We start from the raw sequence: 55,806 nt of genomic DNA on the forward strand, positions 1-55,806 counted from the left end.
TCAAGGACATGGCCAATGCACGCGCCCGGGGCGCCGATGCCTATCGCGATTTGAACCGCGCTTTCGGTGCGCTGTTGCAAGAGGCGCAGCAGGCGCCGCAAGTGCTGATCAGCGTGTTGCAGGGCGCGGTGCTTGGCGGCGGACTGGGCCTGGCGTGTGTCAGCGATATCGCAATGGCTGACCATCAGGCGCAGTTCGGCCTGCCGGAAACCAGCCTCGGTCTGCTGCCTGCGCAGATCGCGCCGTTCGTGGTGCAACGCATCGGCCTGACCGAAACCCGTCGGCTGGCACTGACAGCCGCGCGTTTCGATGGTCATCAAGCGCGACGCCTGGGGCTGGTGCATTTTGTCGAGCAGGATCCGCAGGCATTGGCCGAACGCCTCGACGAAGTACTCGACCATGTTCTGTGCTGCGCACCGGACGCGAATGCGATGACCAAAAAGCTGTTGCTGGCCAGCGCCAGACAGCCATCGAATGAATTGCTGGATGACGCAGCGCAGTGGTTCAGTAAAGCGGTGACCGGTGTCGAAGGGATCGAGGGCACGATGGCTTTCGTGCAAAAGCGAAAACCGCGATGGGCCACCTGAAAGCTTCGCAAGCAGGCCCGCTCTCACAGGTTTTGTGAACGATGCAAATTCCTTGTAGGAACGAGCCTGCTCGCGAAGAGGCCAGCCAACCCACCGCCAAATACTCAGGAAGATCACCATGCCCGCCATCCACAAAATCCTGATCGCCAACCGCGGTGAAATCGCCTGCCGCATTCAACGCACCGCCCAGGCCCTCGGCTATCGCACCGTCGCCGTATTCAGCGATGCCGACGCCGATGCCCTGCACGTGCAGATGGCCGATCAAGCGGTGAACATCGGCGCCGCACCGGTACACCAGTCCTACCTGAACATCCCGGCGATCCTCGATGCCGCGCGCCGCAGCGGTGCCGACGCGATCCACCCCGGCTACGGCTTTCTTTCGGAAAACCCCGGATTCGCCCGCGCCTGCGCTGAGGCCGGCTTGACCTTTATCGGCCCCAGCGCCGACGCCATCGAACTGATGGGCAGCAAGCGCCTGTCGAAAATCGCCATGCTCGACGCCGGTGTTCCTTGCATCGCCGGCTATCAAGGCGCCGCGCAGGACGACGCTACCTTGCTGCGCGAAGCCGAGCGCATCGGCTACCCGCTGATGATCAAGGCCAGCGCCGGCGGCGGTGGACGTGGCATGCGCCTGGTGCACAGCAGCGACGAGTTGCCGGCGCAATTGCGCACCGCGCGCTCCGAGGCACTGAATGGTTTTGGCAGTGACGAACTGATCCTCGAGCAGGCACTGATCGAACCGCGGCACGTCGAGGTGCAACTGTTTGGCGACTGCCACGGCAATCTGATCTACCTCGGTGAGCGCGATTGCTCGGTGCAGCGTCGCCACCAGAAAGTCATCGAGGAAGCGCCCTGCCCGGTGATGACCGGCGAGTTGCGCCGGGCCATGGGTGAAGCAGCATTGAAGGCTGGCCGGGCGGTGAATTACGTCGGTGCCGGCACCGTCGAGTTTCTGCTTGATGCCCGTGGGCAATTCTACTTTCTGGAAATGAACACCCGTCTGCAGGTCGAGCATCCGGTGACCGAACTGATCACCGGGCAAGATCTGGTCGCCTGGCAACTGGCCGTCGCCGAAGGTCAGCCGCTGCCGTTGACACAGGAACAGGTGACGCTGAACGGCCACGCCATGGAGGTGCGATTGTATGCCGAAGATCCGACGCAGAATTTCCTGCCGCAGACCGGTCGCGTGCAGGCCTGGGAACCGGTATTGAATCCCGGCGCGCGGATCGATCACGGCTTGCGCGAAGGTCAGTTGATCAGCCCGTTCTATGACCCGATGCTCGGCAAGCTGATCGCTCACGGCGCGACCCGCGAAGAGGCACGCCGCAAGCTGCTGCGCGCAGTGCAGGACAGCGTGCTGCTCGGTGTACAGAGCAATCAGCGTTTGCTGGTCAGCCTGCTGCAGCATCCGAAGTTCATCAGCGGCGAGTTCAGCACCGCGTTCATTGCCCAGCATTTCACTGATCACCCATGCCTGCACACTTACGCCCCCACCGCCGAGGAACTGGCCATCGCCGCCGTGCTGTTTTATCAGTCTGGCGCGCAGGCGCATCGCGCGCCGCTCAAGGGTTGGCGCAACAATGTCGGCGCGCCGCTCGATTACCGCCTCGGGCTGGAACAGCAGGACTGGAACTTGCAACTGCTTGCGAACGGCGCTGGCCGTTTCACCGTGAACGTGATGCAGCGCGCACTGGCGCTGACCGTCATTGAGTGCAACGAACGCTCGGTGACGCTGGAAGTCGACGGCCTGCGCCAGCGTCATGCGTATCGGATCGCCGGCGATGAACTCTGGCTGTTCACCCACCCCGGCAACCTGCGCCTGGAGGATCGAACTCATGCGCTGATCAGCAGTCAGAGCAGCGTCAGCTCCGGCACACTGAAAGCGCCGATGGACGGTGCCATCGTCGACGTGCTGGTCAGCGAAGGCAGTCCGGTCAGCAAGGGTCAGTTGCTGGTGGTGCTGGAGGCAATGAAAATGGAGCATCCGCTCAAGGCCGGCATCGACGGCGTGCTCAAGCGGGTGCAGGTCAAGGTCGGCGATCAGGTAAAAAATCGTCAGGTTCTGTTGCAGGTCGAGTGAGTCGCCAGGCGCAAACGCAAGGTTTGACTACGCTCTGATCTATCAGGACGCGTAAATCAGGAAACCTGCGATGCCCCATTGGCTGGTCATTGATCTGGAAGCCACCACAGATGAAGGTGGCTGGCCGGTTACGGAAATGGAAATCATCGAAATCGGCGCGACGCTGGTCGATCGAGCCGGTCGCGAGCAGGATCATTTTCAGCGGTTCGTCAAACCGACCCGACGGCCGTTATTGACGGCATTTTGTCGTGAACTCACGCACATCACCCAGGCCAATATCGATGCCGCGCAGCCGTTGAACGAGGTCTGGCCAGCCTTTGAGCGCTGGCTCGGGCAACACCAGACGCGCCTTGAGGGCTGGGCCAGTTGGGGCGATTACGACCGCAAGCAGTTACTTCAGGAATGGCAGCGCCTGCAACTCGACAGCGTGCTGGGCCGAGTGCCGCACATGAATCTCAAACAACGCTTTGCCAAGGCCCGACGCCTGGAACGACCGTTGGGCCTGAACGGTGCGCTGCAACTGGCCGGCATGCAGTTCAGCGGTCAGCAGCATCGGGCCCTGGAAGATGCGCGCAATACTGCGCGGTTGTTGCCGTTGGTTTTGCCACTCTGAAGTCAGGGCGAGAACTCGCCGGACACGCCCCGGGCAGGTGACGGCGCCGGGAGCCTTGTGCATACTGGCCGGCCCTTTTTAACCCTTTTAAGCCCCATTCAAGAGGAATCGCCCATGTTCAAAGTCAACGAGTACTTCGACGGCACCGTCAAGTCGATCGCTTTTGGCACCGCTGAAGGTCCGGCGACCATCGGCGTCATGGCCCCGGGCGAATACGAATTCGGCACCGCTCAGCGAGAAATCATGCACGTAGTTTCCGGTGCGCTGACCGTCAAACTGCCGGACAGCAGCGACTGGGAGACCTTCGCCGCCGGCAGCCAGTTCAACGTGCCGGCCAACAGCAAGTTCCAACTGAAAGTCGCCGTTGATACTGCTTACCTGTGCGAATACCGCGGCTAAGCCCACGGCTTTTCCCGGTGCAAAAAAATGCCCGTGTCCATGGACACGGGCATTTTTCATTCCCGGCCTCGGTTATTCGAGGATTTCCACCGGCATACCGACTTCCAGCCGACCATTGCTGTCGTTGACCAGATTCTGCCCGAACATCGCGCCATCAGCCTGGGCACGGTACTTCTGCAAGGTCGCCAGCGGTTCGCGATCGGCACTGCGCTCGCCAGTCTGCGGATCAATCGTGGTCAGGATGCAGCGCGAACAAGGCTTGACCACGCGGAACTCGACATCGCCGATGCGGATGCGCTTCCAGCCATCTTCGGCAAATGCCGTACTGCCTTCGATCACCAGATTCGGTCGAAAGCGCAGCATCTCCAGCGGTCGTCCGACCTTTTGCACCAGATCGTCAAGCGACGCCTCGCCAATCAACAACAGCGGGAAACCGTCGGCGAACGCGACCTGATCGTCGTCGCGGCCATACCCGGCCTGCGTCATACGCGCGCGATCAAGTGGCACCTGCACCAGACGGGTCGGTTTGCCGATGAAATCGCTGACCCAGCGGGCCGCTGCATCACCGGCATCCGGAACGCGCAGGGTGTCACGCCAGATAGTCACACCGCGCAACTCGGCATCGTCCTGCGGTAACGCAATATCCAGCGCGGTATGGTCGGGCGCACTGAGGGTCAGCCCGCCCTGCGCATTCCACAGAGCCGACAGCTGGCTCATTTTCGCCTCGGCCCTTTGGGTCAGGAAGCGGCCGCTGGCCTCGTCCACCAGCATCCAGCGTCGGTCCCCTTCAAGGCCCAGTTTATCCAGGCCAATCGATTGCAGAATCTCGGGCTTGCCGGATTTCAACGGGTAACGATAAAGCGCACTCAGACGCAGCATGTCCAGCTTCCTGATGGGCAAAAAAGCCACCCTATACGAGCTTTATCTGTGAATCAAAGCCTGATGCATGCGCCTGCACAGATAGTTTGTGGCGAGGGGATTAATCCCCGATGGGGCGCGAAGCGGCCCCACTTGAATCAAGAAAGCGGGACTGCTGTGCAGTCCATCGGGGATAAATCCCCTCGCTACAGAATTTCCTCAGGCCGGCACTTCATCGAGCATCAGACGCTGACGCACCACGTCCACCAGTTTGTCCGGCTGGAACTTGGAGAGGAAGTTGTCGCAGCCGACCTTCTTCACCATCGAATCGTTGAAGCTGCCGGACAGCGAGGTGTGCAGCACCACATACAGACCGCGCAGGCGCGGGTCATTGCGGATCTCGGTGGTCAGGCGATAGCCGTCCATTTCCGGCATTTCCGCGTCGGTAAACACCATCAGCAGTTTGTCGGTCATGTTCACGCCGGTATCGGCCCAGGCCTTGAGCATGTTCAGCGCCTTCAGGCCATCACTGGCAATGTGCATCTTCACCCCGAGCTGGCCGAGGGTGTCACGCAGTTGCGAGAGCGCGACGTTGGAGTCGTCCACCAGCAGCACTTCACGGCCACGGGCACGCTCCAGCACCGGATCGTCGAGTTTGTCGCGCGAAACCTTGGCGTTGTACGGAACGATTTCTGCGAGCACTTTCTCGACGTCGATGATTTCCACCAGTTGATCGTCGACCTTGCTGATCGCGGTCAGGTAGTGCTGGCGGCCAGCACTGGTCGGCGGCGGCAGGATGGCTTCCCAGTTCATGTTGACGATGCGATCCACGCCACCGACAAGGAACGCCTGCACCGAACGGTTGTACTCGGTGACGATGATGGTGCTGTTCGGCCCCGGTACCAGCGGGCGCATGCCGATCGCCTGGGACAGGTCGATCACCGGCAGCGTCTGGCCACGCAGGTTGACCACACCGCAGACAAACGGGTGACGTTGCGGCATCAGGGTCAGCTTCGGCAATTGCAGGACTTCCTGAACCTTGAACACGTTGATCGCGAACAATTGGCGTCCGGCCAGTCGAAACATGAGAATTTCCAGGCGATTCTCACCCACCAGTTGCGTGCGTTGGTCTACCGTGTCGAGAATGCCGGCCATCAATGACTCCTGGGCTTGTTCTGATGAATTCACTACTAAGTGGGGTTATCGGCTGTTGATGGCGATTCTTGATCCCCACAAAATCACCACCAAAATGCCACACACAGGCATTGATGTCACATTAACATCATGGTTTACTGGCCCGGCGTTTTCATCTGCTACATTCTCTTCTGGCGCGACCACAGTTTGCGCCACAGGTTCCCGCGTGTAAGGGAATCCCCTAGTAACAATCAGGCCCAACCTGATGTTCGCAATATCCAATAGCCATTAATGTGACGCCATTCTCATTGCATGAACGGAGTCAGGCTATTGTGTGCGATCGCAGGTCAGTGGAAACCCACCCTCTGGAAAACCTCAGCCAGTGCACTTGCACGGCGGGGCGCGATCTCCCGACGGTTCATGATCGTCGACACACACGGCATTCCCTCATCAGACATGACGCTGTGGAGATAAGCATGCCAATCGACCGTAAAGACTGGGCACAACGCTTTCCCGAATTTCTCGTCGAAGCGGAAACACTCCTGGCCAAGTCGGAAGAATGCCTGAGCCACCTGCAATTGATCAGCAACGACAAGGATGCGATCGACTGCATGCGCAGCACCCTGCTCAAGCTGGCGAGTCGTGCCGAAGCGTTGGCACTGGAAGCGATTTCCGAGTTTTCCCTGCACATTCACAGCTTGCTCGATCATGCCCCGGACTCTATCGATCTGCACGCTCAGGCACTGAATGCGCTTCAGGACTGTTTCACCCTGATGGCCTGGCAGATTGAACTGGTCGATCACAATACCGGGCAACTGAGCCTGGATAGCAGCGAGCAGACCTCGCTGATCGAAGCCTTCGCGTTCCAGGTCGGCCAACGCCAGTTTCAGCCTTCGCTCTCGCCCCGGCCTGTTCCGCTCTTGTCTTATTCCGAGCGCCAGGCCTGATTCGCAGCGGTTAATGCGCACATCGAGGCTGTAGAGCCGAATCGCTGAATGTCGCAAATGAATAGTTCATGCCCGCCAGCGACAATTCGAATTAAATAATCAAACCTGACACCCGCAGAAATTTTCCCGCGCATCAGGGTTTGCCTGTGTCCGTGTAACGATCAACTTCAAGCGCCACGGGATATCTATCCAGCATAATAAGGTGACTTTTTTCCATTATGGAACTCACGTCCAACATGGCGACTTTCCTGACCCTTTGGACATATATGGCAAACGCGACCAACGGTATCTTAAGTGGTATTATGCCGCCCGTTAGTTGCTATCAATTAATGGCAAAGTGATTCAGTGACAGTCCTCCCCAACGCAGTTGGCGGTCAAACAGCGTTCACTGAACCTCGTTCAAATCAATAATGTAATTGACAGCATTTTCAGACAGAGACCCGCCAGCCAACGGCCGGTCTGCCCGCAGCGAATATCCATTGGCTCCATCCGATATGTACGCCAGCCTCAAGTCAATCACCACATGGCCACCGTCCCGGGAAAATGCACGCCGGTTCACACTCATATTGTGTGTCACTGCCACCGCCGGCTGCCTGCTGACCTACGGTTTGTCTGCACCGCTTTCGCTGGGACTGCTGCTGTTGAACATGGCCGCCACTGCTTGTGTCTGGGTGCAATATCGGCTGTCGCGCAAATCGATCAAGTTCCAGCCCCAGGAACTCGCCGACCGCTTGCTGGAAGTCCAGGAAAACGAAAGACACCGCCTCAGCCGTGAACTGCATGACGACATCGGTCAGTTACTGACGGCCGCCAAACTGCAAAGTGAATGGCTCAAAAGACGTTTGCCAAGCGACTTGCAAGAGCAATGCTCGACGCTCTGCGACACCCTCGAAGAAACCCTCAACAAGGTGCGCGACGTCTCGGCCATTCTCAACCCGCGCCAGCTGACCAGCCTCGGACTGGAAGCCAGCCTGCGTGCGCACTTGCTCAAGACTCTGGCCAACACACCGGTGCACTGGAGCCTCGATTGCCAGCAGCGACTCAACGGCATTCCGGAAGAAATGGCGGTCGCCGCCTTTCGCATCACCCAGGAAGCGGTCACCAACATTCTGCGCCACGCGCAGGCCAGCAACCTGTTGATCCGTGTGCAGCGCCTGCCACAAGGGCTGACGTTGTTGATCAGCGACGATGGCCAAGGCTTCGCGCCTGCTGCGGATCCGGGTCGGGAAGGACAGCGCGGAATGGCCGGGATGGCCGAAAGGATCGAACAATTGGGCGGCACGCTGAACGTCATCAGCGAGCCGGGCAAAGGCACTCAAATCGAAGCACTCTTCCCCTGGGCGCCCCGTGCACTCGAGCGGGCCAGTACGAATAAGGTTATGCGTTGACTTGTAACTTACTTCTGGTGGATGACCACTCGCTGATCAGGGCCGGCGTGCGCGCTCTGGTGCTCGACATTCCCGGTTACGCCGTCGTTGGCGAAGCCAGCGATGGCTCGCAGTTGCTTGAAATGGTCGAGCATCTGGCGCCCGATATCGTGTTGCTGGATATCTCGATGAAGGAAACCGGTGGCCTTGAAGCCCTGCAACGGCTCAAGCGGGTGCGGCCCCAAAGCAAAGTGCTGATTTTGTCGATGCACACCGATCCGGCACTGATCATGCAGGCACTGGAATCCGGAGCGCATGGTTATTTGCTCAAGGACACCACGGCCACCGAACTTGAACATGCCCTTGAAGCCCTGCGTAACAACGAACGCTACCTGAGCCCGGCGATCGCCCACACCGTGATCAACCAGGCCCTGACCCGTACGCAGAAAAACCCGCCGGAAGTCGCCGATTCGCACAACCTGACAGCCCGTCAACTGGAAATCCTGCGCTTGATCGTGCGCGGCAAATCCACTCGGGAGATCGCCAACGGCTTGGGCCTGAGCATCAAGACCGTCGAAACCCACCGCTCGCAGATCATGAAACGCCTGCAGATCTACGACGTGGCGGGTCTGGTCCTGTTCGCCGTGCGCGAACAGATCATCAGTCTTGACGACTGATCGACCCGGCACCGCCCAACAGCGGCGAATGCTCGGGCAAATGCACCCGCAAGGCCGCAGGGCGCGCCTCGAAGCGCAGGCTGTCGCCCTCCAGCGGCTCACCGTCAAGATTGATGCTCAAGCCCTCGGCGACCTTGATTTCGACCCAGGGCAGACGGGCCCGGACAAACATATTGTCGAGGCCGAAGCCGTCACTCAGCAGGGTCTTAAGCGTACCGACCAACTCCTGCGGTGCCGGCAAAATGCTGATGTCCAACAGGCCATCATCCGCCAGCGCCTGCGGACACAATTCGTGTCCGCCACCCGCCTGACGGCCATTGCCGATTCCCAGCGCCAGCAGCTCGCCACGCCAGTGAAAGTCCGGTCCCTGCAGTTCGCCGTAGGCTGCGTGCAACTCACTGAAACGCGATAAACCGGTGAACAGATAGGCCGCCCCGCCGAGCACTTTTTTCAGATCTTCAGAGGTATTGGCCGTGACTTGGCTACCAAAACCACCCGTCGCCATGTTCAGGAAAATCTGCCCACCGACTTCGCCCAGGTCAATCTTGCGCGGTGGCACGTCCAGCATTTCCAGTGCTTCGGCCGGCTCCAGCGGGATCCCCGCCGCGCGAGAAAAATCGTTAGCCGTTCCTAGCGGCAACAGCACCAGACTGGCCTCGTCCGGATGCGCGGCAAGCGCTTCAGCGATATCGCGCAACGTGCCATCTCCGCCTCCGGCGATGATCGTCCGATAGCCACTCGCCAGTGCTTCCGCGACCAGACGCTGAGCGTCACCGGCCTCCCAGGTCAGGCGTACTGCCAACTCCCAGCCCTGCTTGCGTTTTGCTTCGACAGCGGCGCGAACCGCCTCATTGAGTGCCTGCTTGCCATGCAGAATCAACAGCGCCCTGCGTTCACTCATAACGGTCACTCCCCACAATTGAATCGGTATAAAACATCTTGACCACCGGCACAGGCAAAAAAGCCATCGGAGCACCATTTAATTCAAGCGCCCGGCCTGTCACGTCCTACACAGCGGTATTTTTTCTTACAACAGGTAAGGAATCGGCTCAATTGACCGGACTCGATCCTTGATACACCTTGTGCAGGCAGTATCAATTTTCGTTTTTTAACAACACAAGGATGTGCAGGGAATGAGTGGATACCCCCTCGGAGCTGGTGACAGTTCGAATGACGGAAAGGCCAGCGCGCTGACAGTGAAAACAGCCGACGGATATGTCCATGTCCAGCCATGAAGCCAGAGTTTCAACCCGTCCGATTGCCCCTCTCAACGAAAGTCGCAGCAGTCACAAATCCGATTTCAAAAAGAGCGCCAGAACCGCTGGAGAAGCACAAATGGAACCGCGCGTGACCGAACTGGAAACCCATCTCAAGTACATACGCCGGGATATGGATGAAGTCCGCGCAGATGTAAGAACAATCAAGCACCGCCTCGCCTATTCGGCAGGTGCAACGGCAGTGATAATGGGACTGTTGGGTTGGGTTGCCAACAGCCGCTTCGATCAGTTGGTCACACTGATGAGCCAATGACCGGGGAATGCAGGCTCGACGCTTTCAGGCGTAGAGCCTGCAGTTGCAAGGGCAGGCTCAGCGAAGATCAGAGTCAGTCGAGCAGGTCGCTCAGGGGAATGAACCCGACTTCATCACCTTCTACGAGCGTACGACCCTCCAGCACTTCTACCAGCCCATCCGCCCAGGCAGCACTGCGCAACACACCAGAGCTTTGGTTACGATAAATAATGGCCCGTCCTTGCTCGAGTCGACCACGCAGGTATTCACGCCGATGGCCGGCCACAGGCCAGACGAAACCGGCTGGCACCTTAAACTTCAACGGCACAACGTCTCTTACACCTTGACGCCGCAGCAAGTAAGGTCGCGTCAGCAAGGCAAACGTCACCAGCGTCGAAGCGGGGTTACCGGGCAGGCCAATCACTGGCACGTTGCGAAAATGGCCGAACGTCAGCGGCTTTCCTGGCTTGATTGCCAGTTTCCACAATGCCAGCTCGCCCTCTTCCCTCAATGCAACACCCAGAAAATCTGCTTCCCCGACCGAAACCCCGCCGGTTGAAAGAATCAGGTCGACATCCTGCAAGTCGCCCAGCCGCGCTCGGGTGGTGTCCAGATCGTCCGGCAGAATGCCCGCATCGATCACCTCACAGCCCAATCGCTGCAACCAACTGCACAACACCACCCGATTACTGTTGTAAATCTGCCCCGGCCCCAGCGGCTGGCCCGGCTCAACCAGTTCATCGCCGGTGGACAGCACCGCCACTCGGACCTTGCGTACCACATTCAGCCCGTCACATCCCAGCGATGCCGCGAGACCTTGCTCGATCGGTCCCAGCCTTGTGCCTGCCGCCAGGATCAACTCACCCACGGTGGTTTCCTGGCCTTGCGGACGAATGTTCTGACCAAGGCTCATGATTTCGACGAAGCGCACACTGCCGTCGGCTTGGACTTCGGCGTTCTCCTGCATTTCCACACAGTCGGCACCAGCAGGCACCGGCGCACCGGTGAAGATCCGCGCGCAGGTGCCGGGCTTCAAGGCGGCAGGCGCTTGACCGGCGAAAACTTTCTGGCTGACCGGCAGCGGTGTGCCGGTCCAATCCGCCAGCCTCAAGGCATAACCATCCATGGCGCTGTTTGGCCAAGGCGGCAGGTCCAGCGTCGAAACCAGGTCTTCGGCCAGCACTCGCCCCTCGACCTGCGCCAATGGCAAAAACTCGCGCTCGACAATCGGCGTGGCCTCGGCCATTTGCAGCAGGCGAGCCAGCGCTTCCTCGACGGGCATCAGGCTGCCGGTCTTGCCCGGCTTACCCACGGGATTCACAAGGCGCCGCCTGTTTGAGGTGAGGAACGAAGTTGCACGGTCGATGCCGCGAATCCAGCTGTTCGGCGAGAATGCCGTCCCACCCGGTGCGCACCGCATTGGTCGAACCTGGCAGGCAACATACCAGCGTGCCATTGGCCAGACCGGCCAGTGCCCGCGATTGCACGGTTGACGTACCGATATCAGCCACCGAAATCTGTCGGAACAGCTCACCAAACCCGTCAACCTGCTTGTCGAGCAGACAAGCCACGGCTTCAGGCGTGCTGTCACGCCCGGTGAAGCCGGTGCCGCCGGTAATCAATACAACCTGCACCACGTCCTCGGCAATCCAGTGGGCAACTTGCGCGCGGATCTTGTACAAGTCATCTTTGAGCAGGACCCGTTCGGCCAGACGGTGGCCGGCAGCAGTCAGGCGGTCGACAAAGACCTGGCCTGAGGTGTCGGTGTCCAGGGTTCGGGTATCGCTGACAGTCAGCACCGCAATATTCAGCGGTGCAAAAGGTACATCGGCCTTGGCTTTCATTAGGCTCGTCCAGTTGTAGGAGAATCAGCCCGGTGTTATATCACAGCGCTTGATTCTTTCGCCGCCCTGCTGGAGAGCTGCCATGATCCCGAATACGCCATTGCTCCCCTGCTCCATTCTGCTCTTGGCAGGCGGACGCGGCCAGCGCATGGGCGGCCAGGACAAAGGGTTGGTGGAATGGCAGGGTCAACCGCTGATTGCGCATTTGCAGCGCAAAGTACGACCGCTGACTGACGATCTGATCATCTCCTGCAATCGCAATCGCGAGCGTTATGCTGCCTACGCCGACCAACTGGTGAGTGATGAAGAAGACGACTTTCCAGGCCCTTTGGCCGGCATCCTCGCGGGGCTTGAAGTTGCGCGTTTGCCCCATCTGCTGGTCTTGCCCTGCGATGTGCCGCGCATCGACGCAGCGCTGCTGCGCGACATGCGTGCAACTGCCGGCCAGTTTCCTGACAAACCTTTAATGTTGCGCCATGACGACCATTGGGAGCCCCTGCTGTGCGTGATTCCGGTGGCCCTGTTGCCCGCATTCAAAAACGCCTGGAACGCCGGCGAACGCAGCCCCGGCCGTATCATGCGCAGCCTCGGCGCAGCGGCCCTGCAATGCCCGGACAACGACCCGCGACTGGCCAACCTGAATACCCCCGAACTGTTAAATGCGCATAACACTGTGTCAGACTGACAGCATTCAAGGAACTCTCACGCCTTGTATACGTCTCAAGCTCAGTAACCAAAAGTATTCCCATTCGGAGACACACTCATGACTCAACGGACCCTCGCCACTTTCATGCTCGCACTGGGCCTGGCAACGCTCGCTGGTTGCTCGTCGCCAACAGTGATCACCTTGAATGACGGTCGCGAAATCCAGGCCGTCGACACCCCGAAATATGACGAAGATTCGGGCTTCTACGAGTTCAAGCAGCTGGACGGCAAAGAGACCCGCATCAACAAGGATCAGGTTCGTACCGTTAAAGAGCTGTAATCTTTACGCCGACACCGGATACAGAAAAGCCCGCATTGATGCGGGCTTTTTCATGGGTACGTAAAAGTAAATGGTGTCACCACTGCAGGGTGATCTGGCTCTCGAACTCGCGCTTCTCACCGGTGACCGGGTCGACAAACCGCAGCCCCTGCGCCAGCAGTTTGAGCGGATTGGCGTAGTCATCCTCAACGTCTTTCAACACCTGCGGATAAAACGGATCGTTGCAGATACTCGCGCCCAGCGCAGTCATGTGCACGCGCAACTGATGCTTCTTGCCGGTTACCGGATACAGACCGTAACGCCACAGATCACCGTTCTTTTCCCGGACCTCCACCGCCGTTTCAGTGTTCGCCAGACCCGGGCCTTCCTGCATGCGGAAGAACGGTTCGCCGTCGATCAAGCGACTTTTGTGCACCAGGGGAAACGCCAGCTCCGGCAGCGCACGGGCAATCGCCTCATAGCGTTTATCGATCTGCCGGGTCGGAAACAGCGACTGATAAGCCGAGCGGGTTTGTGGGTTGGCCGAGAAGATCACCAGCCCGGCGGTGTGCCGGTCGATGCGGTGCAATGGCACCAGATGCGGGTTATCGAGGCGGCGGATCAGACGACGCAGCAACGTCTGCTCGACATACTCACCAGCGGGCGTGACTGGCAGAAAATGCGGTTTGTCCGCCACTACCAGATGCTCGTCCGCATAGAGGATCGACTCGACCACCGGAATCGGCTTTTCATCCGGCACTTCACGGAAGTAGTGAATGCGCAGCCCTTCCTTGTACGGCAGTTCCAGCGCAATCGGCTGACCCTGACCATCCAGCACCCGGCCACGGACAATCCGGTCCAGCCATTGCTCGCGACTGATCGCCTTGAAATGCTCACACAGGCAATCAAGGACGGTCGCCCAAGGCCCCGGAGGAAGGTAAAGGGTGCTGGCCTGATTCTGCGCAGCAGAAAACGTTGGTGTGGACATACAGAAATTCGAACCCTCAATGCAGGCCGGCATTATCCAACACTGAGCGAAACGAACCTAGTGCGGAATCCGCGGCCCGCCTCAGGCCGGAATCGACTTGAGTGCCGCAGCTTCGGTGAACTCCTTGAGCCAGCGCAACACATCGACCGCCTCCCAGCGTCCCGGGTCATACAAGGCGTACAACAACCCCTGATAACCGACCACATCCAGTTGTTTGTGATAACCGGCACGCTGGAACAACGCTTCGATCTCGGCAAAGCAGGTGTTGAAATGCAGTTTGTTGAATGGCGTCTTGCCCTCCGTGACCAGCCCGTCCAGGCGCAACTCGAGGACCGCCTCGCGCACCACGTCAACCGACATCCGGTTCACGCTGTTCTTCAACTGTTCGACATTGACCACGGTTCGTCCCTCTGACTGCCGGATTCACCTGCTCAAGACTTCACAAGCAGCAGGCCAACCCAATTACTGTATGCGCATACAGTAAACGAATAAACCGCAGAGTGCCAACGCGACGATGGTCGCTCGCGACCAGCGGATGACAAATCGCTCAGCGCAGGAATGCCACCACCTGATCGGCACTGAACGGCCAATTCAGTTCTGCGCCAGTATCCACTCGGCGCAATACAGGGATCCGCAGGCTGTAAGCCTCATACCAGGATTGATCCTCTGCAATATCCACCAGTTCCACCAGCAGACCGTGCTCGACAAACGGCATCAACTCGGCTTCTGCCACCTCGCACAGATGGCATCCCAAGGTGCCGAACAACTGACATTCAGGAGGCATGATCGCTCAACCGAAAAAATGAGCGTTCATTCTAGGCCCGCCTCGAAAACCCGTCGAGCCGGCGCAGCCAGATGGCTGGCGAACCGCAGCAAACAAGCAAACCCTGATGCAAATCAGTCCATGGGAAAGCCAATCAGGCGATGCTTCCGCGCTTTTTGCCTCTACGCTTGAGAAGCCTGAGCCTGACATCGGAGTGTCTTGTGTTTGCCAACCTGTTGATCATCCTCGCCTCATCCCTGGTGATGATTGCCCTGTTCCGCCGCCTGCGCTTGCCGCCGGTGCTGGGCTATCTCTGCGTGGGCCTGATGGTGGGACCGACTGCTTTCAACTGGGTCAACGAGAGCGAACATCTGCCGGACGTGGCCGAACTGGGGGTGGTGTTTCTGCTGTTCTCGCTGGGCCTGGAGTTTTCCCTGTCGAAGATGATCGCGCTGCGCCAGATGGTGTTCCGCCTGGGCAGCCAGCAGGTAGTGCTCAGCACCGGATTGCTCGGGCTGGTGCTGATCCTGTTGGGCATGCCGTGGGCCCCGGCCCTGTTGCTCGGCGCCGGACTGTCATTGTCGTCGACGGCAATTGTCACCAAGGAATTGGGTAGCCTGGGCGAAGTGTTCAGCAGTCACGGGCAGAACGCGGTCGGGGTCTTGCTGTTTCAGGACGTGGTAGCGGTGTTGTTGCTGACCCTGGTGCCAGTGTTCGCCGGAAGCAGCGCGCAAGCCTGGTACTGGGCCTTGCCCCTGACATTGGTGAAGACCGTGGTGCTGTTTTTCGGTCTGTTGCTGGCCAGCCGCTGGTTGCTGCCACGGCTGTTCCATGAAGTGGCGGCCTCGCGTTCGGCGGAATTGTTCGTGCTGCTGGCGCTGGTGATTGTGCTGTTGACTGCATGGCTGACACACCTGCTCGGCCTGTCCCCTGCCCTTGGCGCATTTCTGGCCGGGATGCTGCTCGGCGAGAGCCACTACCGCCATCAGATAGAGGCCGACATCCGGCCGTTTCGCGACATTCTGCTCGGGGTGTTTTTCGTCAGCATCGGCATGCTGATCGACCTGCAACTGTTCGTCAGTCACAGTGTGATGATTCTCGGCCTGACCCTCGGCCTGATGCTGATCAAGGGCACGGTCGTCGCGCTCTTGGTGAAATGGCGCGGCAGTGATCACGAAACCGCCTGGCGCAGCGGCCTGGCCCTGGCGCAGGGTGGGGAATTCTGCTTCGCGTTAATGGCGCAAATGCAACAAAACCAGATGCTGCCTGCCGAGCTGGGCGCCCTGCTGCTGGCGGCAACCTTCTGCTCGATGCTGCTGACGCCTCTGCTATTGCGCGCCGCGCCGCAAATGGCCGCGCGCCTGCACCGCAAGCCGAACCAGGAGGCGCAAATCGAGGAAATCAGCGCCCTCAATGCCGGGCTGGATCAACATGTGGTGATCTGTGGTTACGGCCGTGTCGGTCAATCCATCGGCCGCTTCATGCGCAACGCCAATCAGCCTTATATCGCGCTGGATAACGATCCGGTGCGAGTGCAGGAAGCCGCAGCCGGCGAAAGCGAGGTGCATTACGGCGATTCTGCGCGCGGCGACCTGCTGACCGCCGTCGGACTGTTGCGCGCCCGGCTGCTGGTGATCGCCGTGGATCAGAGCGATGTCAGCCTGCAAATTCTCAAGGAAGCGCGGCGGCTCAATGCGCGGATACCGATTCTGGTGCGCACCCGCGACGACAGCCAATGGGCTGAACTCAAAGCCGCCGGCGCCAGCGAAGTGGTGCCGGAGCTATTGGAGTCGAGCCTGATGCTCGCCTCCCACGCCTTGGTCATGCTCGGCCTGCCGGCGCATAAGGTGCAGGAGCAAATCGATCAGGTGCGCATTGACCGCTATCGTCTGCTGCATGGCTTCTATCCCGGCGCGGAAGACGAGGAAGCCTAGTCCTGGCTCACCGCGCCGATCTTGTGCAGCGACAGGTCGGCGCCGTAATACTCTTGTTCCTGACTCAGGCGCAGGCCGTGCAAGGCCTTGATCACGCCGTAGACGGCGAATCCGCCGATCAGTGCCACCAGCACACCCAGCGCGCTGCCGATCAACTGACTGATCAGGCTGACGCCGCCAAGCCCCCCCAGCGCAGTCTGGCCGAAGAGGCCGCAGGCGATCCCGCCCCACACGCCGCACAGACCGTGCAACGGCCATACGCCGAGCACGTCGTCGATGCGCCATTTGACTTGCGCGGCGGTAAAGCACCAGACGAACAAGGCACCGGCCAGTGCGCCAGTTACCAGCGCGCCTACCGGGTGCATCAGGTCGGAACCGGCGCAGACGGCTACCAGCCCGGCCAGCGGGCCGTTGTGCAGGAAGCCTGGGTCATTGCGCCCGGCGATCAGTGCCGCCACGGTGCCGCCGACCATGGCCATCAACGAGTTGACCGCCACCAGACCGCTGACGCCCTGCAAGGTCTGCGCGCTCATCACGTTGAAGCCGAACCAGCCGACGATGAGAATCCACGAACCCAGCGCCAGAAACGGAATGCTCGACGGCGCGAACGCCACCAGACGCCCATCGCGATAACGCCCGTTGCGCGGACCGAGCAGCAAAACCGCCGCCAGTGCCAGCCAGCCGCCCATGGCGTGCACCACCACGGAACCGGCGAAATCATGGAACGCCGCGCCAAAGCGCGCCGTCAGCCAGGCTTGCAGACCGTAGTTGCCGTTCCAGACCATGCCCTCGAAAAACGGGTAGATGAACGCCACGATCAGCGCTGTCGCACACAACTGCGGAACGAATCGCGCACGCTCGGCGATCCCGCCGGAGATGATCGCCGGAATCGCCGCGGCAAAGGTCAGCAGGAAGAAAAACTTCACCAGACCGTAACCGTGATCCGCGCTCAGCACCGCCGCCGGCTGCATGAAGGTCACCCCATAGGAGATCCAATAGCCTATAAAGAAATAGGCCAGCGTCGAAACGGCAAAGTCACTGAGGATCTTGGACAGTGCATTGACCTGATTTTTCTGGCGCACCGTGCCGACTTCAAGGAAGGCGAAACCGGCGTGCATCGCCAACACCATCACCGCACCGATCAGAATGAACAACGTGTTGGAGCTGTGGACCAGCGTGTCCACAGCGCTTTGCAGATTTTCCATAAAGAGGCAGACCTGAAGGCTAGAAAGGCACCAAAGCGGTTCGCGCGGACAATTCATGCACCAAGTTGCGCCCGGCCAGGCACCGCAGTGACGCTGCAGTGAACCGCTTTGGCGCACAAGGTCGATGTCCTGACACGGACCAGGATTATTTGAGTTAAGGTTTTGCTGCATGTACGCCCGCCAACAGCGCACGAGCGCGGCAGAACGCACCAGGACATAGCAAAAGCTGTACCAGTCATTTGTACTGAACCTTCGCGCAAGGCTCATACTCGAACGTTTCAGACGTCACTTACGGAGATCCACCCATGGCCAGCATCAAGGCAAAGACCGCTCAAGAAATCCTGATGAACGACTTCCAGACTCTGGTCGCCGACACCGAGCGGTTGCTCGAACACACCGCGACGCTGGCGGGCGATCAGGCTGATGAGCTGCGTGAGCAGATCCACGACAGCCTGTTGCGCGCCCGTGAAACCCTGAAGCTGACCGAAGACACCCTGCGCGATCGCGGTCAGGCCGCCGTCACCGCGACCGAAGACTACGTGTCGGCCAATCCCTGGCAGTCGGTGGGCATTGCTGCCGGAGTGGGCTTTCTGATTGGCCTGCTGGCCACTCGGCGCTGATCATGTCGATCGGCGAATCCGGCCTGGGGTCGGGCACCTCATCCTCCACGCGGCGTCTGGGCGCCGCTGTTCTCGGCTTGCTGCACAGCCATGTCGAACTGTTCGGCATCGAGTTGCAGGAGCAGAAAGCACGCACCGTCAGCCTGTTGCTGTTCGCAGGCCTGGCACTGGTGTTTGCCCTGCTGTTGCTGGTCGGTCTGTCGACGCTGGTGCTGATCGTGTTCTGGGACACTTATCGCCTGGCGGCAATCATCGGCCTGTGCGTGTTCTACACCTTGGCCGCCGCTTTCTGTGGGCTACGCCTCAAAGCAGCCGTCTTCGATGAATCCTCGCCCTTCCACGGCACGCTGGAAGAGTTGGCCAACGATCGGGAGCGCCTGTTGCCATGAGCTTGCCTGAACTGCCACACAACAGCTCGCGCCGGGAAATGCGCAAGGCACTGATCCGCCTGCGCATGGAAATGCACCGGCAGGAAATCCGCCATGAAGCCGGGCAAGTGCTGCAACCCTTGCAGCGCATGCGCGGGATGACGCAAAACCTGCAAGCAGGTTTCGGCATCAAGCACGCGCCGCTATGGGGCGTGGCCGCTGTGACCCTGCTGGGGTTTATCACCGGCAAGGGCGCAAAAAGCGGGGGCGTCGGCGGTCTGACCCGACTGATACGTCTGGGCACCAGCCTCGGGCCGCTGATCAGACTGGTAATGCAGAGCTCTGGCAAACGCTGAGCCGGCGCATCTGGCTGCATTCTTGCAATATCCGCGGGATGAACCTCTTTACCCGGAGGTTCAATCCCGCGCGCCTACCCGGTCGGCGGGGTTCACCCAGAACAAGAACGACTAAGGAGGCCCCGTGATCGACGGGCAACCGCTCGCCTGCTTTCAACCTTTCATCGATACCGCCACTGGGCGCATTGCAGGCGTCGAAGCATTGGGTCGCCTGCGCCAGTCCGATGGCCAACTGGTCTCGGTCGGGCCATTTTTCGCCGACCCGCGCACACCCGCCATCGCCCTGCGCCGCCTCGACCGACAGATCCGCGACAACGCCCTGAGCCGACTGCATGAAGCCCCCTCGGAGTGGTTTCTCAGCCTGAACATGTCGCCACGCTGGATCAGTCGCCTGCGCGCCGAACAGCCGCTGCCCAGCCTCAAGCAAATGTTGCGACACGACGTCGACCCGCAACGCATCGTGTTCGAGATCACTGAGTTGGGCGGCAACAGTCAGCGTCTGGCCGAAGTAGTCGCGCGCTATCGCGACGCAGGAGCGCGGATTGCGATTGATGATTTCGGCGCCGGTTATTCGCAGCTCGATCGGGTGCTGGCCTTGCAGCCGGACATCCTCAAACTCGACATGCGCCTGTTCCAGGCTGCCGCACTCGGCGGGCCGAGCAGTGACGTGGTCAAGGCACTGGCGCAAATGGCCGAGAAGACCGGCTGCTGGATCATTGCCGAAGGTGTGGAAACCGAGGCCCAGCTCAATTTCGCTCTGGAATGCGGTTCGCGCTACGTTCAGGGTTTCCTGTTCGCCCGGGCGCAGGAGGCGCTCTATCCAACGGATGCCTTCGTGCAGCGCTTCGCTGAATTGCGCCAGCGTTACGTGCGGCAGAAACTGGCCGAACGCGGACGCCTGATGCAAATGCGCCAACAGCTCAGCGAACTGATGGCGATTCTCCAGGCCTGGGCTCAGGCCCACGCACCGCTCAGTGCGCTGCCGCAACTGGAAGCCTTTCCGTGGTTGCTGCGGTTCTACCAATGCGACCGGCATGGCACCCAACTCACGCCTAACCTTGAATGGCGCAACAACGGCTGGGTCGCCGATAACCGCTACCTGGGCCATAACTGGTCATGGCGTCCGTACTTCTATCACTTGCTCGCCGAAGGCTGGGAAGAACGTCGCCTGACGCTGTCCAGCACCTACCGCGACGCCACGAGCAACCAGTATTGCCTGACCGCCGGGCAGTTCTTCGATAACGGCGAGCGCCTGCTGCTGATCGATATCGATGCCGCGGGCCTGTAGTTCCGCTTGCAGGTGCGAGCCTGAACCGGGAAGCTAGGGCAACAGTCATCCCAGTCACCGACGGAGAGAACCAGCCTTGGATTGGCAGACCCTGCTCAACCGCGAACGCCTTGGAAAACCGCTGCACAGCCCGCAAGAGCTGGGCCGCAGCCCGTTCCACAAAGACCACGACCGCATCATCTTCTCCGGCGCCTTCCGCCGTCTGGGGCGCAAGACCCAGGTGCATCCGGTATCGAGTAACGACCATATCCACACCCGTCTGACCCACTCGCTGGAAGTCAGCTGCGTCGGCCGCTCGCTGGGCATGCGCGTCGGCGAAACCTTGCGCAGCGCCCTGCCCGACTGGTGCGACCCGAGCGATCTGGGCATGGTCGTGCAATCGGCCTGCCTGGCCCATGACATCGGCAACCCGCCATTCGGCCACTCCGGTGAAGACGCCATTCGTCACTGGTTCCAGCAAGCCGCCGGGCGCGGCTGGCTCGACGGCATGAGCGAAGCCGAGCGCGGTGACTTCCTCAATTTCGAAGGCAACGCGCAGGGCTTTCGGGTGCTGACTCAGCTTGAGTATCACCAGTTCGACGGTGGCACCCGCCTCACTTACGCCACCCTCGGCACGTATCTGAAGTACCCGTGGACCGCACGTCACGCCGACTCGCTGGGCTACAAGAAACACAAGTTCGGCTGCTATCAGAGCGAACTGCCACTGCTGGAGCAGATCGCCCACAAGCTCGGCCTGCCACAACTGGAAGACCAACGCTGGGCGCGGCATCCGCTGGTGTACCTGATGGAAGCGGCTGACGACATCTGTTATGCACTGATCGACCTCGAAGACGGCCTGGAAATGGAACTGCTGGAGTACGCGGAGGTTGAATCGCTGCTGCTCGGCCTGGTGGGAGACGATCTGCCGGAAACCTATCGCCAGCTCGGCCCGCAGGATTCGCGTCGACGCAAACTGGCGATCCTGCGCGGCAAGGCCATCGAGCACTTGACCAACGCCGCCGCCAGGGCGTTCGTCGAACAACAGGACGCATTGCTGGCAGGCACTCTGCACGGCGACCTGGTGGAACACATGCACGGCCCGGCCAAACGCTGCGTGCTGAACGCCAAGGACATTGCGCGCAAGAAGATTTTTCAGGACAAGCGCAAGACGCTGCATGAAATCGGCGCCTACACCACTCTGGAAATCCTCCTCAACGCGTTCTGCGGCGCCGCGCTGGAGCAACATGGCGGACGCACGCCGTCGTTCAAAAGCCGACGCATCCTCGATCTGCTGGGCAACAATGCGCCGGATCCCCATGGCCCGTTGCACACTTCGTTTCTGCGCATGATCGACTTCATCGCCGGGATGACCGACAGCTACGCCAGCGACATGGCGCTGGAAATGACCGGACGTTCCAGCCACTGACAGAACACTGCGCTCACCGGGTCGCCATGACTGCCCGGTTGAGCGCGTGGTCCATTGAACCGGCGTTACGGTTCGCAATATTTGTGACTTCCAAGTGTCATTTGTTTAACACTCAAAAAAACCGGACAAACTCTGCTTCTTCAATACTCTACAAGCAACTTAAGACATTCAGATAAACAAATATCCTAAACACTTCCTTACGCGACACTGAGTTTGATCGTAGTCGATTTCCCTTTAGCGTGTAGGACTTATCCTATATCGCTGCTAGAGCCGTGGGAGTTCATGCGGCCGCTCATTTATCTGAGCTAAGGTGCGCGCTTTATTCGCGCACGTATGGGATTTGATTATGAACTCCGTTTTTATTGTCGATGATCACCCCGTCATCCGGCTTGCCGTTCGGATGCTGCTCGAGCATGAAGGTTACAAGGTCGTCGGCGAAACCGATAACGGGGTCGATGCCATGCAGATGGTCCGCGAATGCATGCCCGACCTGATCATCCTTGATATCAGCATTCCCAAACTCGACGGCCTGGAAGTCCTCGCCCGTTTCAACGCCATGGGGACTCCGCTCAAGACCCTGGTGCTGACTGCACAATGCCCGACCCTGTTCGGCATTCGCTGCATGCAGTCCGGCGCATCCGGTTATGTGTGCAAGGAAGAAGACTTGAGCGAACTGGTCAGTGCCATCAAGGCGGTACTTTCCGGTTACAACTATTTCCCCAGCCAGGCATTGAATCCGGTGCGCAGCGATGATGTGCGTTATGCCGAACTGGAGTTATTCAAGTCCGTCAATGACCGGGAACTCATGGTTCTGCAGTTATTTGCCCAAGGGCGCACCAATAAGGAAATTGCCAAGGGCATGTTTCTCAGCAACAAGACTGTCAGCACCTATAAAAAACGCCTGATGCAGAAACTGAAAGCCAGGTCTCTGGTGGAACTTATCGAGATGGCCAAACGCAACGCACTAGTGTGAGAGCCCGAATGCCCAGTCGTTTAAAGATCTATCTTGCCCTCTTGTGTGCGAGCCTGTGCCTGACGACTCAGAGCCATGCCGACCTGGTCACGGCGCAAGAGTATGTGCTGCGCAGCCGTTCGGGTCATGAAGCACTGTCCGTGACACTGGAGCCTGCGCAGCGACAATGGCTGCAGACTCGCAGCGAACTGGTACTGGGCACTTCCGCACCGGATTATCCGCCGTTCGACATGACGGCCAGCGGTCGCGATTACGAAGGATTTACCGCTGATTACGCCGGCCTCCTCGAACAGGCCAGCGGACTGCCAGTGCGGGTCCAGCGCTTTGCCTCACGGGAAGCCGCCTTGCGCGCATTGAAAGCCGGTCAGGTCGACATGCTCGGTACCGCCAACGGTTTCGAAGCCAGTGACGCGGATATCCTGCTTTCAACGCCCTACGCCATCGATCAGCCGGTACTGGTCACCCGTGAGGACGAAACCCGCACGCTCACCCAGGGCCTGGCCGGTCTACGCCTGAGCATGGTCTATCACTATCTGCCCCAGGACGAGGTCCGGGCGCTGTATCCGAAAGCCATCCTGACCTCCTATCCGTCCTATCAAAACGCAATCAACGCGGTGGCGTTTGATCAGGCCGACGTGTTTCTGGGCGATACCATTTCCACCCACTACATGATCAACAAGGGCTATCTCAACAACATCCGCATGGCCAATTTCGGCAAACAGGAAGCCCACGGTTTCAGTTTTGCCGTACACGCCGAAAACCCTCAACTGCTGGCCATCATCAACGCCGTGCTACAAGCCATACCGACCAGTGAACGGGACAGCATCGCCAAGCGCTGGAGCGCCGGCAGCGACATTCTGCTGACCGACCAGAAGCTGCAATTGACCCATCATGAAGAGCAGTGGCTCAAACAGCATCCAGTGCTGCGTGTGGTGGTGAACGAAGCGTTCGCCCCGCTGACGTTCTTCGACAGCGATGGCAATCTGCGCGGCATTACCGCAGACCTGCTTGAGCTGCTGCGATTGCGCACCGGCATGCGCTTCGAACTGGTGCGCAGCCGCAGCGACGGCGACATGGTGGAACAGATCAATCAGCATCGGGCCGATCTGATCGCGGCGCTGCTTCCCAGCCCCCAGCGGGAAAAAACCCTGCAATTCAGTCGCCCTTATCTGGAAAACTCCTTTGTCCTGCTGACCCGCAAATCCCCCGACAGCCCGACACATCCGGCTCAGCTGAGGGGCAAATACCTGGCGATTGCCCAAGGCAGCCCCATGACCGATTACCTGCGCCGCGAGTTTCCCGATATCCGTCTGACCGAAACCTCGGACACCTTCGGCGCCGCGACATTGCTCGCTGAAGGCAGGGTCGATGGCGCGGTCACCTCACTGGTCATCGCCAATTACCTGATCTCGTCGCGGATCTTCGAACATCAGTTGCAGATCACCACGACCCTGGGCACTCGCCAGGCCGCCTTCTCGCTGGCCACGGCGCGTGACAACCGCGAGCTGAGCTCGATCCTCGACAAAGCGCTGCTGAGCATCAGCCCCGAAGAACTGGGCGTCATCAACAGCCGCTGGCGCGGTTTCTCCAATGCCGCGCAAAGCAACTGGCATCAATACCAGCGCTTGTTTTACCAACTGATCGGGGCGGCATGCCTGTTGCTGTTGCTGTCACTGCTCTGGAACGCCTACATGCGCCGCCAGATCAAGCAACGTCAGGCCGCCGAGCGCGCGCTCAACGATCAGTTCGAATTCATGCGCTCGCTGGTCAACGGCACCCCTCACCCGATCTACGTGCGTGACCGCCGGGGTCTGCTGCAAAGCTGCAACGACAGCTATCTCGAAGCCTTCAACGCCAAACGCGAAGACGTGATCGGCAAGAGTGTCATGCAGGGCACCCTGAGCAATGCCTTCGAAGCCCAGGCCTTCCAGGCGGATTACCAACGGGTTGTGACCGAAGGGACGCCGCTGCTGCTCGACCGTCCGCTGCACATCGGTGGCCGGCGTCTGACGATCTATCACTGGATCCTGCCGTACCGCGACTCCAGCGGCGAAGTACAAGGGATCATCGGTGGCTGGATCGACATCAGTGAACGTCGCCAATTGTTCGATGAGCTGCGCACGGCCAAGGAGCAGGCGGACAACGCCAATCGCGCCAAAAGTACCTTTCTGGCGACCATGAGCCACGAAATCCGCACGCCGATGAATGCCATCATCGGCATGCTCGAACTGACGCTCGAGCGCATGAGCGATCAGGCACCGGATCGCTCATCCATCGAAACCGCTTACTGTTCGGCCAAGGATCTACTGGGCCTGATCGGCGACATCCTCGATATCGCACGAATCGAGTCCGGGCACCTGAGTCTGAGCCCCGAGCGGGTCAATCTGGTCGAAACCGTGGCGTCAGTGGTCAGAATTTTCGACGGTCTGGCCCGCCAGAAAAACCTCGCCTTGCTCCTGACGGTCAATCCTCCCGGACTCGCCGTCGACGTGGAGCTGGATCCGTTGCGCTTCAAGCAAGTCCTGTCGAACCTGATCAGCAACGCCATCAAATTCACCGAGCGCGGACAGGTGCGCATCGCGCTGGACGTACGACCCAACGACGCGGGCGTGTATTCCCTGATCCAACTGACCATTCACGACACCGGAGTCGGAATCAGCACCGAAGATCAACAACGCCTGTTCGAACCGTTTTCCCAGGCCAACAATGGGCGGCAACAGGCTCGCAGCGGTGCGGGCCTGGGGCTGGTCATCAGCCGCAACCTCTGTGAAATGATGGGCGGTCAACTGCAGTTGAGCAGTCAGCCCGGGATCGGCACCCAGGTCTGCCTGTCGTTGCCGTTGCAGACGCTGCCGTGCAAGGCCACCGCAGCGAAAACCGCGCAGCCGATCGCCCCCTCTGCGACACCGCTGAACATTCTGGTGGTTGATGACCATCCGGCCAATCGCCTGCTGCTGTGCCAGCAGCTGGAATTCCTCGGTCATCGTTTCAGTGTTGCCGAAGAGGGGCGAAACGCATTTGCAATCTGGCAGACCGGCGAATTCGACCTGGTCATCGCCGACTGCAACATGCCAGTGATGAACGGCTATGAACTGACCGAGGCCATCCGCCAACAGGAACGGCGCACTGGCCGCACGCCTTGTACGGTGCTGGGCTTCACGGCCAACGCTCAGCCCGAAGAGGTGCAACGCTGCAAACAGGCTGGCATGAATGACTGCCTGTTCAAGCCCTTGAGCCTCAGCGCCCTGAACCATTGGGTCAACGGGTTGCGACCGGCAGCGCCGGGGCCAGCGTTCAATCTTCAGAGCCTGAATCAGTTGACCGGTGGCAATCCGCTGCAAGCCCGGCGCCTGCTCACACAGCTGCTCAAGAGTAGCCGTCTGGATCGCGAGGAGCTTCTGGCCCTGGCGCCGCACAATGACCGTGAAGCCCTGGCGGTCGTGGCACACAAGATCAAGGGTGCCGCCCGGATCGCCCAGGCCTCGCGCCTGATTGCCTGTTGCGATGCGCTGGAACAAGCCTGCCTGCAGACAGCCTCGCTGGCGACCATCGTGCGCTGCACCGAGGCCACCGACGCAGCGATTGTCGAACTGGAGCAGGCATTGCAGCGACAACTGGAACCTTTGGAAGAAGGCACACTGGGCGAGCCTTAACTATGCTTGGACGCTGAGCAGTGTGTTTACTTCAATGGAGAGTCAGCAATGCCCAGCCCACTGCGCCCGGATCAACGCCGATTCCCGTTGCACGTGCACATCAGCGTCATGTTCACCTTCCTGCTGTTGCTGACAGGCGTTGTGCTGGGGTTGTTCAATTATCGCCAGACCACCCGGATCATCCTGTCGAGCAGTGAAAACCTGTTCAATCGCATCGAACAGGACGTGCGCCTGGACCTGCATTCAACTTACGAACCGATCCGGCACCTGCTGAGCCTTCTGGCCAACGATCAGGCAGCCGACGCTTCGAACCTGCAGCAGCGTCTGGCGCTACTCAAGCCGTTCACTCAGTCACTCAAGGACAACAGCGATCTCGCGTCGCTGTATCTGGGGTACGGCAACGGCGACTTCTTCATGGTTCGCCCCTTGCGTACCTACGCCCTTAAAACCCTGCTCAAGGCGCCGCCGACCGCGGTCTATCAGGTCTGGAGCATCGAGCACGACGCCAGCGGCACCGTATCGTCGCAGTCACTGTTCTTCGATCAGACACTGGCGCCGGTGGGGCGCGACGTCAATTCCGACGACCGCTACGACCCGCGTACCCGCAACTGGTACATCAACGCCCTGCAACAGGGTGACCAGATCACCACCGAGCCCTATGTATTTTTCTCCACGCACAATGTGGGCACCACGCTCGCCCGTCGCAGCAGCGCAGACTCCGTCATCGGTGCCGATTTGACCCTTGAAGCACTTTCCGCCACCTTGCTCAAGCATGTCGTCACCCCCTCCACCGAAATCGTGTTGTTCGATGCCGATGGCAATGCGGTGGCCTATCCCGATAGCCGCCGGCTGATTGTCGACGACCGCAGCGCGCGCCTGGCCAAGGCCGCCGACCTGAGCCCGAACCTGCACGCGTTGCTGTCCGCGCCCCATCAGGGTAAACGGCTCGACGTCAATGGGCGCCACTGGATCGTCGCCCGCAGCAACCTGGAGGAAGGTGGGCCGAAAGGTTTGCAGATGGCCCTGCTGGTGCCGGAGGACGAACTGCTGGCCGACGCCTACCGCATGCGCTGGCAAGGCGCGCTGATCACCCTCGCGATCTTGCTGCTGTGCCTGCCGCTGGGCTGGCTGATCTCGCGGATTCTGGTCAAACCGTTGCACGCGCTGGTCAAGGAAGCCGACGCGATCCGCAGTTTCGATTTCAATTTTCCGGTCACCCGCCGCTCGCCGGTGCTGGAGGTCGACCAGTTGAGCCTGTCGATGGCGCGCATGAAAGACACACTCGCCAGCTTCTTCCGCATCACCGACAGCCTCAGCGCCGAAACCCGCTTCGCCCCGCTGCTGCATCGGGTGCTGTTCGAAACGGTGCAGATCGCCCAGGCCCAGGCAGGGTTGATCTATCTGCGCGAAAGCGACGGCAACCGCATGGAACCCTATGGACTGGTGATCGACGGTGTTTCACAGGAGCCGGGCGGGTTCAACGTGCTCGGCCAGGACCTGCTGGCAGATCAGGGCCCGGCGTGGTTTCAGCAACTGATCCACGCCGACAACGTGGTCAGCAGCCTCGGCTTCGAGCAGGCCGCAGACTTGCAAAACGTCCTGTTGGCCATGCAGTCGCCGCGCATCCACCTGATCGGTATCCGCCTGCGTAACCGCCACAACGAGACCATTGGCTTGTTGATTCTGCTGATCAACGACAGCGGCAACGCTCAGGATCTGGAAAAACTGCGCCCGGACCGCATTGCCTTCCTGCAAGCAGTGTCCGGTGCGGCGGCGGTGAGTATTGAAAGTCAGCGTCTGCAAGCGAAACAGAAGCAGTTGCTCGATGCGTTCATCCAGTTACTGGCCGGCGCCATCGACGCCAAGAGCCCCTACACCGGCGGCCACTGCCAGCGTGTGCCGGAATTGACCTTGATGCTTGCGCAAGCCGCTGCCGCCAGCCAGGCACCGGCATTTCAGCGTTATCAGCCCAGCGAAGACGAGTGGGAAGCGCTGCACATCGCGGCCTGGCTGCACGATTGCGGCAAGGTCACCACACCCGAATATGTCGTCGACAAGGCGACCAAACTGGAAACCCTCAACGATCGCATCCACGAAATTCGCACCCGTTTCGAAGTGCTCAAGCGCGATGCCTGGGTCAGTTATTGGCAGGCGCTGGCGCTCGGCGGCAACGCGGCGCAACTGAGCGAACAGCGTGACGCTGCGCTGACGCAACTGGACGATGACTTTGCCTTTGTTGCCCGCTGCAATCTGGGCGGCGAGGCCATGGCACCCGCCGATCTGCAGCGCCTTGAGCGCATCGCCGAGCGGCGCTGGATGCGCACCCTCGATGATCGCCTGGGGGTGTCATGGGAGGAAAACCGCCGTCAGGCGCAAACGCCCGCGCCAACGCTGCCAGTCAGCGAGCCACTGCTGGCGGACAAGCCCGAACACCTGATCGAACGCGCCGAGAGTGAACTGATTCCGGAAGACAATCCGTGGGGGTTCAAACTGGATGTGCCGCGTTACAAATACAATCGCGGCGAACTGTACAACCTGAGCATTGCCCGGGGCACCTTGACCCGCGAAGAGCGCTACATCATCAATCACCACATGGTGCAGACGATCCTGATGCTCAGCCACCTGCCCTTCCCCGGGCACCTGGACAGCGTCGCGGAAATCGCCGGCGGGCATCACGAAAAAATGGACGGCAGCGGCTATCCAAAGCGCCTGAAACGCGAAGACATGAGCCTGCCGGCACGGATGATGGCGATTGCCGATATTTTCGAGGCGCTGACGGCTGCGGATCGGCCGTACAAGAAAGCCAAAACCCTGAGCGAGGCATTGGCGATCATGGCCACCATGTGCCGCGAGGCGCACATCGACGCCGAGCTGTTCGCGCTGTTCATCAATGACGGGGTTTACATGCAATACGCTGCGCGGTTTCTCGATCCGCGCCAGATCGATGCGGTGGATCCGGCCAGCCTGCTGCGCAAGGCTGGCCTGAGTGCCTGATCAGCATTCGGTCAGACGCAGGAAGATCGCCGCCAATTGCTCGATGCCGGCCTGATCGTCGGTGCCAAAACGCGCCAGTTTCGGGCTGTCGAGATCGAGTACGCCGATCAACCGACCGTCCTTGACCAGCGGCACTACCAACTCGCTGTTGGAAGCGCTGTCGCAAGCGATATGGCCCGGGAACGCATGCACGTCTTCGACGCGCTGAGTCTGTAGACTGGCCGCCGCGGCGCCACACACGCCGCGCCCGAACGGAATGCGCACGCAAGCGATCTGGCCCTGGAACGGACCGAGCACCAGCTCTTCATTGCGATTGAGGTAGAAACCCGCCCAGTTCAAGTCATCGAGCTGGTTGAACAGAAACGCCGAAAACTGCGCGGCATTCGCGATGAAATCGCGCTCGTCCGCCAGCAGCGATTCCAGTTGTGCGGCCAACATGCCGTAGCCTTCGAGGCCCTGGCCGCTTTGTTGCAAATCAATCATGCCTTGTGCTCCAGCAATTTCAGACCCACCCAGTAACGGGCGAATTGGTACGCGCAACGGCCGTTGCGATTGCCGCGCCCGGTGGCCCAGCGCACGGCGAGAATGTCCAGTTGTTCGTCGCGCTGCCAGCTCAGGCCAGCCTTGGCGGCCAACTGGCCGACCCAGTGTTCGACGACATTGAGGAAGTGTTCCTGGGTAAACGGATAAAACGACAGCCACAGACCGAAACGGTCCGACAAGGCGATCTTGTCTTCCACCGCCTCACTCGGATGCAGCTCGCCGTCGACACGCTTCCAGTTTTCGTTGTCGCTTTCCTTCTCCGGCACCAGATGGCGGCGATTGGAAGTGGCGTACAGCAGAACGTTGTCCGGGGCCTGCTCGAGCGAGCCGTCGAGCACGCTTTTCAGCACGCGGTAATCGCCTTCGCCGGATTCGAACGACAGGTCATCGCAAAACAGCACGAAGCGCTGTGGCAGTTTGCCGATCTGCTCGACCACGCGCGGCAGGTCGGCCAGATGATCGCGTTCGATCTCGATCAACCGCAGGCCGGCCTTGGCGTGTTCAGCCAGCAGCGCGCGCACCAGCGAGGATTTACCGGTACCGCGCGAACCCCAGAGCAGCGCATGGTTGGCCGGCATGCCGTCGAGAAACTGCTGGGTGTTGCGGCCCAGTTGCTCCAGTTGACGGTCGACACCGATCAGGTCGGACAGGCGCATGTCGAGGCTGACGTCCAGCGGCAGCAAGTATCCGCTACGCCCGTCTCGCTGCCAGCGCGCGGCCAGGCAAGTATTCCAGTCGATCAGCGGACGTGGCGCCGGCAGCAAGGGTTCGATCCGCGCCAGAACCGACTCGGCGCGTTCAAGAAAAGCATTCAATCGGGAATCCACGTCTTCTCCTCGGGCACGTTCACAGTGATTATGTCGATACAGCGACGACAGACAGATCTCAATCCCCGCTCAGGCCTTGTTACAAGGCGATTCGGGAACCTCGGTATCCATACATGATCGACTATGCTTGAGCAGCGAAGGGAAACGGAAGTGGTTCAACACCCCATGGATATCAAATTCACCCACCGGCTGTCTTACAAGCAAGCCAGATTCACTGTGCTGGTCGGGTTCATTCTGGGCACGCTGCTCAGCCTGCTGCAAATCGGCATCGATTATGCCAGCGAAGACGCCTCCATCAACCGTGAAATCCTGTCTTTGCTGGAAATCAGCCACAATCCGGCATCGCGGATCGCCTACAACATCGACGCGGAACTGGCGCAGGAACTGACCCTGGGGCTGTTGCGTTCGCCGGCGATCATCTCGGCGCAACTGACGGACAACAATGGCAACGTGCTGGCCAACGTCAAACGCCCGGAGCTGCAAAGCGGCTATCGAGTGATCAGCGACTTCCTGTTCGGCGCCAAACGCCAGTTCGAAGACCGTCTGTACCTCGACCACCTGCCTGACGAATCATTGGGCATCCTCAGCCTTGAAGTCGACACGTACGCGTTCGGCAGCCGTTTCCTGCGCCGCGCCGAAGTCACTCTGCTCAACGGGTTTGCCCGCAGCCTGATCCTCACCGGGATCCTGCTGGCGTTGTTCTACGTGATGCTGACCAAGCCACTGGTACGGCTGATTCGTGAACTCAGTGCGCGCGACGCACGCAGTGCAGAACCGACAACGCTGGAATGCCCGGCCGGACACGCCAATGACGAGATCGGCGTGCTGGTCAAAGTCGCCAACCAGCAGTTCGAAAACATCGCCACGGAAATCCAGCAGCGCCGCAACGCCGAAAACCGCCTGACCGACTACCTCGGGCAGCTGGAGCACATCGTTTCGGCCCGCACCGCCGAGCTCAAGGCGATCAACACCCGGCTCAGCCAGTCCAACGAAGAACTGGAGATCGCCCGCAGCACCGCACTGGACATGGCCGAAGCACGCTCGGCGTTCCTTGCCAACATGAGTCACGAGATCCGCACCCCGCTCAACGGTCTGCTGGGCATGATCGCCCTGTCCCTTGACGGCCCGCTGAATGCCGAACAACAGCAACAGCTGTCAATAGCCCATGACTCGGGCAAGGTGCTGGTGGAGCTGCTCAACGATATTCTCGACCTGTCCAAGTTCGATGCCGGACAACTGGAGCTCGAGCACATCCCGTTCGACCTCGGCTCGCTGATCGAGGATACCGCCAACCTGCTGTCGCAGAACGCAGCGCCGAGCGTCGAACTGACCTGCCTGATCGATCCGCACTTCCCCGCTCTGGTGCTGGGAGACCCGACCCGGGTGCGGCAGATCGTCAGCAACCTGTTGTCCAATGCCCTGAAGTTCACCCGCTTCGGCCGGGTTGATGTGCGCCTGTCGGCCCATGGCGACGGGGTGCGCATTGAAGTCTGCGACACCGGTATCGGCATCGCCCAGGAGGCCCAGGTGAAAATCTTCCAGCCGTTCACCCAGGCGGGCGCCGGTATCACCCGGCAGTACGGCGGCACCGGTCTCGGCCTCGCGCTGACCTACAACCTCTGTGAAGCCATGCAGGGTCGGCTGACCATCAGTTCCGAGGCCGGTTTCGGCAGTCAGTTTTGTGCCGACCTGCCGCTGCCGTGCCATACCCGGGCGATCATGCCGCCACCACTGCACGGCAAGGTATTGGCGATCACCGCGGCCAGCAGCGGCCTGGCGGAACTCCTCAAAACATTGCTGCCGGTGTGGGGCGTGACGTATGAACAGCGCACCATGGACGATCCGTTGCTGGGCCTGTCACCCGATCTGCTGATCACCGATTGCCCGGAATGCCTGTTCAGTCTGCGCCCGACCCTCAGCGCACCGATCCTGGTGGTGACCGCTTATGGCAGCTTCATGCCCAGCGAAGAGGCCGCAGCGCTGGCGCCATTGCAGCAACAGGCCCGACCACTGGCACGCAACGCGCTGTATCAGATCCTGCGGCGCATTCTCCTGGCAGACATCACCACGAACAACGATGCGCAGCACGAAAGCCAGCCGGTTCAACGCCGCGGACGCGTGCTGCTGGTGGAGGACAATCCGGTCAACCAGTTGGTGGCCAAAGGCATGCTCGGCAAGCTCGGGTGCGACGTGGTGGTCGCCGCCCACGGCGCCGAAGCGCTGGATCAACTGGAGCACGATGAGTTCGACCTGGTGCTGATGGACTGCAACATGCCGGTGATGGACGGCTACGAGGCGAGCCGGCAGATTCGCCAGAGCGGGCGCTGGCCGCATCTGCCGATCGTCGCGCTGACCGCCAACGCCATGTCGGAAGAGCGCGAACGCTGCCGTGCCGCCGGCATGAGCGATTACCTGGCCAAGCCGTTCCGCCGCGAAGAGCTGGCGACCCTGCTCGATCAGTGGATTCCGACTACGTCAGCGCTTTGATCTGCCCCAGCAAGTGATCGAGACCGTTACGCAAATCGTTGAGCCGTTCAAGATCCACGCCGCTGTCGCACAACAATCGGGCCTTGAGCGGCCCGACCTGCTCGCGCAACGCCTGACCCTGGGTGGTCAGGCTTAAATGCACTTCACGCTCATCGCGCGTAGAACGCTGGCGCTGCACCCACTGCAATTGCTCAAGCCGCTTGAGCAACGGCGTCAGAGTGCCGGAGTCCAGCGCCAGACGCTCGCCCAAGGCCTTGACCGTCGGTTGCTCCGGCGCTCTGTCCTGCCACTCCCACAGCACCAGCATCACCAGGTACTGCGGGTACGTCAGGCCGAGCTGATCGAGCATCGGCTTGTAAGCGCGAATCACCGCCCGGGACGCGGCATACAACTTGAAGCACAACTGACTGTCGAGCTTCAGCGAATCGTCGGGCAGGCTGTTCATTTGAGCAGGGCTTCGATCTCGCCGCTGATGTCCTGCGGCTTGGTGGTCGGGGCAAAACGCTTGACCAGTTGCCCATCCTTGCCGATCAGGAACTTGGTGAAATTCCACTTGATGCCCTCGGAGCCGAGCAGACCCGGAGCGCGTTTTTTCAACTGCACGAACAGTGGATGCGCATCAGAACCGTTGACATCGATCTTCTTGAACAGCGGGAAACTCACGCCGTAATTCAGCTCGCAGAACTCGCTGATCGCACCCTCGTTGCCTGGCTCCTGCTTGCCGAACTGATTACACGGAAACCCCAGCACCACCAGGCCCTGATCCTTGTAGGTCTGCCACAGCTCTTCCAGGCCTTTGTATTGCGGGGTGAAGCCGCATTTGCTGGCGGTATTGACCACCAGAACGGCCTTGCCGGCGAAATCGGCCAGGGTCTTTTGCTCACCCTTGATGGTGGTGACAGGAATATTCAGCAGGTTGTCGCTCATGATCCGCACTCTGAATTCTGGAAGAAGCCGAAAACATAGCGAGCAATTAAATTGTGTGCAATTTAATTAACTGCACATAACCCTGTAGGAGCTGCCGAAGGCTGCGATCTGTTGATCTTGAAAATCAAAAGATCGCAGCCTTCGGCAGCTCCTACAGGGGCTCGCATCACTCGCGCGGTACCAGGTCCAGGCACACCGAGTTGATGCAATAACGCAGGCCGGTCGGTGGCGGCCCATCGGGAAACACGTGGCCCAGATGCGCGTCGCAGCGGGCGCATTTGACCTCGGTACGGATCATGCCGTGGCTGGTATCGCGGATCTCGGTCATGGCGCTTTCGCCGATCGGCGCGTAGAAACTTGGCCAGCCGCAGCCGGAATCGAATTTGGTCGTGGAGTCGAACAGCGGCTCATTGCAGCAGACGCAGTGATAGACACCGTCAGTCTTGGTGTCGTTGTATTTGCCGGAAAACGGCCGTTCGGTCGCACTGAGACGGCACACGTTGTACTGCTCGGGGTCGAGCATCGCCCGCCATTCTTCCAGGGTTTTTTCCAACTTTTCCATCATCACACCTCAACGGCTGAAAAAGCCCGATCTGTACCTTTTCCACGGATCGGGTGGCACGTATGATTGCGCCTCGTCACACGCCAGTCTGGCAGCCAGACCGGGCGCATTCAAACGGATTATTGGCGCCATTGCGCAAGACTCCGCCTGTGCGAAGACGCAGGAATCCCAGTACGGTTGGCCATCCGCCGTCTGGATCGTTCATTTTCGGGATCACATCGCCATGCAGTTCAGCAAATCGAACAAGCTCGCCAACGTCTGCTACGACATTCGCGGCCCGGTGCTCAAGCACGCCAAACGTCTGGAAGAGGAAGGCCAGCGCATCCTCAAGCTGAACATCGGCAACCCGGCACCGTTTGGTTTCGAAGCGCCGGACGAAATTCTCCAGGACGTGATCCGCAACCTGCCGACCGCTCAGGGCTACAGCGATTCCAAAGGCCTGTTCAGCGCCCGTAAAGCGGTGATGCAGTACTACCAGCAAAAGAATGTCGAAGGTGTCGGCATCGAAGACATCTACCTGGGCAACGGCGTGTCCGAGCTGATCGTGATGTCGCTGCAGGCACTGCTCAACAACGGCGACGAAGTGCTGGTACCGGCCCCGGACTACCCGCTGTGGACCGCCGCCGTGAGCCTGGCCGGCGGTAACGCCGTGCATTACCTGTGCGACGAGGGTGCCGACTGGTTCCCTGATCTGGCCGACATCAAGGCCAAGATCACGCCGAACACCAAGGCCATGGTGATCATCAACCCGAACAACCCGACCGGTGCGGTGTACTCGAAGGAAGTACTGCTGGGCATGCTGGAAATCGCCCGCGCGCACAATCTGGTGGTGTTCTCCGACGAGATCTACGACAAGATTCTTTATGACGATGCCGTGCACATCTGCACCGCCTCGCTGGCACCGGACCTGCTGTGCCTGACCTTCAACGGGCTGTCGAAATCCTACCGCGTGGCGGGTTTCCGCTCCGGCTGGATCGCCATCTCCGGGCCGAAACACAATGCCCAGAGCTACATCGAAGGCATCGACATGCTGGCCAACATGCGCCTGTGCGCCAACGTGCCGAGTCAGCACGCAATCCAGACTGCCCTCGGCGGCTATCAGAGCATCAATGATCTGGTGCTGCCGCAAGGTCGTCTGCTGGAGCAGCGCAACCGTACCTGGGAGTTGCTCAACGACATTCCGGGCGTCAGCTGCGTCAAGCCGATGGGCGCGCTGTATGCATTCCCGCGGATCGACCCGAAGGTCTGCCCGATCCACAACGACGAAAAATTCGTCCTCGACCTGCTGCTTTCCGAGAAGTTGCTGGTGGTGCAAGGCACGGCGTTCAACTGGCCGTGGCCGGATCACTTCCGCGTGGTGACCCTGCCCCGCGTCGACGACCTCGAGATGGCCATCGGACGTATCGGCAACTTCCTCAAGTCCTACCGCCAGTAACCGGTCGACCGTGCGCAACGGCCCGAACGTTGCGCACTGTCTGATTCAGCAACACTTCTGCCCTACCCGCCTCGCAGGGCCTTCTACACTTGCGATTCGTATAGTCCACTTGCCTCTGGCGCAGTGGTGGCGGGTGGCGGCTGGCTGTCATCCCTTTCGGTTTCGGTCGTGGGCAATGGCCTGCAGCCCCGGAATCCGCTGTAGGACACAGTTTGAAATAGTCACTCAGTTGAATCACCCCGTGCCGCACCTTATATACCCCGCAGTACGCTACATCTTTAGCTTGAGGAGATTTCTACAACCATGATGCGCATCCTGCTGTTTTTGGCCACTAACCTGGCGGTCGTGCTGATAGCCAGCATCACCCTGAGCCTGTTCGGCTTCAACGGGTTCATGGCGGCCAACGGGGTTGATCTCAACCTCAGTCAGCTGCTGGTTTTCTGTGCGGTCTTTGGTTTCGCCGGTTCGCTGTTCTCGCTGTTCATCTCAAAGTGGATGGCCAAGATGAGCACCGGCACCCAGATCATCAGCCAGCCACGTACCCGGCATGAACAATGGCTGCTGCAAACCGTCGAGCAACTGTCCCGCGAAGCCGGGATCAAGATGCCCGAAGTCGGTATTTTTCCGGCCTACGAGGCCAATGCCTTTGCGACCGGCTGGAACAAGAACGACGCGTTGGTCGCAGTCAGCCAGGGCCTGCTCGAGCGCTTTTCGCCGGATGAAGTGAAAGCCGTTCTGGCCCACGAAATCGGTCACGTGGCCAACGGTGACATGGTCACCCTGGCGCTGATCCAGGGCGTGGTGAACACCTTCGTGATGTTTTTTGCGCGGATCATCGGCAACTTCGTCGACAAGGTGATTTTCAAGAACGAAGAAGGCCAGGGCATTGCCTACTACGTGGCGACCATCTTCGCCGAATTGGTCCTGGGCATCCTCGCCAGCGCTATCGTCATGTGGTTCTCGCGCAAGCGCGAATTCCGTGCCGACGAAGCCGGCGCACGTCTGGCGGGCACCAACGCGATGATCGGCGCGCTGCAACGCCTGCGCGCCGAACAGGGCCTGCCGGTACACATGCCGGACACCCTGAACGCCTTCGGCATCAACGGTGGCATCAAACAGGGCTTTGCCCGCATGTTCATGAGCCACCCGCCGCTGGAAGAGCGTATCGACGCGCTGCGTCGTCGCGGTTGATCCATCTGGCGTGACAACCGAAAAGGCCCGCAGCGATGCGGGCCTTTTTGTGCTCGGGATTGTGTGTTGCGGATCTGGCCCCATCGCTGGCAAGCCAGCTCCCACAGTGATTTGATTCGTCCTCGAATCCAGAAAACACCACAAAACCCTGTGGGAGCTGGCTTGCCAGCGATGGGGCCCGCACCGCCAATACAAACCTATCGACCAGAAACCCGGTAAACCCGCTCCTCCAACCGCGTCACCCCCGCCTGCAAAAACTTCCAGCTCTCCCCCAGCACATCCTGCTCTTCCAGCATTCGCACCTGCCAGGCACCCGCCAGCAAGCGCTGCACCTCATCATCGCTCACCGCAAACGGTGGCCCGGACATTTGCGCCTGATCATAATCCAGAGTGATCAACAACCCTTGCACAACCGGCGGCAGGATTTGCTGCAGATGCGTCGCATAGCGTTCACGCATCGCAGGCGGCAAGGCGATCAACGCTGCCCGGTCGTACAACGCCGCGCAGTCCGCTACATCGTCTGCAGTCAGCGCGAAGAAATCACCGCACCACAACTCGATGGAATCGCCGCGATAGACCTTGAACGGCCCCGCGTCGCGGACCTGCGGCGTTATCTGATGTTCACTGAAGAAGTCCTCGATGGCCTTCTGCGACAACTCGACCCCAAGCACCTGATATCCGCGCCCGGCCAGCCACAACAGATCCAGGCTTTTGCCGCACAGAGGCACCAGCACTCGCGCCTGGGCCGGGATATTCAACTGCGGCCAGAGACGCTGCAGATACGGATTCACCTCAGGCAGGTGAAAGCCGATCTGATTGGATTCCCACTTCTTGTGCCAAAACTCAGGCTGCATGTTTCACCTCAAAAAATTCGATCAATAAGCGTTAAAACTTATATTAGATTTAGATCAATGATCTGACTGAAGATGGCACCATCTTACCGCTCAGGAACCTTTCCATGTTTCCCAGCCTGTTTATCTCCCACGGCTCGCCAATGCTGGCCCTGGAACCCGGCGCCAGCGGCCCGGCCCTCGCGCGCCTGGCGGCCGAACTGCCTAAACCGAAAGCCATCGTGATTGTCTCTGCCCACTGGGAAAGCCAGGAATTGCGGGTCAGCAGCCATTCGCAACCCGAAACCTGGCACGACTTCGGCGGTTTTCCCCGCGCCCTGTTTGAAGTGCAATATCCGGCGCCGGGCAATCCGCAACTGGCCACCGAAGTGGCCGAATTGCTCAACGCTGCCCATCTGCCGGCTCGCCTCGATGCGCAACGACCGTTCGACCACGGCGTCTGGGTGCCGCTGTCACTGATGTACCCGCAGGCGGATATTCCGGTGGTGCAGGTGTCGCTGCCGAGTCGCGGTGGCCCGGCGCTGCAAACCCGTGTCGGACAAGCACTGGCGATTCTGCGCGAGCAGGGTATTTTGCTGATCGGCTCCGGCAGCATCACCCACAACCTGCGCGAACTGGACTGGCATGCCGGCCCGGAAAGCGTCGAGCCGTGGGCGCGGGATTTTCGTGACTGGATGATCGACAAGTTGGCGGCCAATGACGAAGCGGCGTTGCACGACTATCGTCAGCAGGCGCCAAATGCGGTGCGCAGCCATCCGAGTGACGAACATTTGTTGCCGTTGTATTTTGCCCGTGGCGCGGGAGGTGAGTTCAGCATTGCTCATCAAGGTTTCACGATGGGCGCGCTGGGTATGGATATTTATCGCTTCGGTTGACGCCTTCGCGAGCAGGCTCGCTCCCACAAAGGCAAAAAGCAGACATAAAAAATCCCCGAACCAGTCGGGGATTTTTCATGTTCGATCAATCAGCCCGAGGGCGGATCAATCTTCGCGGTAGCGACGCAGTTTCAGCTGCTTGCCAGCGACGCGAGTGTCCTTCAGCTTGGTCAGGAGTTTGTCCAGACCATCTTCCGGCAGCTCGACGAGGCTGAAGCTGTCACGCACCTGAATGCGACCGATCGCTTCGCGGGCCAGACCACCTTCGTTGAGGATCGCGCCCAGCAGGTTCTTGGCGGCGATACCGTCACGCGCACCCAGCGCGGTACGGCAACGGGCACGGCCTTCGCCCAGAGGCATTGGCGCGCGACGCTCGCGGTCGCCACGATCAGGACGATCACCGGAACGCTCAGGACGGTCGCCACGCGGTGCGTTGTTCGGCACCAGTGGACGTTCCTTCTCGATCGCTGCCAGGTTCAGCGCTTGACCGTTGGTTGCCTTGCGCAGCAGGGCTGCAGCCAGTGCACGCGGGGTGCAACCGATGTCAGCGGTCAGACGATCGAGCAGCTCGCCGTGAGTCGATTCGGCATCGGCGACCAGCGGCGACAGGCTATTGGTCAGTTTCTTGATGCGTGCATCGAGCACAGCTTGAGCGTCCGGCAGACGCACTTCGGCAACTTTCTGGCCGGTGACACGCTCGATCACTTGCAGCATGCGGCGCTCACGTGGAGTCACCAGCAGCAGCGCACGACCTTCGCGACCGGCACGGCCGGTACGGCCGATACGGTGCACGTAGGACTCCGGATCGTACGGCATGTCCACGTTGAACACGTGGGTGATGCGCGGAACGTCCAGACCACGGGCAGCCACGTCGGTCGCGACAACGATGTCCAGACGGCCATCCTTGAGCGAGTCGATGACGCGCTCACGCTGGTTCTGGGCGATGTCACCGTTCAGCGCAGCGGCTTTGTAGCCTTTGGCGTCCAGGGCACTGGCCAGATCCAGGGTCGCTTGCTTGGTGCGCACGAACATGATCAGCGCGTCGAAGTCTTCCACTTCCAGCAAGCTGAGAACGGCAGAAGTCTTCTGGTCAGCGTGAACCAACAGGTGAGCCTGTTCGATCGCGGTAACGGTCTGAGTCTTGCTCTGGATCTTCACGTGCTTCGGATCGCGCAGGTGGCGCTCGGCGATGGCACGGATCGACTGCGGCAAGGTTGCCGAGAACAATACGGTCTGACGGGTTTCCGGCATGGCCTTGAAGATCACTTCCAGGTCGTCCATGAAGCCCAGTTTGAGCATTTCGTCCGCCTCGTCCAGAACCAGGTGGTTCACGGTAGCGAGGACTTTTTCGTCGCGACGCAGGTGGTCGCACAGACGGCCCGGCGTGGCGACAACGATCTGTGCGCCATTACGGATTGCTTTCAATTGTGGGCCCATCGGCGCGCCGCCGTAGACAGCCACAACAGTTACGCCCGGCATTTGCTTGGCGTAGGTTTCGAAAGCGGTTGCAACTTGTAGCGCCAACTCACGAGTTGGGGCCAGGATCAGAGCTTGCGGCTCGCGCTTGGACGGATCAATGCGGTGCAGGATAGGCAGGGCAAAGGCAGCGGTTTTACCGGTACCGGTTTGCGCCTGACCAATCATATCGTGACCGGCGAGGATGATCGGGATCGACTGCTGCTGAATGGCCGAAGGCTCTTCATAGCCGGTAGCGACTACTGCAGCGACAATATTGGGATGAAGTTCAAGAGCGGCGAAGCCGCCGATTTCCTGGGTCATGGGTCTGCCTCTAAGTGCATCCGCAAAGACCCATGCTCCAAAGCTGCGCATGCCGTGTTGAGACTCAAGAGTCGCCCTGGCAGCTTTGTCGGCGGGGATTTGCGAAAACGTATGAATGAAAAAGAATCGTCAAGGAAGAGCCCGCAGTGCGGACGTGCAGCCGAAGCTGACTTCGGGGAATTGCGCTACCTAAACGCGGCCCGGTTAAAGGCCGGCGCGCACTATACCGGAATTTGCCCAAAAAGGGAGCTTTTTTTATCAGCTGAATCGCGGTGTCACCGCTGTGTAACGGGGTTTTGCGGATAATCGTGCGAAGGTCTATTTTGCAAAGGCCCGGCCTTGCGGGTGATGACGCTTAAACGATTCATCGATGTGCGGCATACCGTCGCTGCACCCGCCCTTCCCGCCCGAGGATCTACCCATGAATCAGCCCTGCCCCGGCCGCGTCAGCCGTGAACGTCGAGGTCATATCCACTTGATCGGCCTTGACCGGGCCGCCAAACGCAATGCCTTCGACCTCGATATGCTCAATGACCTGAGCCTGGCCTACGGTGAGTTCGAGGCCGACAGTGACGCGCGAGTGGCCGTGGTGTTCGGGCATGGCGAGCACTTTACCGCCGGTCTGGATCTGCTCAATGCCAGCGCCGCCCTCGCCGATGGCTGGCAGGTTCCGACCGGCGGTTGCGACCCGTGGGGCGTTTTCGTCGGGCCGCGCGTGAGCAAACCGGTAATTGTCGCCGCGCAGGGCTACTGCCTGACCATCGGTATCGAGTTGATGCTGGCCGCTGACATCAACCTGTGCGCGAGCAATACCCGCTTCGCGCAAATGGAAGTACAGCGAGGGATTTTTCCTTTTGGTGGCGCGACCTTGCGTTTTCATCAGGTGGCCGGCTGGGGCAATGCCATGCGCTGGCTGCTGACCGGCGATGAATTCGATGCGCATGATGCATTGCGCCTGGGTTTGGTACAGGAAGTAATGGCCAGTGAGGACCTGCTGCCCCGCGCGATCGAACTGGCCGAGCGGATTGCCCGGCAGGCACCCTTGGGGGTGCAGGCGACGCTGATGTCGGCGCGGCAGGCACGGTATGAGGGTGAGACGGCGGCGGCACAAGGATTGCCGGCACTGGTGAAGAAGTTGCTGGGGAGCGAGGATGCCAAGGAAGGCATCAGCTCGCTGGTTGAGCGGCGGCCAGGCATCTTCAAAGGGATCTGAGAAATTTGGAGCTCTTCAGGCCCTCTTCGCGAGCAAGCTCGCTCCCACATTTGGAATACATTTCAAATGTGGGAGCGAGCTTGCTCGCGAAGGGGCCATTACTGACCACTCATGTCGCCGGACGAATGGCCTTGATCAACGACTGCAACGAATACCCCAACCGCGGCGCCAGCGCTTCAGCGCGGGCGGTCAGCGCCTGCATGTCCAGCTCCTGATCGAGATCCGCCGGCACAATCAGAATCACATTGCCCTCCTTCACCGGCAGTTCCCAGTAATGCCGGTGGTAGAGCCCACGCAGCAACGCGGCGCCCAGCGGTTTGCCATCATCGGTGGCCCACTGGTTGATCACCAGCCAGCCGCCCGGATTCAAACGCTTCTGACAGTCGCCGAGAAAACTCCAGGCCAGATGCCCGACACCCGGGCCGACATCGGTGTACAGGTCGACAAAGATCAGATCCGCAGGCTCGGCCGTCGGCAGCAACTCCAGCGCATCGCCGACCCGAATGTACAAACGCGGATCGTCATCCAGCCCCAGGTATTCGATGGCCAGACGCGGCACGTCCGGGCGCAGCTCAATGGCTTCGACGTCTTCCAGCGGCAGGAACTTGAGGCAGGCCTGGGTCAGCGTACCGGCACCGAGACCAAGAAACAGCGCGCTCTCCGGTTGTTCATGGCACAACGCGCCAATCAGCATCGCCCGGGTGTAGTCGTATTCGAGCCAGCTCGGATCGGCGGTGAACACGCAGCTCTGCTCGATGGCATCGCCGAATTCCAGAAAGCGGTAATCGGCCACTTCCAGCACGCGAATCACGCCGAACTCATCCTGTACCTCGGCGAGCAACAGCTCGACGCGCTCCTCAGTCATTTCGTCTCCTGATGGTCACCGGGCGCGGTGACGCGATGGCACCGCTCCGGCGCCGTGGCAAAGCGGCGATTGTCGGTGATGGGGCGGGAGCAGGTCACGCACTAATTGCTGCTAACATGGCCTTCCCGTGCGTAGAACCCATTAGAGACCGTGATGAGCCAACCCTGGAGTCCTGACAGCTGGCGCGCCCTGCCGATCCAGCAACAACCCCAATACCCCGACGCCGCGCATCTGCGCCAGGTCGAGCAGACCCTGGCCAGCTATCCGCCGCTGGTGTTTGCCGGTGAAGCGCGCGAGCTGCGCCGCCAGTTTGCCGAGGTCACTCAGGGCCGGGCGTTCCTGTTGCAGGGCGGCGATTGCGCGGAAAGCTTTGCCGAGTTCTCGGCAGCGAAGATTCGCGACACCTTCAAAGTGTTGCTGCAAATGGCGATCGTCATGACCTTCGCCGCCGGTTGCCCGGTGGTCAAGGTCGGGCGCATGGCCGGTCAGTTCGCCAAGCCGCGCTCTGCCAACGACGAAACCCTCAACGGCGTGACCCTGCCCGCCTACCGTGGCGACATCGTCAACGGCATCGGTTTTGACGAAAAGAGCCGCGTGCCGGATCCGGAGCGTCTGCTGCAGTCCTATCACCAGTCCACCGCTACCCTGAACCTGTTGCGCGCCTTCGCCCAGGGCGGCTTTGCCGACCTGCATCAGGTGCACAAGTGGAACCTGGATTTCATCGCCAACTCGGCACTGGCCGAGAAATACAGCCACCTCGCCGACCGCATCGATGAGACCCTCGCATTCATGCGCGCCTGCGGCATGGACAGCTCGCCGCAACTGCGCGAAACCAGTTTCTTCACCGCTCACGAGGCACTGTTGCTGAACTACGAAGAAGCGTTCGTGCGTCGCGACAGCCTGACCAACGATTACTACGATTGCTCGGCGCACATGCTGTGGATCGGTGACCGTACTCGTCAGCTCGACGGTGCTCACGTCGAATTCCTGCGCGGGGTGAACAACCCGATTGGCGTCAAGGTCGGCCCGAGCATGAACCCGGACGACCTGATTCGCCTGATCGATGTGCTCAACCCGGACAACGATCCCGGCCGCCTGAACCTGATTGCGCGGATGGGCGCGAACAAGGTCGGCGACCACCTGCCGGCGCTGATCCGCGCGGTACAGCGTGAAGGCAAGCAGGTGCTGTGGAGCTCCGACCCGATGCACGGCAATACGATCAAGGCCAGCAGCGGCTACAAGACCCGCGACTTCGCGCAGATCCTGGGTGAGGTGAAACAGTTCTTCCAGGTGCACGAAGCCGAAGGCACTTATGCCGGCGGGATTCATATCGAGATGACCGGGCAGAATGTCACCGAGTGCATCGGTGGCGCTCGGCCGATCACGGAAGACGGGTTGTCGGATCGTTATCACACCCACTGCGATCCGCGGATGAATGCCGATCAGTCGCTGGAACTGGCGTTTTTGATTGCGGAAACCCTGAAACAGGTCCGCCGCTAGACCGAGTCGCCCCATCGCCAGCAGGCATGGATTGACCTCTATCCCTGTAGGAGCTGCCGAAGGCTGCGATCTTTTGATCTTGATTTAAAAAATCAAAAGATCGCAGCCTTCGGCAGCTCCTACAAGGATCAAGATCACCCAGAGATCTCTGTGGGAGCCAGCCTGCTGGCGATGAGGTCGGTTCAGGCACCCTCAATTTGCGCCAACGCCACCCGCAACCGCGCCGCACTCTCGCGCTGACAATTAAGCTGCACCCGCGCAAGCCTCAGCCAATCGGCCATCTGCCGCAGATTCAACGCCAGCGCCAGCATCCCCTCTTCATCCAGCCCCGGCACTTCCTCATGCACCGCGTGCACCGCCAGGCGCCCCGACGCTCGTTCGGCGCGCAGATCGACTCGCGCGGCAATCCGTTCGTTGTGCAGGAAAGGCAGCACGTAATAGCCGTAAACGCGCTTGTCCTGCGGCGTGTAGATCTCCAACCGATAGCGGAAATCAAACAGCCGCTCGGTGCGACTGCGTTCCCAGATCAACGAATCGAACGGCGACAACAGTGCACTGGCAACCACTTTGCGCGGCACCTTCGGTTCCGGCAGGCAGTAGGCGATCTGTCGCCAACCGGTGACTTCACAGGTCTGCAACTGCCCGTCCTCGACCAGTTCCGCCAGACGCGGTCGCGCATCAGACGGATTCAAGCGGAAATAATCCCGCAGATCCTTTTCCGTGCCGACGCCGAGCGCCTGCGCCGCGTGCAGCAACAAACCACGCTGCGCTTGCGCCTCGTCAGGTAACGCTTGTTGCAGAATCGAGGAGGGAATGACCCGCTCCGGCAAATCATACAAACGCTCAAAACCGCGACGACCGGCCACGGTCACTTCACCCGCGGCAAACAGCCACTCCAGCGCATGCTTTTCCGCGCTCCAGTCCCACCACTGCCCGGCCTTGTCCTCGCGGGTCGACAGACTGCCGGCACCCAATGCACCGCGCTCCTCGACCGCACTCAAGACCCGGCGCACAACGCTCTGCTGCTCCAGACCAAACTTTGCCAGTTGCTGATAAATGTCTCTGCCATTCCTCGCCCGCTGCATGCGCCAACCCATCAACGGATACATGGCCAATGGCAACAACGATGCCTCATGGCCCCAGTACTCGAACAACGTGCGACGTCGTCCCGAACTCCAGGCGGCCTGATCGAGCAAATCAGCGGAATAGGAACCCAAACGGGAAAACAGCGGCAGGTAGTGCGAGCGCACCACGGCGTTGACGGAGTCGATCTGCAGCAGGCCCAGCCGTTCGATCAGCCGGTTAAGTTGCGGCGCCTTGACGGTTGGCGGCTGGCGCCCGTTGAATCCTTGGGCGGCCAGCGCCAGACGTCGCGCCTGTTTGAGAGAAAAGGCCAGAGTCGCGGGCATGAGCATCTCCTTGTCTGCTCGCAACCTACCTCACCTGAAAGTGGTTTGTGTAGTAAGGCGCCGATCATTTATGCATCGGATCGTCCCAGAACGGCCGAATCGCCTCGTGTTCGACGTCGGCCCGACTGACCCCGATGTCCTTCAGCGCTTCATCGCTCAGACTGGCGAGCAACTCGCGCTCACGGTGCAGTTCGTACCAGCGGCTGAACCTGTGCAGCAGATCGGAAACGATATGGCCGTGGCCGGAAAATTTTGTGTCGTCTACATACTCTCTTTGACCTTTCATCGTGTTGCCCTCCTTGTGGATGGCTCAAGTCTCGCGCTGGCGCTAAGATCAATCCAACGAATGTTTCTGATGACATTCATCACGGAGATTCATCAATTGTCGGCTTACCCCAGTATCGATACCGATGTCCTGCGCACCTTCGTCGCGATTGCCGATCAGGGCGGTTTTACCCGCGCCGGCGAAATGGTCAACCGCACGCAATCGGCGGTGAGCATGCAGATGAAACGTCTGGAAGAAGACGTGTTGCAGCGTCAGCTGTTCGAGCGCGACGGCCGCCAGGTACGCCTGACCGCCGAAGGCCAGGTGTTGCTGGGTTATGCGCGGCGCATCCTGAAATTACACAGCGAAGTGTTCAACACGCTGCGCGAGCCACACATGGTCGGCACCGTGCGCATCGGTACGCCGGACGATTACGTGATGCGGTTTCTGCCGGGGATCCTGTCGCGGTTCGCGCAGTTCTACCCGTTGATCCAGATCGAAGTGCATTGTGAGTCCAGCAAACAGCTGTTGCAGCGCACCGATCTGGACTTGTCGATCGTCACCCGCGAGCCGGGCAACGAGATCGGCCAGTTGCTGCGCAAGGAGCGTTTTGTCTGGGCCGAGGCGCAGAATTTCAGCGCGCACGAGCAGACGCCGCTGCCGCTGGCGATGTTCAACAGTGATTGTTTCTGCCGCTTGTGGGCCTGCAATGCGCTCGACGCGATGGGCCGCGATTACCGCATCGCCTACAACAGCACCAGCCTGTCGGCACTGATGGCGGTGGTGAGCGCGGGTCTGGCGATCACCGCGCAACTGGAAAGCCTGATCACTCCGGACATGCGTATTCTCGGTGCCAACGAAGACCTGCCGCTGCTGCCCGAGGCCAGCATCATGCTGATCCGCAACCTGAACAACCCGTCGCCGATCACCGAATGCCTGGCCGAGCACATCGTCGAAGGCTTCAAACTTTAAACGCGAGCATCACCGCACACAGCACCAGGAAACCGCAGAACAGCCCGCGCAGCAGTTTTTCCGGCATGGCGTGAGCGACTTTCACACCCCAACTGATGCTCGCCAGACCGCCGATGGCCAGGGGCAGGCCGATCATCCAGTCGACCTCGTGATGCACCGCATAGGTCACCAGGGTCACGCCGGTGCTGGGCAGCGCCAGTGCCAGCGACAGGCCTTGAGCGACCACCTGGCTAGTACCGAACAGACTGGTGAGGACCGGCGTCGCCACCACGGCCCCGCCGACACCGAACAGACCGCCCATGGTTCCGGACGCCGCGCCAAGCACACCCAGCCATGGCCATGAGTAACGCATCTCTGAGCTCACTGCCGGCTTTTTGCCGAACATCTTCAGCAAGTTGTACGCCGAGAGCACCACGAGGAAAGCGACAAAACCGATCCGCATGGTTTGCGCATCAATGCCTACCGCCCAGATCGAACCGATCCACGCAAAGCAAAAACCCATGATCGCCAGCGGCAGCGCGTGGCGCAGTTCGATGCGGTTACGCTGGTGATAACGCCACAGCGCCAGCATCACGTTCGGCACGACCATCACCAGCGCCGTGCCTTGGGCGATCTGTTGATCGAGGCCGAACCACACGCCCAGCAGCGGAATGGCGATCAGCCCGCCACCAATACCGAATATTCCGCCCAATGTCCCCAAGGCGGCGCCAAACAGCAGGTACAGCAAAAACTCGATCACAGCGATGTCCTCATCCGTCAGGCGATCCATCCTACGCAGTCGTGACTGGCGGGGAAACGCACAGCAACGCACAATGGCTGTGCCAAAACCGCATAGGCACTGAGATGGTTCATGAATCCCAATCAATTGACCGAACAACTGGGGCTGTTTCTCGATGTGCTGGAGAGCGGGAGCTTTTCTGCGGCTTCGCGTCGACATCCGCTGACGCCATCCGCCGTCGCCCGACGCATCGACAGTCTGGAGAGCGCTGTCGGCAGCCAGCTGTTTATCCGCAGCACTCATGCGGTGCGCGCCACGCCGGCCGGGCTGGCGTTTGCCGAACGGGCGCGGCGAATCGTTGCCGAGCTGCAATTGGCGCGGGCTGAAGCGGTGTCTCTGAGCAGCGCGCCGGAGGGGCTGATTCGGGTGGATGCGCCAGCGGCGTTCGGGCGCCGACATCTGGCGCCGGTGATTGCCGATTTTCTGGTGCTGTATCCGGGGCTGGATGTGCAACTGCATCTGATCGACAGCTTCGTCGACATGGACGGTTCAAACCTGGGCAAGGTCGACCTGGTATTGCGTGCCGGGCAGATGGCCGACACCCGGCTGGTGGCCACTCCGTTGGCGAGCATGGTGCGCATCGCCTGCGCCAGCCCCGACTATCTCAAGCGCCGGGGCGTGCCGAGCGAACCCGCACAATTGAGCGAGCATGACGGCCTCGATTGGGACGGCCTCGCCCCGCCCTTCGCCTGGCGTTTCGAGCAAAACGGGCAAATGCAATTGCACCGCCCGGCGCGGGTGCGCATGAGCGCCAACAACGCTGAGGCGTTGGTTTGCGGAGCGCTTGCGGGACTCGGGATCGCGCATCTACCCACCTGGCTGGCCAGCGAATACCTGTTACGTGGCGAGTTGCTGCCGCTGTTCTGTGAAAACGGCCTGCCAAAACCGGAGAGCACCGGCATCTATGCGCTGCGGCTGGAACAACAGGCCAGCTCCCGCAGCCGCCTGCTGCTGGAATACCTCAAGACCCGTTTCAGCCCCGTGCCGCCGTGGGATCTGGCGCTGCAACGTGAACTGGGCCGGCACTGACCGATCCGCCACCAGACACAATTGTCTGGCGCATTAAAGATTCGAGCGCTAGATTCATCTGCATCACCGTTCAAGGCACTGACATGACCACCGACCGCGACGCCACCGACCACTGCGAAGACCTGCTGCTCGACAATCAGGCCTGCTTCGCCCTGCATTCCACTTCGCTGATGATGACCAAGGTCTACAAGCCGCTGTTGCAAGCGCTTGGCCTGACGTATCCGCAATACCTGGCGATGATGGTGCTGTGGGAGAAGGACGGTTTGACCGTCGGAGAAATCAGCACGCGCCTGCTGACCGATCCGGGCTCGCTGACCCCGCTGCTCAAGCGGCTGGAAGGTGAAGGCTTGCTCAGCCGAACCCGCAGCCGTGAGGATGAACGCGTGGTGATCGTTGAACTGACTGCACAGGGGCGCGCCCTGAAAGACAAGGCCCGAACCGTGCCTCAATGCATCCTGGGGGCCAGTGGCTTCACGCTGCAGCGCCTGCAAAACCTGCAAGCTGAATTGCAGGCATTGCGTGGACATTTGCAGGACAGCCTCGCTTAAGACTCCCCTTCCCTGTGGGCGCAGCCTTGCGTCTGCAGGCGAATCGCACCGTCCCCCCGCTTATCCCCCGAAAAATTCTTTCTCTCGTTTCACGTTAGAAAACCTTCCATATCAAACGCTTGAGATCACGACACTGCCCAATCCAAGTGTCGATCCACGCTTTCTTCAAAAATTTATCTTGCGCGCTAAATATTAGCGAAGTACATTTACTTCGCACCTAGTTAGCGCGCAAACAATTAGCGCAACAATCACACTTGAAGAGGCTCACACCATGCAAACGCTCTACACCGCAATCGCAACCTCCACTGGCGGCCGTGATGGTCGTGCGATCTCCAGCGACAACGTCCTTGACGTCAAACTCGCCACCCCGAAAGAACTCGGCGGTGCCGGCGGCGCGGCCACCAACCCTGAGCAACTGTTCGCTGCCGGCTACTCGGCCTGCTTCATCGGCGCGCTGAAATTCGTTGCCAGTCAGACCAAACGCAAAATCCCGGACGACGCCTCGATCACCGCCCACGTCGGTATTGGCCAGATTCCTGGCGGTTTCGGTCTGGACATCGATCTGCACATTAATCTGCCGGGCCTGGAACAGGCTGACGCACAAAGCCTGGTCGACGCTGCCCACCAGGTCTGCCCGTACTCCAACGCCACTCGCGGCAACGTCGATGTGCGTCTGCACGTCACCGTGTAATCACTGACACTCAGGCCCGTACAGGAAATGAACATGAACACTTTCAGCAAAGTCTTGACCGGTACCCTTCTCGCCCTGTCCATCCAGAGCGCATTTGCCGGGGAGGTTGAACACAACACCCAGGCATTCCTCGATGTACTGAATGCCGGCACTGGCAAACCGATGGAACAGCTGACACCCAAGGATGCCCGCGCCGTGCTGACAGGCGCGCAGTCCGGGGTCAAACTGACGCTGCCCAAAGCGGACGTCAGCGAGAAGACTATTCAGGTCGATGGCCAACCGTTGAGCCTGACCATCGTCCGGCCGGCCGGGGTCAAGGGCGAGCTTCCGGTGTTCATGTTCTTCCACGGCGGCGGCTGGGTGTTAGGGGACTTCCCGACCCACGAACGTCTGGTGCGGGATCTGGTGGCCGGTTCGGGGGCGGCGGCGGTGTTCGTCAATTACACCCCTTCGCCGGAAGCGCATTACCCGGTAGCGATCAACCAGGCTTACGCCGCGACCAAATGGGTGGCCGAACACGGCAAAGAGATCAACGTCGACGGCAAGCGTCTGGCGGTGGCGGGCAACAGCGTTGGCGGCAACATGGCGGCAGTCGTCGCCTTGATGGCCAAAGACAAAGGCACCCCGGCGATCAAATTTCAGGTACTGCTGTGGCCGGTAACCGATGCCAATTTCGACACCGGTTCGTATAACCAGTATGCCGAGGGGCACTTCCTCACCCGCAACATGATGAAGTGGTTCTGGGACAACTACACCACCGACACCAATCAGCGCAACGAGATCTACGCCTCGCCGCTGCGTGCAACCACCGCGCAATTGAAAGGTCTGCCGCCTGCACTGGTCCAGACCGCCGAGGCCGACGTGCTGCGTGACGAAGGTGAAGCCTACGCCCGTAAACTCGACGAAGCCGGCGTGCCGGTGACCTCAGTGCGCTACAACGGCATGATCCACGACTACGGTTTGCTCAACGTGGTCAGCCAAGTACCGGCGGTGCGTTCGGCGATGCTGCAGGCTTCGGAAGAACTGAAACAGCACCTGAAGAAGTAATTTTCATCAGGCACAAAAAAAGCCCGACACAATGGTCGGGCTTTTTCTTTCCGCGAAAAGCAGTGCTTACTTGGCACGGCCTTTGTAGGAACCGCCTTCGCGGGTATCGATCTCGATCATGTCGCCGATTTCGATGAAGTCAGCCACCGACAGCTCGGTACCGTTCTTCAGTTTGGCAGGCTTCATCACCTTGCCGGAAGTGTCACCGCGAGCGGAACCTTCGGTGTAGTCAACCTGACGCACGATGGTGGTCGGCAGTTCTACGGACACCAGACGCTCTTCGAAGAACACGGCTTCGCAAACGTCGGTCATGCCTTCTTCAACGAAAGGCAGAACGCTTTCGATGTCTTCGGCGTTCAGCTCGTACATGGTGTAGTCAGTGGTGTCCATGAACGTGTAGGTGTCACCGCTGATGAAAGACAGGGTGGCTTCTTTACGATCCAGGATCACGTCGTCCAGCTTGTCGTCCGCACCGTAAACGGTTTCGGTCTTGTAACCGGTCAGCAGGTTCTTCAGCTTGGTCTTCATGATCGCGCTGTTACGGCCCGACTTGGTGAATTCAGCTTTCTGAACCAGCCAAGGATCGTTGTCGATACGGATCACGGTACCGGGTTTGAGTTCTTTACCAGTTTTCATTGCGAATATCCGAATTTGGATGGGATTTACAAAAATCTAGGCCGCGTATCATATCCAATTTAGGTAAAACTGTACCAGCGCCGTGGCAAGATCCGCCTGCAAGCCTTGTTCCAGACACCACGCCTCGGCGTTTTCCTGCAGTTCTGGCCAGTGTTTACGGGCCCTGAGCCAGTGCTCGCCGATCGGTTGCCCGGCACTCCAGGCCCGCCACAGACCGCTCGTCGCCTCGGCAGCGGCCGGCGAAAGCCCTTTCGTATACAACGCAAGAAAGGCATCGAGCTTGTCGAGGTGGATGTCTTCGTTCTGCTGATAAATGTGCCAGAGCATCGGTCGCCCAGCCCATTGTGCGCGAACGAACGAGTCCTCCCCGCGCACCGCGTTGAAATCGCAGCACCACAACAACTGATCGTATTGATCCTGACGGACAAACGGCAGCACCTGCACCGTCAGTGCCTGACGCACGTCCAGATCGCCGACAGCCAACGCATCGACCCCGAGCCAGCGCGCAACGTCACCGAGAATCCGCCCTTCCGGCACCAGTAGATGGGTCGGCGCGCTGTCGGCCGCCAACGCATCCAGCCAACTGGCCAGCCCGGCATTTTCGTAGGCAAACAACGAGATGAGCTGTGCGTCCGCTGCGCGATCTACGCCCAGGCCTTGCAGGAATTGTCGCTGCGCAGCCGCGTCCTGCTGAAATTGCCGACGCCGCTCAAGCAGACCGCTTTCACGCAGCAAGCCGCCGGTCCCAGGTCGAAATCCGGGAAAGAAAAAGAATTTCTGCACCGACTTGTACTTCACCGACGGTAAACCGTGACAACCGGTGACCCAGTCTTCAGCGCTGAGGTAATCGAGGTTCATCCACAACGGCGGCTGTTGCCGCTCGGCCATGGCGTCCATATAAGCAGCTGGCAACTGACAAGCAAACGCGGCGATCACCACGTCCGCTGCCTCCGTCTGCGGCCAGTCGCTCGGCCAATGCCATACCTGAACGCCCTGCTGCGATTGCTGCGCAAGGTGGATGTCGATCTCGGGGCAGATACGTTCGAAGGCGCGCAGGTCATCGACCCACAAGCGCACCGCCAGCCCGTGTTCGGCCACCAGTTGCCGGGCCAGACGCCAGGTCACGCCGATGTCGCCATAATTGTCGACCACGGTGCAAAAAATATCCCAGCGGGTTTTCGGTACCGGCATGCAAAGACTCCCGTTGGCAAAAGCGCTGATTGTCCGCATAAATGACCTCGCGCAGAAGAGCCGACGGCGATTAATCTTCGTGCGACAATCGCCACTTGCCCGCAATCATCCGCCAGGAGGCAGCCATGCCCTATCGTCCCGACCCGCGTCGTCCCTTGCCCGTTCAGCTTAGCGCGCTGCAACTGACCGGCAGCATTGCCCTGGGCATGTGGCTGGGCTTTCTGACCATCGCCCTGACCTGCTGGCTGATTTCGCGTTTTGTATTGACCGAACAACTGGCGCCGGTTGCCCAGGCCGTGCAGCAACTGGCCAAGCCGCCAGCGGCCGTCCAGGTGCAACCGGACATTCCGCCACAGAGTCCGCTGTTCGAGCAGTACGAAGAAAACCTGCGCAAGAACGAGCAGCAGGCACGGCTGGATCAGGCTCGCGGCAGCAGTCGCAACCAGTCGAATCCGAAATGCCAGTTCTGGCTGCAACAGGACCAGACTGCGCCGAGCGAAAAGAGCCGCGCCAACGTTTTGCAATTCTGCGATTGATCATGAACAAGCACACCGTCCACCAACTGATCCTAGACAAACTGCGCGTCGACCTCGACATCGCCGAGCGCGCCGCGCAGACCGCTTACGAAACCGCGACCCACGAAGAGAACATTGCCGAGAACAAGTACGACACGCTCGGGCTTGAGGCGTCTTATCTGGCGGCGGGCCAGGCGAAACGCGTCGAGGAAATCCGTCAGTCACTGGCGCTGTGCCAGAACCTGACGCTGCGCGCCTACGACGAAAATCGCGGCATCGAGATCGGCGCCCTGCTCGGTCTGGAAGACGAAAAGGGTCGTGAGCAGTGGCTGTTTCTGGCCCCGGATGCAGCGGGCCTGAAAGTCGATGTGGTGGGTCAGCCGATTACCGTCATCAGCCCACGCTCGCCGCTGGGCAAAGGCCTGCTGGGCAAGTTCGAGGGCGATGAGGTGGAGATTCTGGTGGCAGGCACCCGGCAACAGTTCGCTGTCACCGAGGTGCTTTGAGGCGGGGACTTAGTGGACCGGCAATTCGACGCCGTCGAACAGCTCTTCCAGTTCCTGTTTGTTGTGGCACTGGATGGCTTTGGCCATCACTTCGCGGGTCAGGTGCGGGGCGAACTTCTCGATGAAGTCGCACATGAAACCACGCAGGAACGTACCGCGACGGAAACCGATCTTGGTGATGCTCGACTCGAACAGTTCGCTGGCATCCAGCACCACCAGGTCGTTATCGAGCTTGGTGTCGACCGCCATTTTGGCGACGATGCCCACACCCAGACCCAGACGCACGTAGGTTTTGATCACGTCGGCGTCGGCGGCGGTAAACACCACTTTCGGCGTCAGGCCACGATGGCTGAAGGCTTCGTCGAGTTTCGAACGGCCGGTAAAACCGAACACGTATGTCACGATCGGGTATTCGGCCAGCGCTTCGAGGGTCAGCTTCGGCAACTTGGTCAGCGGGTGGCCTTGGGGCACGACCACGCAACGGTTCCAGCGATAGCAAGGCATCATCACCAGATCACCGAACAGCTCCAGCGCTTCGGTGGCGATGGCGAAATCGACCGTGCCGTCAGCGGCCATCTCGGCGATCTGCATCGGCGACCCTTGGTGCATGTGCAGCGCCACGTCCGGGTATTGCTTGATGAAATTGCTGATCACCGGCGGCAATGCGTAACGTGCCTGGGTGTGGGTGGTGGCGATCGACAGGGTGCCTTTCTTCTCGTTGGAGAATTCCTGAGCGATCTGCTTGATGCTTTCGACCTTGCGCAGGATTTCGCCAGCGGTGGTGATGATGCGCTCGCCGGCCGGGGTGACGCGGGTCAGGTGTTTGCCGCTGCGAGCGAACACTTCAACGCCAAGTTCGTCTTCCAGCAGACGGATCTGTTTACTGATACCCGGTTGCGAGGTGTAAAGGCTTTGGGCGGTAGCGGAAACGTTGAGGTCGTGGTGCGCCACTTCCCAGATGTAGCGCAATTGTTGAAGCTTCATATGTATCCCTCAAAGCAGGTAGACGCCACGGGCATCAGCGACGGTATATAACTATATTAATGGTTTGATGAATAAATCTAGAACTTTTTTATCAGAACGCCATTATTCCCGCTTCAGCGATCCCCCCGGCGCCGACGCTCCATCAACGGCACCAGATAGACCGGCACCTTGGCCAATTGCAGAACCCGGGTCGCCGTGCGCCCCAAAGGCGTTTCCGCCCCTACGCCGTGGCTGTGAGTGCCTACGATCAGCAAATCCACAGAGAGTTTCCGCACCTGGTCGAGAATCACCTGCGCCGGATCGCCCTGCACCACCCGAACCGCGCAAATCCGCTGCAGATCCTGCTCACCCTCGTCACCCAGCTCTTCGCGAAAACTGTCCAGCACCCGTTGCTCGATACTGGCGATGACAGTTTTCAGACCCTGACGGTGAAATTCGTTCAATGCCTGTTCGTCGAGATAACTCTGCAACACCGATTCGGCAAACAGCCCCATGGGCTCCACTGCATGCACCACGTACAAGTCGGCATTGAATGTCCGCGCCAGTGCCAGGGCATGCTGCATCACTAACGGTGCGTACAGACCGAGGTCAGTGGCATACAGCATCGAACGAATCATATGACCTCCTCGCGTGCCAACATGGCGGAGATTTGAT

Annotated in this window: 56 protein-coding genes (1 of these 56 cut by a window edge); 32 read left to right on the top strand and 24 right to left on the bottom strand. The window is 60.2% G+C overall.

Going from position 1 to position 55,806, the window contains the following annotated elements; genetic code table 11:
* The 4 genes from HXW87_RS22545 to HXW87_RS22560 all read left to right on the top strand — a co-directional run.
* Positions 1–587: the 3' portion of an enoyl-CoA hydratase-related protein gene (locus HXW87_RS22545; protein ID WP_239777796.1), read on the top strand. 211 nt of this gene lie to the left of the window's left edge; 587 of the gene's 798 nt are visible here — the last part of the coding sequence; the start codon falls outside the window, past its left edge; the stop codon is at positions 585–587.
* 118 nt (positions 588–705) lie between these two features.
* Positions 706–2,667, top strand: coding sequence for an acetyl/propionyl/methylcrotonyl-CoA carboxylase subunit alpha (locus HXW87_RS22550; RefSeq protein WP_239777797.1), 1,962 nt, complete (start codon positions 706–708; stop codon positions 2,665–2,667).
* Between the two features lie 70 nt (positions 2,668–2,737).
* Complete coding sequence (locus HXW87_RS22555; protein ID WP_047295400.1) at positions 2,738–3,280, top strand: exonuclease domain-containing protein; 543 nt, start codon at positions 2,738–2,740, stop codon at positions 3,278–3,280.
* 114 nt (positions 3,281–3,394) lie between these two features.
* Positions 3,395–3,679: a pyrimidine/purine nucleoside phosphorylase gene (locus tag HXW87_RS22560; RefSeq protein WP_003226701.1), complete on the top strand. Its 285-nt coding sequence runs from the start codon at positions 3,395–3,397 to the stop codon at positions 3,677–3,679.
* Positions 3,680–3,751: 72 nt separating this feature from the next.
* Here the strand turns inward: HXW87_RS22560 and HXW87_RS22565 are convergent, their stop codons facing one another.
* Together HXW87_RS22565 and HXW87_RS22570 are read right to left on the bottom strand one after the other, a co-directional pair.
* Positions 3,752–4,558, bottom strand: coding sequence for an MOSC domain-containing protein (locus tag HXW87_RS22565; protein WP_239777798.1), 807 nt, complete (start codon positions 4,556–4,558; stop codon positions 3,752–3,754).
* Positions 4,559–4,756: 198 nt separating this feature from the next.
* Positions 4,757–5,692, bottom strand: coding sequence for a chemotaxis protein CheV (locus HXW87_RS22570; RefSeq protein WP_003226705.1), 936 nt, complete (start codon positions 5,690–5,692; stop codon positions 4,757–4,759).
* A 455-nt stretch (positions 5,693–6,147) separates the two neighbouring features.
* On the opposite strand from HXW87_RS22570, the gene HXW87_RS22575 reads away from it, so the two are divergent.
* From HXW87_RS22575 to HXW87_RS22585, 3 genes are all read left to right on the top strand, one after another.
* Complete coding sequence (locus HXW87_RS22575; RefSeq protein WP_047295403.1) at positions 6,148–6,618, top strand: hypothetical protein; 471 nt, start codon at positions 6,148–6,150, stop codon at positions 6,616–6,618.
* Positions 6,619–7,112: 494 nt separating this feature from the next.
* On the top strand, positions 7,113–8,006 hold the full coding sequence (locus HXW87_RS22580) for a sensor histidine kinase (protein ID WP_047295405.1): 894 nt from the start codon (positions 7,113–7,115) through the stop codon (positions 8,004–8,006).
* Complete coding sequence (locus tag HXW87_RS22585; RefSeq protein ID WP_047295407.1) at positions 8,003–8,662, top strand: response regulator transcription factor; 660 nt, start codon at positions 8,003–8,005, stop codon at positions 8,660–8,662. The genes HXW87_RS22580 and HXW87_RS22585 overlap by 4 nt, the downstream gene beginning before the upstream one ends.
* Here HXW87_RS22585 and yegS read toward each other — a convergent pair.
* Positions 8,646–9,563 (bottom strand): lipid kinase YegS, encoded by a 918-nt coding sequence (gene yegS / locus HXW87_RS22590; RefSeq protein ID WP_239777799.1) that lies wholly within the window; start codon positions 9,561–9,563, stop codon positions 8,646–8,648. The two genes, HXW87_RS22585 and yegS, sit on opposite strands and share 17 nt — an antisense overlap.
* Positions 9,564–9,883: 320 nt before the next feature.
* Between yegS and HXW87_RS22595 the strand changes: the two genes are divergently transcribed.
* Positions 9,884–10,192: a hypothetical protein gene (locus HXW87_RS22595; protein WP_179294967.1), complete on the top strand. Its 309-nt coding sequence runs from the start codon at positions 9,884–9,886 to the stop codon at positions 10,190–10,192.
* A gap of 73 nt (positions 10,193–10,265) precedes the next feature.
* On the opposite strand, the gene glp is transcribed toward HXW87_RS22595, so the two are convergent.
* Entirely contained in the window at positions 10,266–11,492 is a 1,227-nt protein-coding gene (glp, locus tag HXW87_RS22600; RefSeq protein WP_239777800.1) for a gephyrin-like molybdotransferase Glp, read from the bottom strand.
* On the bottom strand, positions 11,476–12,015 hold the full coding sequence (moaB, locus tag HXW87_RS22605; RefSeq protein WP_047295416.1) for a molybdenum cofactor biosynthesis protein B: 540 nt from the start codon (positions 12,013–12,015) through the stop codon (positions 11,476–11,478). The genes glp and moaB overlap by 17 nt, the downstream gene beginning before the upstream one ends.
* A gap of 82 nt (positions 12,016–12,097) precedes the next feature.
* On the opposite strand from moaB, the gene mobA reads away from it, so the two are divergent.
* Positions 12,098–12,700 carry a molybdenum cofactor guanylyltransferase MobA gene (mobA, locus tag HXW87_RS22610; RefSeq protein ID WP_239777801.1) on the top strand — a complete coding sequence of 201 codons (603 nt, stop codon included), beginning with the start codon at positions 12,098–12,100 and terminating at the stop codon, positions 12,698–12,700.
* 78 nt (positions 12,701–12,778) lie between these two features.
* Positions 12,779–13,000 carry a YgdI/YgdR family lipoprotein gene (locus tag HXW87_RS22615; RefSeq protein WP_003226722.1) on the top strand — a complete coding sequence of 74 codons (222 nt, stop codon included), beginning with the start codon at positions 12,779–12,781 and terminating at the stop codon, positions 12,998–13,000.
* A 76-nt stretch (positions 13,001–13,076) separates the two neighbouring features.
* Here HXW87_RS22615 and HXW87_RS22620 read toward each other — a convergent pair whose 3' ends face one another.
* The 3 genes from HXW87_RS22620 to HXW87_RS22630 form a co-directional block, all read right to left on the bottom strand.
* Positions 13,077–13,967, bottom strand: a complete 891-nt coding sequence (locus tag HXW87_RS22620) for a pseudouridine synthase (RefSeq protein ID WP_239777802.1) — start codon at positions 13,965–13,967, stop codon at positions 13,077–13,079.
* 81 nt (positions 13,968–14,048) lie between these two features.
* The gene (locus HXW87_RS22625) at positions 14,049–14,366 is read right to left on the bottom strand and encodes a transcriptional regulator (RefSeq protein ID WP_003226726.1); all 318 of its coding nucleotides are present in this window, start codon (positions 14,364–14,366) and stop codon (positions 14,049–14,051) included.
* A 148-nt stretch (positions 14,367–14,514) separates the two neighbouring features.
* A complete protein-coding gene (locus tag HXW87_RS22630) occupies positions 14,515–14,751 on the bottom strand; it encodes a glutaredoxin family protein (protein ID WP_047295422.1) in 237 nt (78 codons plus the stop codon).
* A 200-nt stretch (positions 14,752–14,951) separates the two neighbouring features.
* Here HXW87_RS22630 and HXW87_RS22635 point away from each other — a divergent pair, with 200 nt between their 5' ends.
* On the top strand, positions 14,952–16,664 hold the full coding sequence (locus HXW87_RS22635) for a monovalent cation:proton antiporter-2 (CPA2) family protein (protein ID WP_239777803.1): 1,713 nt from the start codon (positions 14,952–14,954) through the stop codon (positions 16,662–16,664).
* On the opposite strand, the gene HXW87_RS22640 is transcribed toward HXW87_RS22635, so the two are convergent.
* Positions 16,661–17,869: an ammonium transporter gene (locus tag HXW87_RS22640; RefSeq protein WP_239777804.1), complete on the bottom strand. Its 1,209-nt coding sequence runs from the start codon at positions 17,867–17,869 to the stop codon at positions 16,661–16,663. The two genes, HXW87_RS22635 and HXW87_RS22640, sit on opposite strands and share 4 nt — an antisense overlap.
* Before the next feature lie 305 nt (positions 17,870–18,174).
* Between HXW87_RS22640 and HXW87_RS22645 the strand changes: the two genes are divergently transcribed.
* The 8 genes from HXW87_RS22645 (at position 18,175) to HXW87_RS22680 (ending at position 29,526) form a co-directional block, all read left to right on the top strand.
* A complete protein-coding gene (locus tag HXW87_RS22645; protein ID WP_025113166.1) occupies positions 18,175–18,489 on the top strand; it encodes a YqjD family protein in 315 nt (104 codons plus the stop codon).
* Between the two features lie 2 nt (positions 18,490–18,491).
* Positions 18,492–18,878 carry a phage holin family protein gene (locus HXW87_RS22650; protein WP_041069617.1) on the top strand — a complete coding sequence of 129 codons (387 nt, stop codon included), beginning with the start codon at positions 18,492–18,494 and terminating at the stop codon, positions 18,876–18,878.
* Positions 18,875–19,213, top strand: a complete 339-nt coding sequence (locus HXW87_RS22655) for a hypothetical protein (protein WP_041069615.1) — start codon at positions 18,875–18,877, stop codon at positions 19,211–19,213. The genes HXW87_RS22650 and HXW87_RS22655 overlap by 4 nt, the downstream gene beginning before the upstream one ends.
* A 124-nt stretch (positions 19,214–19,337) precedes the next feature.
* Positions 19,338–20,501 carry an EAL domain-containing protein gene (locus HXW87_RS22660; protein ID WP_239777805.1) on the top strand — a complete coding sequence of 388 codons (1,164 nt, stop codon included), beginning with the start codon at positions 19,338–19,340 and terminating at the stop codon, positions 20,499–20,501.
* 76 nt (positions 20,502–20,577) lie between these two features.
* Complete coding sequence (locus HXW87_RS22665) at positions 20,578–21,906, top strand: deoxyguanosinetriphosphate triphosphohydrolase (RefSeq protein WP_003226741.1); 1,329 nt, start codon at positions 20,578–20,580, stop codon at positions 21,904–21,906.
* 346 nt (positions 21,907–22,252) lie between these two features.
* The gene (locus tag HXW87_RS22670) at positions 22,253–22,879 is read left to right on the top strand and encodes a response regulator transcription factor (RefSeq protein WP_041069609.1); all 627 of its coding nucleotides are present in this window, start codon (positions 22,253–22,255) and stop codon (positions 22,877–22,879) included.
* A gap of 8 nt (positions 22,880–22,887) precedes the next feature.
* A complete protein-coding gene (locus HXW87_RS22675; protein ID WP_239777806.1) occupies positions 22,888–26,532 on the top strand; it encodes a transporter substrate-binding domain-containing protein in 3,645 nt (1,214 codons plus the stop codon).
* A gap of 48 nt (positions 26,533–26,580) precedes the next feature.
* Positions 26,581–29,526 (top strand): HD domain-containing phosphohydrolase, encoded by a 2,946-nt coding sequence (locus HXW87_RS22680; RefSeq protein ID WP_239777807.1) that lies wholly within the window; start codon positions 26,581–26,583, stop codon positions 29,524–29,526.
* Here the strand turns inward: HXW87_RS22680 and HXW87_RS22685 are convergent, their stop codons facing one another.
* Together HXW87_RS22685 and HXW87_RS22690 are read right to left on the bottom strand one after the other, a co-directional pair.
* On the bottom strand, positions 29,527–30,009 hold the full coding sequence (locus HXW87_RS22685; protein ID WP_095668669.1) for a GAF domain-containing protein: 483 nt from the start codon (positions 30,007–30,009) through the stop codon (positions 29,527–29,529).
* Positions 30,006–30,896 (bottom strand): ATP-binding protein, encoded by an 891-nt coding sequence (locus tag HXW87_RS22690; RefSeq protein ID WP_239777808.1) that lies wholly within the window; start codon positions 30,894–30,896, stop codon positions 30,006–30,008. Before HXW87_RS22690 ends, HXW87_RS22685 begins: the two co-directional genes overlap by 4 nt.
* A gap of 165 nt (positions 30,897–31,061) precedes the next feature.
* Between HXW87_RS22690 and HXW87_RS22695 the strand changes: the two genes are divergently transcribed.
* Positions 31,062–33,383 (top strand): response regulator, encoded by a 2,322-nt coding sequence (locus tag HXW87_RS22695; protein WP_239777809.1) that lies wholly within the window; start codon positions 31,062–31,064, stop codon positions 33,381–33,383.
* Here HXW87_RS22695 and HXW87_RS22700 read toward each other — a convergent pair.
* The 3 genes from HXW87_RS22700 to msrB form a co-directional block, all read right to left on the bottom strand.
* Complete coding sequence (locus HXW87_RS22700; protein WP_239777810.1) at positions 33,367–33,828, bottom strand: MarR family transcriptional regulator; 462 nt, start codon at positions 33,826–33,828, stop codon at positions 33,367–33,369. The two genes, HXW87_RS22695 and HXW87_RS22700, sit on opposite strands and share 17 nt — an antisense overlap.
* Positions 33,825–34,310, bottom strand: coding sequence for a glutathione peroxidase (locus HXW87_RS22705; protein ID WP_027613435.1), 486 nt, complete (start codon positions 34,308–34,310; stop codon positions 33,825–33,827). Before HXW87_RS22705 ends, HXW87_RS22700 begins: the two co-directional genes overlap by 4 nt.
* Positions 34,311–34,476: 166 nt before the next feature.
* The gene (gene msrB, locus HXW87_RS22710; protein WP_239777811.1) at positions 34,477–34,872 is read right to left on the bottom strand and encodes a peptide-methionine (R)-S-oxide reductase MsrB; all 396 of its coding nucleotides are present in this window, start codon (positions 34,870–34,872) and stop codon (positions 34,477–34,479) included.
* A gap of 223 nt (positions 34,873–35,095) precedes the next feature.
* Here msrB and HXW87_RS22715 point away from each other — a divergent pair, with 223 nt between their 5' ends.
* On the top strand, positions 35,096–36,307 hold the full coding sequence (locus HXW87_RS22715; RefSeq protein ID WP_003226761.1) for a pyridoxal phosphate-dependent aminotransferase: 1,212 nt from the start codon (positions 35,096–35,098) through the stop codon (positions 36,305–36,307).
* 303 nt (positions 36,308–36,610) lie between these two features.
* Positions 36,611–37,498: a protease HtpX gene (htpX, locus tag HXW87_RS22720; protein ID WP_041069582.1), complete on the top strand. Its 888-nt coding sequence runs from the start codon at positions 36,611–36,613 to the stop codon at positions 37,496–37,498.
* A gap of 197 nt (positions 37,499–37,695) precedes the next feature.
* On the opposite strand, the gene HXW87_RS22725 is transcribed toward htpX, so the two are convergent.
* Complete coding sequence (locus HXW87_RS22725) at positions 37,696–38,352, bottom strand: thiopurine S-methyltransferase (RefSeq protein WP_239777812.1); 657 nt, start codon at positions 38,350–38,352, stop codon at positions 37,696–37,698.
* Between the two features lie 104 nt (positions 38,353–38,456).
* Here HXW87_RS22725 and HXW87_RS22730 point away from each other — a divergent pair, with 104 nt between their 5' ends.
* Positions 38,457–39,224: a class III extradiol ring-cleavage dioxygenase gene (locus HXW87_RS22730; protein ID WP_239777813.1), complete on the top strand. Its 768-nt coding sequence runs from the start codon at positions 38,457–38,459 to the stop codon at positions 39,222–39,224.
* 105 nt (positions 39,225–39,329) lie between these two features.
* On the opposite strand, the gene HXW87_RS22735 is transcribed toward HXW87_RS22730, so the two are convergent.
* On the bottom strand, positions 39,330–41,003 hold the full coding sequence (locus tag HXW87_RS22735; protein WP_007964821.1) for a DEAD/DEAH box helicase: 1,674 nt from the start codon (positions 41,001–41,003) through the stop codon (positions 39,330–39,332).
* A 421-nt stretch (positions 41,004–41,424) separates the two neighbouring features.
* Between HXW87_RS22735 and HXW87_RS22740 the strand changes: the two genes are divergently transcribed.
* Entirely contained in the window at positions 41,425–42,216 is a 792-nt protein-coding gene (locus HXW87_RS22740; RefSeq protein ID WP_239777814.1) for a crotonase/enoyl-CoA hydratase family protein, read from the top strand.
* Positions 42,217–42,325: 109 nt separating this feature from the next.
* Here HXW87_RS22740 and HXW87_RS22745 read toward each other — a convergent pair whose 3' ends face one another.
* A complete protein-coding gene (locus HXW87_RS22745) occupies positions 42,326–43,081 on the bottom strand; it encodes a spermidine synthase (protein ID WP_095668663.1) in 756 nt (251 codons plus the stop codon).
* 153 nt (positions 43,082–43,234) lie between these two features.
* On the opposite strand from HXW87_RS22745, the gene HXW87_RS22750 reads away from it, so the two are divergent.
* On the top strand, positions 43,235–44,581 hold the full coding sequence (locus HXW87_RS22750) for a 3-deoxy-7-phosphoheptulonate synthase class II (RefSeq protein WP_095668662.1): 1,347 nt from the start codon (positions 43,235–43,237) through the stop codon (positions 44,579–44,581).
* 182 nt (positions 44,582–44,763) lie between these two features.
* Here the strand turns inward: HXW87_RS22750 and HXW87_RS22755 are convergent, their stop codons facing one another.
* Positions 44,764–45,990, bottom strand: coding sequence for a winged helix-turn-helix domain-containing protein (locus HXW87_RS22755; protein ID WP_239777815.1), 1,227 nt, complete (start codon positions 45,988–45,990; stop codon positions 44,764–44,766).
* Positions 45,991–46,054: 64 nt separating this feature from the next.
* On the bottom strand, positions 46,055–46,276 hold the full coding sequence (locus HXW87_RS22760; protein ID WP_047295457.1) for a DUF1127 domain-containing protein: 222 nt from the start codon (positions 46,274–46,276) through the stop codon (positions 46,055–46,057).
* A 96-nt stretch (positions 46,277–46,372) separates the two neighbouring features.
* On the opposite strand from HXW87_RS22760, the gene HXW87_RS22765 reads away from it, so the two are divergent.
* The gene (locus HXW87_RS22765) at positions 46,373–47,227 is read left to right on the top strand and encodes a LysR substrate-binding domain-containing protein (protein ID WP_047295460.1); all 855 of its coding nucleotides are present in this window, start codon (positions 46,373–46,375) and stop codon (positions 47,225–47,227) included.
* On the opposite strand, the gene HXW87_RS22770 is transcribed toward HXW87_RS22765, so the two are convergent.
* Complete coding sequence (locus HXW87_RS22770) at positions 47,217–47,966, bottom strand: sulfite exporter TauE/SafE family protein (protein WP_179295022.1); 750 nt, start codon at positions 47,964–47,966, stop codon at positions 47,217–47,219. The genes HXW87_RS22765 and HXW87_RS22770 overlap by 11 nt on opposite strands.
* Before the next feature lie 111 nt (positions 47,967–48,077).
* On the opposite strand from HXW87_RS22770, the gene HXW87_RS22775 reads away from it, so the two are divergent.
* The 4 genes from HXW87_RS22775 to HXW87_RS22790 all read left to right on the top strand — a co-directional run bounded on the left by HXW87_RS22775 (position 48,078) and on the right by HXW87_RS22790 (position 51,320).
* Complete coding sequence (locus HXW87_RS22775; RefSeq protein ID WP_039770458.1) at positions 48,078–49,034, top strand: LysR family transcriptional regulator; 957 nt, start codon at positions 48,078–48,080, stop codon at positions 49,032–49,034.
* Positions 49,035–49,117: 83 nt separating this feature from the next.
* On the top strand, positions 49,118–49,582 hold the full coding sequence (locus HXW87_RS22780) for a MarR family transcriptional regulator (RefSeq protein ID WP_182401897.1): 465 nt from the start codon (positions 49,118–49,120) through the stop codon (positions 49,580–49,582).
* 271 nt (positions 49,583–49,853) lie between these two features.
* Entirely contained in the window at positions 49,854–50,273 is a 420-nt protein-coding gene (locus HXW87_RS22785; RefSeq protein WP_105343275.1) for an organic hydroperoxide resistance protein, read from the top strand.
* Positions 50,274–50,306: 33 nt separating this feature from the next.
* On the top strand, positions 50,307–51,320 hold the full coding sequence (locus HXW87_RS22790; protein ID WP_239777816.1) for an alpha/beta hydrolase: 1,014 nt from the start codon (positions 50,307–50,309) through the stop codon (positions 51,318–51,320).
* Between the two features lie 66 nt (positions 51,321–51,386).
* Here the strand turns inward: HXW87_RS22790 and HXW87_RS22795 are convergent, their stop codons facing one another.
* The gene (locus HXW87_RS22795) at positions 51,387–51,956 is read right to left on the bottom strand and encodes an elongation factor P (RefSeq protein WP_003226785.1); all 570 of its coding nucleotides are present in this window, start codon (positions 51,954–51,956) and stop codon (positions 51,387–51,389) included.
* A gap of 48 nt (positions 51,957–52,004) precedes the next feature.
* The gene (gene earP, locus HXW87_RS22800; protein WP_239777817.1) at positions 52,005–53,147 is read right to left on the bottom strand and encodes an elongation factor P maturation arginine rhamnosyltransferase EarP; all 1,143 of its coding nucleotides are present in this window, start codon (positions 53,145–53,147) and stop codon (positions 52,005–52,007) included.
* 125 nt (positions 53,148–53,272) lie between these two features.
* On the opposite strand from earP, the gene HXW87_RS22805 reads away from it, so the two are divergent.
* The gene (locus HXW87_RS22805; protein ID WP_239777818.1) at positions 53,273–53,683 is read left to right on the top strand and encodes a hypothetical protein; all 411 of its coding nucleotides are present in this window, start codon (positions 53,273–53,275) and stop codon (positions 53,681–53,683) included.
* A gap of 2 nt (positions 53,684–53,685) precedes the next feature.
* Positions 53,686–54,168: a GreA/GreB family elongation factor gene (locus tag HXW87_RS22810; protein ID WP_095668655.1), complete on the top strand. Its 483-nt coding sequence runs from the start codon at positions 53,686–53,688 to the stop codon at positions 54,166–54,168.
* A gap of 9 nt (positions 54,169–54,177) precedes the next feature.
* On the opposite strand, the gene cysB is transcribed toward HXW87_RS22810, so the two are convergent.
* Both cysB and HXW87_RS22820 read right to left on the bottom strand, forming a co-directional pair.
* The gene (gene cysB, locus HXW87_RS22815; RefSeq protein ID WP_007908591.1) at positions 54,178–55,152 is read right to left on the bottom strand and encodes an HTH-type transcriptional regulator CysB; all 975 of its coding nucleotides are present in this window, start codon (positions 55,150–55,152) and stop codon (positions 54,178–54,180) included.
* A gap of 113 nt (positions 55,153–55,265) precedes the next feature.
* Entirely contained in the window at positions 55,266–55,769 is a 504-nt protein-coding gene (locus tag HXW87_RS22820) for a universal stress protein (protein WP_095668654.1), read from the bottom strand.
* Positions 55,770–55,806: the final 37 nt, after the last annotated feature.

It is taken from the genome of Pseudomonas sp. Y5-11, from assembly GCF_022368695.1.
Lineage (GTDB): Bacteria > Pseudomonadota > Gammaproteobacteria > Pseudomonadales > Pseudomonadaceae > Aquipseudomonas > Aquipseudomonas parakoreensis.

What these genes read in the sequence shown, in the direction of transcription:
- HXW87_RS22795 (WP_003226785.1), bottom strand. Translation starts at nt 51,956, where the DNA reads ATGAAAACTGGTAAAGAACTCAAACCCGGTACCGTGATCCGTATCGAC.
- HXW87_RS22820 (WP_095668654.1), bottom strand. Translation starts at nt 55,769, where the DNA reads ATGATTCGTTCGATGCTGTATGCCACTGACCTCGGTCTGTACGCACCG.
- HXW87_RS22630 (WP_047295422.1), bottom strand. Translation starts at nt 14,751, where the DNA reads ATGCCTCCTGAATGTCAGTTGTTCGGCACCTTGGGATGCCATCTGTGC.
- HXW87_RS22550 (WP_239777797.1), top strand. Translation starts at nt 706, where the DNA reads ATGCCCGCCATCCACAAAATCCTGATCGCCAACCGCGGTGAAATCGCC.
- HXW87_RS22755 (WP_239777815.1), bottom strand. Translation starts at nt 45,990, where the DNA reads ATGCCCGCGACTCTGGCCTTTTCTCTCAAACAGGCGCGACGTCTGGCG.
- yegS (WP_239777799.1), bottom strand. Translation starts at nt 9,563, where the DNA reads ATGAGTGAACGCAGGGCGCTGTTGATTCTGCATGGCAAGCAGGCACTC.
- HXW87_RS22670 (WP_041069609.1), top strand. Translation starts at nt 22,253, where the DNA reads ATGAACTCCGTTTTTATTGTCGATGATCACCCCGTCATCCGGCTTGCC.
- HXW87_RS22740 (WP_239777814.1), top strand. Translation starts at nt 41,425, where the DNA reads ATGAATCAGCCCTGCCCCGGCCGCGTCAGCCGTGAACGTCGAGGTCAT.
- HXW87_RS22725 (WP_239777812.1), bottom strand. Translation starts at nt 38,352, where the DNA reads ATGCAGCCTGAGTTTTGGCACAAGAAGTGGGAATCCAATCAGATCGGC.
- HXW87_RS22645 (WP_025113166.1), top strand. Translation starts at nt 18,175, where the DNA reads ATGGCCAGCATCAAGGCAAAGACCGCTCAAGAAATCCTGATGAACGAC.
- HXW87_RS22620 (WP_239777802.1), bottom strand. Translation starts at nt 13,967, where the DNA reads ATGTCCACACCAACGTTTTCTGCTGCGCAGAATCAGGCCAGCACCCTT.
- HXW87_RS22655 (WP_041069615.1), top strand. Translation starts at nt 18,875, where the DNA reads ATGAGCTTGCCTGAACTGCCACACAACAGCTCGCGCCGGGAAATGCGC.
- HXW87_RS22745 (WP_095668663.1), bottom strand. Translation starts at nt 43,081, where the DNA reads ATGACTGAGGAGCGCGTCGAGCTGTTGCTCGCCGAGGTACAGGATGAG.
- HXW87_RS22685 (WP_095668669.1), bottom strand. Translation starts at nt 30,009, where the DNA reads ATGATTGATTTGCAACAAAGCGGCCAGGGCCTCGAAGGCTACGGCATG.
- HXW87_RS22780 (WP_182401897.1), top strand. Translation starts at nt 49,118, where the DNA reads ATGACCACCGACCGCGACGCCACCGACCACTGCGAAGACCTGCTGCTC.
- cysB (WP_007908591.1), bottom strand. Translation starts at nt 55,152, where the DNA reads ATGAAGCTTCAACAATTGCGCTACATCTGGGAAGTGGCGCACCACGAC.
- HXW87_RS22695 (WP_239777809.1), top strand. Translation starts at nt 31,062, where the DNA reads ATGGATATCAAATTCACCCACCGGCTGTCTTACAAGCAAGCCAGATTC.
- HXW87_RS22640 (WP_239777804.1), bottom strand. Translation starts at nt 17,869, where the DNA reads ATGGAAAATCTGCAAAGCGCTGTGGACACGCTGGTCCACAGCTCCAAC.
- HXW87_RS22750 (WP_095668662.1), top strand. Translation starts at nt 43,235, where the DNA reads ATGAGCCAACCCTGGAGTCCTGACAGCTGGCGCGCCCTGCCGATCCAG.
- HXW87_RS22760 (WP_047295457.1), bottom strand. Translation starts at nt 46,276, where the DNA reads ATGAAAGGTCAAAGAGAGTATGTAGACGACACAAAATTTTCCGGCCAC.
- HXW87_RS22730 (WP_239777813.1), top strand. Translation starts at nt 38,457, where the DNA reads ATGTTTCCCAGCCTGTTTATCTCCCACGGCTCGCCAATGCTGGCCCTG.
- HXW87_RS22785 (WP_105343275.1), top strand. Translation starts at nt 49,854, where the DNA reads ATGCAAACGCTCTACACCGCAATCGCAACCTCCACTGGCGGCCGTGAT.
- HXW87_RS22555 (WP_047295400.1), top strand. Translation starts at nt 2,738, where the DNA reads ATGCCCCATTGGCTGGTCATTGATCTGGAAGCCACCACAGATGAAGGT.
- HXW87_RS22715 (WP_003226761.1), top strand. Translation starts at nt 35,096, where the DNA reads ATGCAGTTCAGCAAATCGAACAAGCTCGCCAACGTCTGCTACGACATT.
- HXW87_RS22575 (WP_047295403.1), top strand. Translation starts at nt 6,148, where the DNA reads ATGCCAATCGACCGTAAAGACTGGGCACAACGCTTTCCCGAATTTCTC.
- HXW87_RS22735 (WP_007964821.1), bottom strand. Translation starts at nt 41,003, where the DNA reads ATGACCCAGGAAATCGGCGGCTTCGCCGCTCTTGAACTTCATCCCAAT.
- HXW87_RS22650 (WP_041069617.1), top strand. Translation starts at nt 18,492, where the DNA reads ATGTCGATCGGCGAATCCGGCCTGGGGTCGGGCACCTCATCCTCCACG.
- HXW87_RS22705 (WP_027613435.1), bottom strand. Translation starts at nt 34,310, where the DNA reads ATGAGCGACAACCTGCTGAATATTCCTGTCACCACCATCAAGGGTGAG.
- HXW87_RS22675 (WP_239777806.1), top strand. Translation starts at nt 22,888, where the DNA reads ATGCCCAGTCGTTTAAAGATCTATCTTGCCCTCTTGTGTGCGAGCCTG.
- HXW87_RS22810 (WP_095668655.1), top strand. Translation starts at nt 53,686, where the DNA reads ATGAACAAGCACACCGTCCACCAACTGATCCTAGACAAACTGCGCGTC.
- HXW87_RS22805 (WP_239777818.1), top strand. Translation starts at nt 53,273, where the DNA reads ATGCCCTATCGTCCCGACCCGCGTCGTCCCTTGCCCGTTCAGCTTAGC.
- mobA (WP_239777801.1), top strand. Translation starts at nt 12,098, where the DNA reads ATGATCCCGAATACGCCATTGCTCCCCTGCTCCATTCTGCTCTTGGCA.
- earP (WP_239777817.1), bottom strand. Translation starts at nt 53,147, where the DNA reads ATGCCGGTACCGAAAACCCGCTGGGATATTTTTTGCACCGTGGTCGAC.
- htpX (WP_041069582.1), top strand. Translation starts at nt 36,611, where the DNA reads ATGATGCGCATCCTGCTGTTTTTGGCCACTAACCTGGCGGTCGTGCTG.
- HXW87_RS22595 (WP_179294967.1), top strand. Translation starts at nt 9,884, where the DNA reads ATGTCCAGCCATGAAGCCAGAGTTTCAACCCGTCCGATTGCCCCTCTC.
- HXW87_RS22565 (WP_239777798.1), bottom strand. Translation starts at nt 4,558, where the DNA reads ATGCTGCGTCTGAGTGCGCTTTATCGTTACCCGTTGAAATCCGGCAAG.
- HXW87_RS22570 (WP_003226705.1), bottom strand. Translation starts at nt 5,692, where the DNA reads ATGGCCGGCATTCTCGACACGGTAGACCAACGCACGCAACTGGTGGGT.
- moaB (WP_047295416.1), bottom strand. Translation starts at nt 12,015, where the DNA reads ATGAAAGCCAAGGCCGATGTACCTTTTGCACCGCTGAATATTGCGGTG.
- HXW87_RS22775 (WP_039770458.1), top strand. Translation starts at nt 48,078, where the DNA reads ATGAATCCCAATCAATTGACCGAACAACTGGGGCTGTTTCTCGATGTG.
- HXW87_RS22700 (WP_239777810.1), bottom strand. Translation starts at nt 33,828, where the DNA reads ATGAACAGCCTGCCCGACGATTCGCTGAAGCTCGACAGTCAGTTGTGC.
- HXW87_RS22680 (WP_239777807.1), top strand. Translation starts at nt 26,581, where the DNA reads ATGCCCAGCCCACTGCGCCCGGATCAACGCCGATTCCCGTTGCACGTG.
- HXW87_RS22790 (WP_239777816.1), top strand. Translation starts at nt 50,307, where the DNA reads ATGAACACTTTCAGCAAAGTCTTGACCGGTACCCTTCTCGCCCTGTCC.
- msrB (WP_239777811.1), bottom strand. Translation starts at nt 34,872, where the DNA reads ATGGAAAAGTTGGAAAAAACCCTGGAAGAATGGCGGGCGATGCTCGAC.
- HXW87_RS22580 (WP_047295405.1), top strand. Translation starts at nt 7,113, where the DNA reads ATGTACGCCAGCCTCAAGTCAATCACCACATGGCCACCGTCCCGGGAA.
- HXW87_RS22615 (WP_003226722.1), top strand. Translation starts at nt 12,779, where the DNA reads ATGACTCAACGGACCCTCGCCACTTTCATGCTCGCACTGGGCCTGGCA.
- HXW87_RS22560 (WP_003226701.1), top strand. Translation starts at nt 3,395, where the DNA reads ATGTTCAAAGTCAACGAGTACTTCGACGGCACCGTCAAGTCGATCGCT.